General features: G+C 68.4%; 51 protein-coding genes (2 of these 51 only partly in view). 28 read left to right on the top strand and 23 right to left on the bottom strand.

Annotated elements, in window-relative coordinates; all coding sequences use genetic code 11:
• A protein-coding gene (locus tag HNQ73_RS07295) for a glutamate synthase subunit beta (RefSeq protein ID WP_183333734.1) crosses the window boundary here: on the top strand, window positions 1–1,079 show its 3' portion. 346 nt of this gene lie to the left of the window's left edge; only the last 1,079 of its 1,425 coding nucleotides appear in the window; its start codon lies beyond the left edge, outside the window; the stop codon is at window positions 1,077–1,079.
• A gap of 17 nt (window positions 1,080–1,096) precedes the next feature.
• Here HNQ73_RS07295 and HNQ73_RS07290 read toward each other — a convergent pair whose 3' ends face one another.
• Both HNQ73_RS07290 and HNQ73_RS07285 read right to left on the bottom strand, forming a co-directional pair.
• Window positions 1,097–2,290, bottom strand: a complete 1,194-nt coding sequence (locus tag HNQ73_RS07290) for an SGNH/GDSL hydrolase family protein (RefSeq protein ID WP_183333732.1) — start codon at window positions 2,288–2,290, stop codon at window positions 1,097–1,099.
• A gap of 43 nt (window positions 2,291–2,333) precedes the next feature.
• A complete protein-coding gene (locus HNQ73_RS07285; RefSeq protein ID WP_183333730.1) occupies window positions 2,334–3,668 on the bottom strand; it encodes a lytic murein transglycosylase in 1,335 nt (444 codons plus the stop codon).
• A 523-nt stretch (window positions 3,669–4,191) separates the two neighbouring features.
• Between HNQ73_RS07285 and galU the strand changes: the two genes are divergently transcribed.
• A complete protein-coding gene (galU, locus tag HNQ73_RS07280) occupies window positions 4,192–5,082 on the top strand; it encodes a UTP--glucose-1-phosphate uridylyltransferase GalU (RefSeq protein ID WP_183333728.1) in 891 nt (296 codons plus the stop codon).
• A gap of 37 nt (window positions 5,083–5,119) precedes the next feature.
• Here galU and HNQ73_RS07275 read toward each other — a convergent pair whose 3' ends face one another.
• Window positions 5,120–6,490: an outer membrane beta-barrel protein gene (locus tag HNQ73_RS07275; RefSeq protein ID WP_183333726.1), complete on the bottom strand. Its 1,371-nt coding sequence runs from the start codon at window positions 6,488–6,490 to the stop codon at window positions 5,120–5,122.
• A gap of 337 nt (window positions 6,491–6,827) precedes the next feature.
• Here HNQ73_RS07275 and HNQ73_RS07270 point away from each other — a divergent pair, with 337 nt between their 5' ends.
• Both HNQ73_RS07270 and HNQ73_RS07265 read left to right on the top strand, forming a co-directional pair.
• The gene (locus HNQ73_RS07270; RefSeq protein WP_183333725.1) at window positions 6,828–7,838 is read left to right on the top strand and encodes a KpsF/GutQ family sugar-phosphate isomerase; all 1,011 of its coding nucleotides are present in this window, start codon (window positions 6,828–6,830) and stop codon (window positions 7,836–7,838) included.
• A gap of 201 nt (window positions 7,839–8,039) precedes the next feature.
• On the top strand, window positions 8,040–8,510 hold the full coding sequence (locus HNQ73_RS07265; RefSeq protein ID WP_244649982.1) for an aminoacyl-tRNA deacylase: 471 nt from the start codon (window positions 8,040–8,042) through the stop codon (window positions 8,508–8,510).
• Window positions 8,511–8,528: 18 nt separating this feature from the next.
• Here HNQ73_RS07265 and HNQ73_RS07260 read toward each other — a convergent pair whose 3' ends face one another.
• From HNQ73_RS07260 to hemH, 3 genes are all read right to left on the bottom strand, one after another.
• Window positions 8,529–8,993, bottom strand: coding sequence for an NfeD family protein (locus tag HNQ73_RS07260; protein ID WP_183333724.1), 465 nt, complete (start codon window positions 8,991–8,993; stop codon window positions 8,529–8,531).
• A 12-nt stretch (window positions 8,994–9,005) separates the two neighbouring features.
• Entirely contained in the window at window positions 9,006–10,013 is a 1,008-nt protein-coding gene (locus HNQ73_RS07255; protein ID WP_183333723.1) for an SPFH domain-containing protein, read from the bottom strand.
• Window positions 10,014–10,181: 168 nt separating this feature from the next.
• Window positions 10,182–11,261 carry a ferrochelatase gene (gene hemH, locus HNQ73_RS07250; RefSeq protein WP_183333722.1) on the bottom strand — a complete coding sequence of 360 codons (1,080 nt, stop codon included), beginning with the start codon at window positions 11,259–11,261 and terminating at the stop codon, window positions 10,182–10,184.
• A 216-nt stretch (window positions 11,262–11,477) separates the two neighbouring features.
• Here hemH and HNQ73_RS07245 point away from each other — a divergent pair, with 216 nt between their 5' ends.
• Window positions 11,478–13,004, top strand: coding sequence for a bifunctional metallophosphatase/5'-nucleotidase (locus tag HNQ73_RS07245; protein WP_183333721.1), 1,527 nt, complete (start codon window positions 11,478–11,480; stop codon window positions 13,002–13,004).
• A gap of 39 nt (window positions 13,005–13,043) precedes the next feature.
• Here the strand turns inward: HNQ73_RS07245 and HNQ73_RS07240 are convergent, their stop codons facing one another.
• From HNQ73_RS07240 to HNQ73_RS07205, 8 genes are all read right to left on the bottom strand, one after another.
• Window positions 13,044–14,276, bottom strand: a complete 1,233-nt coding sequence (locus HNQ73_RS07240; RefSeq protein ID WP_183333720.1) for a phenylacetate--CoA ligase family protein — start codon at window positions 14,274–14,276, stop codon at window positions 13,044–13,046.
• A gap of 69 nt (window positions 14,277–14,345) precedes the next feature.
• Window positions 14,346–15,185, bottom strand: a complete 840-nt coding sequence (locus HNQ73_RS07235; protein WP_183333718.1) for an ABC transporter ATP-binding protein — start codon at window positions 15,183–15,185, stop codon at window positions 14,346–14,348.
• A 143-nt stretch (window positions 15,186–15,328) separates the two neighbouring features.
• Window positions 15,329–16,648: an ABC transporter substrate-binding protein gene (locus tag HNQ73_RS07230; protein WP_183333716.1), complete on the bottom strand. Its 1,320-nt coding sequence runs from the start codon at window positions 16,646–16,648 to the stop codon at window positions 15,329–15,331.
• A gap of 80 nt (window positions 16,649–16,728) precedes the next feature.
• Window positions 16,729–17,805 carry a branched-chain amino acid ABC transporter permease gene (locus HNQ73_RS07225; RefSeq protein ID WP_183333714.1) on the bottom strand — a complete coding sequence of 359 codons (1,077 nt, stop codon included), beginning with the start codon at window positions 17,803–17,805 and terminating at the stop codon, window positions 16,729–16,731.
• A 13-nt stretch (window positions 17,806–17,818) separates the two neighbouring features.
• Window positions 17,819–18,775: a branched-chain amino acid ABC transporter permease gene (locus tag HNQ73_RS07220; RefSeq protein WP_183333712.1), complete on the bottom strand. Its 957-nt coding sequence runs from the start codon at window positions 18,773–18,775 to the stop codon at window positions 17,819–17,821.
• 10 nt (window positions 18,776–18,785) lie between these two features.
• A complete protein-coding gene (locus HNQ73_RS07215) occupies window positions 18,786–19,589 on the bottom strand; it encodes an ABC transporter ATP-binding protein (protein WP_183333710.1) in 804 nt (267 codons plus the stop codon).
• Window positions 19,586–21,586, bottom strand: a complete 2,001-nt coding sequence (locus tag HNQ73_RS07210; RefSeq protein ID WP_183333708.1) for an AMP-binding protein — start codon at window positions 21,584–21,586, stop codon at window positions 19,586–19,588. The genes HNQ73_RS07215 and HNQ73_RS07210 overlap by 4 nt, the downstream gene beginning before the upstream one ends.
• 271 nt (window positions 21,587–21,857) lie before the next feature.
• Window positions 21,858–22,532, bottom strand: coding sequence for a Crp/Fnr family transcriptional regulator (locus HNQ73_RS07205; protein WP_183333706.1), 675 nt, complete (start codon window positions 22,530–22,532; stop codon window positions 21,858–21,860).
• Window positions 22,533–22,708: 176 nt separating this feature from the next.
• Between HNQ73_RS07205 and HNQ73_RS07200 the strand changes: the two genes are divergently transcribed.
• Window positions 22,709–23,242 (top strand): isochorismatase family protein, encoded by a 534-nt coding sequence (locus HNQ73_RS07200; RefSeq protein WP_183333704.1) that lies wholly within the window; start codon window positions 22,709–22,711, stop codon window positions 23,240–23,242.
• A 43-nt stretch (window positions 23,243–23,285) separates the two neighbouring features.
• Here HNQ73_RS07200 and HNQ73_RS07195 read toward each other — a convergent pair whose 3' ends face one another.
• The gene (locus tag HNQ73_RS07195; RefSeq protein WP_183333702.1) at window positions 23,286–26,783 is read right to left on the bottom strand and encodes an indolepyruvate ferredoxin oxidoreductase family protein; all 3,498 of its coding nucleotides are present in this window, start codon (window positions 26,781–26,783) and stop codon (window positions 23,286–23,288) included.
• 301 nt (window positions 26,784–27,084) lie between these two features.
• On the opposite strand from HNQ73_RS07195, the gene HNQ73_RS07190 reads away from it, so the two are divergent.
• The 4 genes from HNQ73_RS07190 (at window position 27,085) to HNQ73_RS07175 (ending at window position 31,004) form a co-directional block, all read left to right on the top strand.
• Entirely contained in the window at window positions 27,085–27,729 is a 645-nt protein-coding gene (locus tag HNQ73_RS07190) for a DUF1007 family protein (protein ID WP_244649986.1), read from the top strand.
• Entirely contained in the window at window positions 27,726–28,754 is a 1,029-nt protein-coding gene (locus HNQ73_RS07185) for a nickel/cobalt transporter (protein ID WP_183333698.1), read from the top strand. The genes HNQ73_RS07190 and HNQ73_RS07185 overlap by 4 nt, the downstream gene beginning before the upstream one ends.
• 136 nt (window positions 28,755–28,890) lie before the next feature.
• On the top strand, window positions 28,891–29,430 hold the full coding sequence (locus HNQ73_RS07180) for a TRAP transporter small permease subunit (protein ID WP_183333696.1): 540 nt from the start codon (window positions 28,891–28,893) through the stop codon (window positions 29,428–29,430).
• Between the two features lie 29 nt (window positions 29,431–29,459).
• Window positions 29,460–31,004 carry a TRAP transporter large permease gene (locus HNQ73_RS07175; protein WP_183334291.1) on the top strand — a complete coding sequence of 515 codons (1,545 nt, stop codon included), beginning with the start codon at window positions 29,460–29,462 and terminating at the stop codon, window positions 31,002–31,004.
• On the opposite strand, the gene HNQ73_RS07170 is transcribed toward HNQ73_RS07175, so the two are convergent.
• Window positions 30,995–31,723 carry a DUF1045 domain-containing protein gene (locus tag HNQ73_RS07170; RefSeq protein ID WP_183333695.1) on the bottom strand — a complete coding sequence of 243 codons (729 nt, stop codon included), beginning with the start codon at window positions 31,721–31,723 and terminating at the stop codon, window positions 30,995–30,997. The two genes, HNQ73_RS07175 and HNQ73_RS07170, sit on opposite strands and share 10 nt — an antisense overlap.
• A 207-nt stretch (window positions 31,724–31,930) precedes the next feature.
• Between HNQ73_RS07170 and HNQ73_RS07165 the strand changes: the two genes are divergently transcribed.
• Complete coding sequence (locus HNQ73_RS07165; protein WP_183333693.1) at window positions 31,931–32,179, top strand: hypothetical protein; 249 nt, start codon at window positions 31,931–31,933, stop codon at window positions 32,177–32,179.
• Between the two features lie 6 nt (window positions 32,180–32,185).
• Here the strand turns inward: HNQ73_RS07165 and HNQ73_RS07160 are convergent, their stop codons facing one another.
• From HNQ73_RS07160 to HNQ73_RS07150, 3 genes are all read right to left on the bottom strand, one after another.
• Window positions 32,186–32,560: a DUF1850 domain-containing protein gene (locus HNQ73_RS07160; RefSeq protein WP_244649988.1), complete on the bottom strand. Its 375-nt coding sequence runs from the start codon at window positions 32,558–32,560 to the stop codon at window positions 32,186–32,188.
• A complete protein-coding gene (locus HNQ73_RS07155) occupies window positions 32,557–34,830 on the bottom strand; it encodes a TRAP transporter permease (RefSeq protein ID WP_373284879.1) in 2,274 nt (757 codons plus the stop codon). Before HNQ73_RS07155 ends, HNQ73_RS07160 begins: the two co-directional genes overlap by 4 nt.
• A gap of 243 nt (window positions 34,831–35,073) precedes the next feature.
• Complete coding sequence (locus tag HNQ73_RS07150; protein ID WP_373284880.1) at window positions 35,074–36,036, bottom strand: TAXI family TRAP transporter solute-binding subunit; 963 nt, start codon at window positions 36,034–36,036, stop codon at window positions 35,074–35,076.
• A 256-nt stretch (window positions 36,037–36,292) separates the two neighbouring features.
• Here HNQ73_RS07150 and HNQ73_RS07145 point away from each other — a divergent pair, with 256 nt between their 5' ends.
• From HNQ73_RS07145 to ptsN, 16 genes are all read left to right on the top strand, one after another.
• Window positions 36,293–37,876: an OpgD/OpgG family glucan biosynthesis protein gene (locus HNQ73_RS07145; RefSeq protein ID WP_183334285.1), complete on the top strand. Its 1,584-nt coding sequence runs from the start codon at window positions 36,293–36,295 to the stop codon at window positions 37,874–37,876.
• Window positions 37,877–37,972: 96 nt separating this feature from the next.
• Window positions 37,973–38,125, top strand: a complete 153-nt coding sequence (locus HNQ73_RS07140; RefSeq protein ID WP_183333689.1) for a hypothetical protein — start codon at window positions 37,973–37,975, stop codon at window positions 38,123–38,125.
• A gap of 4 nt (window positions 38,126–38,129) precedes the next feature.
• Window positions 38,130–38,903, top strand: coding sequence for a zinc ABC transporter ATP-binding protein AztA (aztA, locus tag HNQ73_RS07135; RefSeq protein ID WP_183333687.1), 774 nt, complete (start codon window positions 38,130–38,132; stop codon window positions 38,901–38,903).
• A gap of 9 nt (window positions 38,904–38,912) precedes the next feature.
• Complete coding sequence (locus HNQ73_RS07130) at window positions 38,913–39,782, top strand: metal ABC transporter permease (RefSeq protein WP_183333685.1); 870 nt, start codon at window positions 38,913–38,915, stop codon at window positions 39,780–39,782.
• Between the two features lie 38 nt (window positions 39,783–39,820).
• Complete coding sequence (locus HNQ73_RS07125; protein ID WP_183333683.1) at window positions 39,821–40,762, top strand: metal ABC transporter substrate-binding protein; 942 nt, start codon at window positions 39,821–39,823, stop codon at window positions 40,760–40,762.
• 143 nt (window positions 40,763–40,905) lie between these two features.
• On the top strand, window positions 40,906–41,946 hold the full coding sequence (locus tag HNQ73_RS07120) for a CobW family GTP-binding protein (protein WP_183333681.1): 1,041 nt from the start codon (window positions 40,906–40,908) through the stop codon (window positions 41,944–41,946).
• A gap of 117 nt (window positions 41,947–42,063) precedes the next feature.
• Entirely contained in the window at window positions 42,064–43,074 is a 1,011-nt protein-coding gene (locus HNQ73_RS07115) for a WD40 repeat domain-containing protein (RefSeq protein ID WP_183333679.1), read from the top strand.
• Window positions 43,075–43,080: 6 nt separating this feature from the next.
• On the top strand, window positions 43,081–43,365 hold the full coding sequence (locus tag HNQ73_RS07110; protein ID WP_183333677.1) for a hypothetical protein: 285 nt from the start codon (window positions 43,081–43,083) through the stop codon (window positions 43,363–43,365).
• Between the two features lie 106 nt (window positions 43,366–43,471).
• On the top strand, window positions 43,472–44,785 hold the full coding sequence (locus HNQ73_RS07105) for an alpha/beta hydrolase (RefSeq protein ID WP_183333675.1): 1,314 nt from the start codon (window positions 43,472–43,474) through the stop codon (window positions 44,783–44,785).
• 79 nt (window positions 44,786–44,864) lie between these two features.
• Window positions 44,865–45,479 (top strand): ribonuclease D, encoded by a 615-nt coding sequence (locus HNQ73_RS07100; RefSeq protein WP_183333673.1) that lies wholly within the window; start codon window positions 44,865–44,867, stop codon window positions 45,477–45,479.
• Between the two features lie 170 nt (window positions 45,480–45,649).
• Window positions 45,650–46,375: an LPS export ABC transporter periplasmic protein LptC gene (gene lptC / locus HNQ73_RS07095; protein WP_183333671.1), complete on the top strand. Its 726-nt coding sequence runs from the start codon at window positions 45,650–45,652 to the stop codon at window positions 46,373–46,375.
• Window positions 46,372–46,974, top strand: coding sequence for an LptA/OstA family protein (locus tag HNQ73_RS07090; RefSeq protein ID WP_183333669.1), 603 nt, complete (start codon window positions 46,372–46,374; stop codon window positions 46,972–46,974). Before lptC ends, HNQ73_RS07090 begins: the two co-directional genes overlap by 4 nt.
• 34 nt (window positions 46,975–47,008) lie before the next feature.
• Window positions 47,009–47,899, top strand: coding sequence for an LPS export ABC transporter ATP-binding protein (lptB, locus tag HNQ73_RS07085; RefSeq protein WP_183333667.1), 891 nt, complete (start codon window positions 47,009–47,011; stop codon window positions 47,897–47,899).
• Window positions 47,900–48,009: 110 nt separating this feature from the next.
• The gene (gene rpoN, locus HNQ73_RS07080) at window positions 48,010–49,551 is read left to right on the top strand and encodes an RNA polymerase factor sigma-54 (RefSeq protein ID WP_183333665.1); all 1,542 of its coding nucleotides are present in this window, start codon (window positions 48,010–48,012) and stop codon (window positions 49,549–49,551) included.
• 124 nt (window positions 49,552–49,675) lie between these two features.
• On the top strand, window positions 49,676–50,269 hold the full coding sequence (gene hpf / locus HNQ73_RS07075) for a ribosome hibernation-promoting factor, HPF/YfiA family (RefSeq protein WP_183333663.1): 594 nt from the start codon (window positions 49,676–49,678) through the stop codon (window positions 50,267–50,269).
• Between the two features lie 59 nt (window positions 50,270–50,328).
• The gene (ptsN, locus tag HNQ73_RS07070) at window positions 50,329–50,802 is read left to right on the top strand and encodes a PTS IIA-like nitrogen regulatory protein PtsN (RefSeq protein ID WP_183333660.1); all 474 of its coding nucleotides are present in this window, start codon (window positions 50,329–50,331) and stop codon (window positions 50,800–50,802) included.
• A 6-nt stretch (window positions 50,803–50,808) separates the two neighbouring features.
• Here the strand turns inward: ptsN and HNQ73_RS07065 are convergent, their stop codons facing one another.
• Window positions 50,809–51,807, bottom strand: coding sequence for a glucokinase (locus tag HNQ73_RS07065; RefSeq protein ID WP_183333658.1), 999 nt, complete (start codon window positions 51,805–51,807; stop codon window positions 50,809–50,811).
• A gap of 157 nt (window positions 51,808–51,964) precedes the next feature.
• Here HNQ73_RS07065 and HNQ73_RS07060 point away from each other — a divergent pair, with 157 nt between their 5' ends.
• Window positions 51,965–53,587, top strand: coding sequence for a fumarate hydratase (locus HNQ73_RS07060; protein ID WP_183333656.1), 1,623 nt, complete (start codon window positions 51,965–51,967; stop codon window positions 53,585–53,587).
• Between the two features lie 18 nt (window positions 53,588–53,605).
• On the opposite strand, the gene HNQ73_RS07055 is transcribed toward HNQ73_RS07060, so the two are convergent.
• The 3 genes from HNQ73_RS07055 to HNQ73_RS07045 form a co-directional block, all read right to left on the bottom strand.
• The gene (locus HNQ73_RS07055) at window positions 53,606–53,878 is read right to left on the bottom strand and encodes a putative glycolipid-binding domain-containing protein (protein WP_306415748.1); all 273 of its coding nucleotides are present in this window, start codon (window positions 53,876–53,878) and stop codon (window positions 53,606–53,608) included.
• A 422-nt stretch (window positions 53,879–54,300) separates the two neighbouring features.
• Window positions 54,301–55,395: a polyamine ABC transporter substrate-binding protein gene (locus HNQ73_RS07050; RefSeq protein WP_183333652.1), complete on the bottom strand. Its 1,095-nt coding sequence runs from the start codon at window positions 55,393–55,395 to the stop codon at window positions 54,301–54,303.
• A gap of 85 nt (window positions 55,396–55,480) precedes the next feature.
• Window positions 55,481–56,571, bottom strand: partial view of an aminotransferase gene (locus HNQ73_RS07045; protein WP_183333650.1) — the 3' portion only. Its footprint extends 52 nt past the window's final position; the window shows 1,091 of its 1,143 coding nt (coding positions 53–1,143); the start codon falls outside the window, past its right edge; the stop codon is at window positions 55,481–55,483.

Below are 56,571 nucleotides of genomic sequence, written 5' to 3'. Positions count from 1 at the left end.
TCACCATCAAGACCATCGAGCAGTCCATCGCCGACAAGGCGTGGGAGATGGGCTGGATCCGCCCCGAGCCGCCGGCCCGCCTCACGGGCAAGTCGGTGGCCATCGTCGGCTCCGGTCCTGCCGGCCTGGCTGCCGCCCAGCAGCTCGCCCGCGTCGGCCACGAGGTGCATGTCTATGAGCGGGAGCCGCGCGCCGGCGGCCTGCTGCGCTACGGCATCCCCGACTTCAAGATGGAGAAGCACCACATCGACCGGCGCGTGGCGCAGATGGAGGCCGAAGGGGTCGTCTTCCACTACGGCGTCAACATCGGCGTCGACAAGCCGTTCGACGAGCTGGTGAAGTCCTATGACGCCGTGCTGATGTGCGGCGGCGCAGAGCGCCCGCGCGACCCGCAGATCCCGGGCATGGACCTCGACGGCGTGCATTTCGCCATGCCCTTCCTCGTGCAGCAGAACCGCCGCAACGGCCGTGAGAACTTTCTGGACGACGCGCCGATCCTCGCTGGCGGCAAGGATGTCGTCGTCATCGGCGGTGGCGACACGGCCTCCGACTGCATCGGCACCGCCTTCCGCCAGGGGGCGCTCTCGGTGACGCAGCTCGACATCCGCCCCAAGCCGCCGGAGATGGAGGACAAGCTCACCGTCTGGCCCTACTGGCCGACAAAGCTGCGCACCTCCTCGAGCCAGGCGGAGGGCGCCGAGCGCGAATTCCAGGTCGCAACGCTCGCCATCGAGGGCAAGAAGGGGCGCGTCACCGGCGTGCGCTGCGCCCGCGTGGACGAGAAGCGCGTGCCGATCCCCGGCACGGAGTTCGTCCTCAAGGCCGACCTCGTCTTCATCGCCATCGGCTTCGCCGGCCCGGTGCACGAAGGCATGCTCCAGCAGGCGGGCGTCGCCCTCGACAAGCGGGGCAATGTCGCCGCCAGCGACCGGGACTACCGCACCTCGCAGGAGAAGGTTTTCTCGGCCGGTGACATGCGGCGCGGCCAGTCCCTTGTCGTCTGGGCCATCCGCGAGGGCCGTCAGGCCGCCCGCGCCATCGACGAATATCTGATGGGCTCCTCCGTCCTGCCGCGCTGAGGTGGCAGGCGCCGGCCTCAGGGCTGGCGCGGCCAGGAGAAGTCGTCGACGCGCCCCGGCTTCGGCTGCGGCACGTCGCCGAGCTCGAACACCCGCTCGGCTAGCTGGTCGACCTGCACCGGGCCCGTTGAGGCCGACACGAGCACGCCGCCGGGCGCCACATCCGGCCCCGTCAGCGGCAGGATGGGGCCGGCCACGGGCTTGCTCGACACCGAAATGAGACCGGCCGGCTCGGGCAGGCTCGGGATCGAGGCGTCGATCATGCGCTCGATGGGGTCGCGCGTGTCGAGGCCCGGCACGCCGTCGTGCAGGGGCAGCACGGCCTGCTGCACGACGGCGCGCGCCTCGATGAGCCGGCGCAGCACGAGCGCCGCAAAGTGCGCCGCCTTGCGGGCGCCGGCCTTGGTGAAGTGCACGCCGTCGTTAGTGCGCAGCCGCGCGTTCTGGCCGTTCACGTCGGGCCCGAAGGCCGAGAATCGCCCGTCGGCATCGAGAAATGCCTCCCAGATGTCGACATAGTGGCCGCCGGCCGCGGTCACACGGTCACGGAAGATCTCGTTGAGCGCCAGCATGTCGGCCGACAGCCGGTCTCCCTTCATGGGCGGAAGACCGACCCAGACGAGCGGGATCCGCTTCTCGGTGAAGGTGCGGATGATCTCGTCAACGCGCATGGCGTAAAGCGTCCGCCACTCGGGCGTGCCGTACTCGACCTCCCCCGCCGGCGTGCGGAAGGCCTGACGGTCGTTGGCGCCGATCATCATCACGGCGATCGACACGCGCTCGGGGTTGGCGACAATCTCCTGCGCGGCCTTCGGCCAGTCGTAGAAATCGCTGCGCACAAGCCCGCTGTCGCCCCTGGCGCGCGAATAGATCGCCACGTCGGCGGCATCAGCCAGCGTTTCAGCGAGGCCTTCCGTCAGCAGCTCGGCGAGGGAGTCGCCCATGACGACGACATAGGTATCCACCTCGACGCGCAGCGTGCGCTCGGCAACGCCGCGCTGCTCGCGCGCAGCCCGCGGCGCCGACTGGCGCGGGCGCGAGGCGGCCGGCCGGGAGCGCCGCGGCGCCTCTTGCACCTGCGCCGGAGGCTTCGGCTGGAAGATGCTGTTGAGGAAGCGCGTCAGCGGGTCCTGCTGCGCGTGCGCGACGGCCGCGGCGAAGATGCACCCGGCCGCGACGAATATGGCGACGATGATGCTGCGCGCCGGCATTGCCCTCGTTCCTCGCCCCGGCCGCGGCCGGGACGGGCGCATGTTACCGCGTCTGGCGGAGCAGCGCCAACAGCCGGCCGTCGGCGTGCCCGTCGGCGACGAGGCCGCGGCTCTCCTGGAAGGCGAAGATGGCATCGCGCGTATGCGAGCCGATGCGCCCGTCGATCTCGCCGATGTGATAGCCGTGGCGCACCAGGTGGCGCTGCAGCTCCTCCCGCTCGTGCTTGGCAAGAGGCACCTGGTCGGTCGGCCACGGCGCCTGGATCGGCGCCCCGCCGTAGAGCCGGTCGCCGAGATGGGCGACACCGAGGGCATAGGCGTCGGAGTTGTTGTAGCGCTTGATGACGTCGAAGTTCTTCGTCACCAGGAAGACCGGCCCGCGCGCCCCGGCCGGCAGGAAGAGCCGCGCCTCGCCCGCCGCCGGCAGCGGGCGCCCGTCCACCCGGCGCACGCCTTCTGCCGCCCAGTCGGCGAAGGATCTGGCCTGCCGCCCATAGCGGAAACCCGAAGGCACCTTGACCTCGAAGCCCCACGGCAGCCCCGGCTGCCAGCCGTTCTGCTTGAGGTAGTTGGCCGTGGAGGCCAGCGCATCAGGCACCGAGGTCCAGATGTCGCGCCGCCCGTCGCCGGTGAAGTCGACCGCGTAGCGCATGAAGCTTGACGGCATGAACTGCGTCTGGCCCATGGCGCCGGCCCACGAGCCTTCCATCCGGTCAGGCGTGATGTGCCCCTCTTGCAGGATGACGAGAGCCGTGAGCAGCTCGTTGCGGAAATAGTCACCGCGATACCTGGCCTCGGCGAGCGTCGCGAGTGCTCGCACGACATAGTGCGAGCCGGTGAAGCTGCCGAAATTCGTCTCCATGCCCCAGACGCCCATGACGACCTTGCGGTCGACGCCATAGGTGCGCTCGATGGCGTCGAGGGTCGAGGCCCACTCGCGCGTCAGGGGCGTGCCACGCTCCAGCCGGTTCTGCGAAACGGCTGAGGCGAGATATTCCCAGATCGGCTTGGAGAACTCAGCCTGCTTCCTGGTGAGCGCGATGACCTTCTCGTCCTGCGTCACGCCGGCGAAGGCCGCGTCGTAGACGGCGCGCGAGACGCCGCGGGCCTGTGCCTCCGGCCAAAGGGCAGCGACGAAGACGCGGAAGGACGGGGACGGCGTCCCCTCCCCACGGGAGATGCGGGCCGGGCTGCGCGGCGCCTCTGGCGTGAGCCTGTGCTCGGTCGGCGCATAGGGCGTGATGCTGCCGACGGACACCACCTCCGTCGAGGCGCACGCCCCAAGGGCGAGGCTGACGGCAAGTGCAGCGAGCGGCACGCGCCCCCCGCGGCTTGCGGTGGTGAAGTCCGTCTCCCCGTCCCTGCTGCCATGCCGCATGTCGGATCCCCGTTCAAAACGCGGCCGAAGCCGCCACGCCTACGCACTCGCTCCACTAGCTCGCGCCATATGGTTGCAAAAACGTTGACACCGGCCTCAGATGGCCGGTTGCCCGGCGAGCCTCCTCTCCCACGCGAGCGCCTGGGCAACGATCGTATCGAAGCCGTCGTACCGGGGCTCCCAGTCGAAAAAGGCACGGATGCGCGAAGCATCGGCCGTCGAGCACGACGACCCGCTCCCCCGCCTCCACGCGTTCGAGAACCATATGACTGCCGATGTAGCCGCCCCCGCCGGTCACCGCGACGCTCATGCCCCCATCCCCCCTCCCGCGCCTGGCTGTCGCGCGGGCGCCTTCTGCAGCCCGCGGAACTATTGACAGACCGGCAGCGTTCAGCCGTCAATCGCGTTACGCGATTGACACGTTCGCCGGTCAAGATCGGCGAGCATCTCGTGTGGGCACGGCCAGGGCAAGAGAGGGCGCCGGGCCGTGTTTCTCGTTGTGCCCTCCAGTCCTTGGGGTTCCATGAAGAAGCCGATCCGAAAGGCCGTATTTCCCGTCGCGGGCCTCGGCACCCGTTTTCTGCCCGCCACGAAGGCGATGCCGAAGGAAATGCTGACGGTGGTCGACCGCCCGGTTATCCAGCACGTGGTGGATGAGGCGCGAGCCGCCGGCATCGAGCACTTCGTCTTTGTGACGGGTCGAAACAAGGGCGTCATCGAGGACCATTTCGACAGCCAGTTCGAACTGGAGCGCACGCTCGAGGCGCGGGGCAAGACCAAGGAACTCGAGCAGCTGCGTCGTGACCTGCCGGGCCCCGGGCAGACCAGCTTCACCCGCCAGCAGGGGCCGCTCGGCCTCGGCCACGCCGTCTGGTGCGCGCGCGACATCGTCGGCGACGAACCCTTCGCCCTGCTCCTGCCCGACATGCTGCACCTCGGCGCGCGCCCCTGCCTGGCCGAGATGATCGAGGCCTACGAGGCCTACGCCACCGGCGGCAACATGATCGCCGTCTACGAGGTGCCGGCCGACCAGACGCACCAATACGGCATCACGGGCGTCGGCGAGCCCATTGGCAACGGCAAGGTCTATCCGATCACGCAGATGGTCGAGAAGCCGGCCAAGGGCACCGCCCCCTCCAATCTCGCCATCTCCGGGCGCTACATCCTGCAGCCGGAGATCTTCGATCTGCTCGCCAAGCAGGAGCGTGGCGCCGGCGGCGAGATCCAGCTCACCGACGCCATGATCACGCTGTCGAAGTCGCAGCCGTTCTTCGCCACCCGTTTCGACGGCGACATCTACGACTGCGGCTCCAAGCTGGGCTTCCTGGCGGCGAACGCCGCCTATGCACTGTCGCATCCCGAGCTCGGCGCCGACTACCGCCGCGAGCTCGAAGCCCTGCTGGCCAAGAAGTGATGCGGATGGCGGGCGCCGGCTGCCGGTGCCCGCCGCCCTACCGCTGCAGGCGCAGCCCGACGAGGAAGATGTTGGCCGTGTAGTCCTCACCGGGCGAGGAGCTGTCTAGCCGCTCGTGCGTGAAGCCGGCCCGCACGGCGAGCGTGCGCGTCAGCTTCCACTCGATCCCGAGGGCGCCGGTGAATTCCCTCTCCCTGAGGTCCACGCCCCTGTAGTCGCTCTCGCCAATGGTCGCCGAGGCCGTGAAGATGAGGTTGCGGCGCAGGGCGTGCTCCAGCGCCAGCGTAGCGCTGCGGTTCACGACGCCGCTCGATCCGGCGATGGTCGTCTCGCCGAGGGAGCTGGAGCCGGTGAGCCGCACGGTCGTCAGCGCCGACGGCCGCCAGATCAGCGACAGCTCGCCGATGGGGCCACGCAGGTCTGCAAGGCGCGGATCGTCATACTTGCGCACCTGGTGCCCGATCGCCGCCTCGCCGGTGATGAGACGCGTGATCTCGAAGGTCGTTCCGACGCGCGCGCCGAGGCCCCTGGACGACCGCTCAAAGCCGCCGGCGTTGAACCGCTCGTCATACTGCCTGCGGTCGACCAGCCCCTCGACGAAGGGCTCAAGGCCGGGGTGCACCTCGTAGCCCGCCCTGAGCCGCAGCCCGTATTCGTTGTAGTTGCGATAGCCCTGGTCAAGACGGCTACCGTCGGCAAACTCGGCATCGCCATAGACATTGCGCTCGACGGAGCCGGTCACGCCAAGCGCCAGACGGTTGAAGCGGTGCGTGGCGCCCAGCGATCCGCCATAGGAAACGATGGTCGGCTGATTGACGACCCCGCCCGGCAGGTTGGGGTTGTCGGAACGCTGCGTCGTCAGCGAGCCACGCCCCTCGATATTGATGGTGGTGTCCTGCGTGGCGTCGAGGCGCAGGTTGAGACGGGCATCCGCCTCAGGCCGGTCCGCCTTCTCGAGGGCCGGGAAGGCCCAGTAGGAGCCGCGCAGATGGCCGGTGAGCGCATGGCGCGACCAGTCGGACCGCACGGAAACCTCGCCGCGCGTGAGGATGGCTGCCGCCCCCTTCCCGGCACCGCCCTCGCGCCGTGGATTGCTGTCGTAGCCACCATCGATCTCGATCGAGGGAAAGACGGTCAGCGTGCCGAGTCGCAGGCCGAGCGGCCCCCACGGATCCTCCTCCTCGTCCGGCCGTGGCAACCGGGGCACGCTGCCGAGCGACAGCGGCTCGCCCGCGGAGAGCCCCTGCGACGGGCGCAGCGGGCTGCGCTCCAGCGAGACCGGCGCCCGCACCGGGCGATAGACGGGGGAAGGCGACGGGGCCTGCGGTGCCTCGGCGGGCGTCTCCAGCACGCCCGGCAGCGGCACCGCCCCGCCGCTGTCGTGGCCGGGCTGCACAGTGCCGCGCAACGAGAGAAACGACGCCCCCTCCTGGCCGTGTGCGGCCGGCCCTGCCAGAAGAATCGCACCGGCAGCGATGCACGCTGCGAGCGGCGCAGCGCCGCACCGGCGCGAGACTATGGGGGGGCACTGACGCAAATCGACGCTTTCCTGCAGCAGCAATGCGATGCGGCCGCCCTGGAGAGGCCTCCGGCAAGCGGCCAGCGTGGTTAATGGAGGCTAAAGCGACATGGTTAACGCCCGGTAACCCGGTGCGGGCTTCGCCTGCCGGCGCCTGCCGTGCTAAAGACCGCGCGAACAACCGGGCGCCTGACGCCAGGAGCAGGACAAGAACAGGATGATCACCATGACGAGCCTTGCAGCCCGCGACACCGGCACGACGCAGCGCAGGTCCGGGACGGCCGTGGCGTCGGCCCTGCGCACGCTGTCGAGCGAGCGGTCCGGGCTCGAGGCGCTGATCGCGGCGCTTGAAAGGGAGCTGGCCGGCCCCTTCGAGGCCGCCGTCAACACGATCTCGGGGGCGCGTGGCCGCGTCATCGTGACCGGCATGGGCAAGTCCGGCCACATCGGCCGCAAGATCGCCGCTACCATGGCCTCCACAGGCACGCCCGCCTATTTCGTCCACCCCAGCGAGGCGAGCCACGGCGATCTCGGCATGATCCAGACGGACGACGCCATTCTCGCCCTCTCCTGGTCGGGCGAGACGGCGGAGCTTTCCGACATCATCGGCTATGCCAAGCGCTTCCGCGTGCCGCTCATCGCCTTCACGTCGAGCGCGCAGTCGACGCTCGGCCGTGAGGCCGACGTGTGCCTGGCACTGCCCAAGGCGAGCGAGGCCTGCCCGAACGGGCTCGCCCCCACGACCTCCACCACGATGCAGCTCGCCCTCGGCGACGCACTGGCCATCGCCCTGCTCGAGAGCCGCGGCTTCTCGGCGCAGGATTTCCGCATCTATCACCCGGGCGGCAAGCTGGGCGCGCAGCTCAAATTCGTGCGCGACATCATGCACACCGGCGAGCGGCTGCCGATCGTGCGCCGCGGCACCTCGATGGCCGATGCGATCGTCGAGACGAGCGCCAAGGGCTTTGGCTGCGTGCTGGTGACGGAGGACGACGGCCGACTCGTCGGGATCGTCACCGACGGTGACCTGCGCCGTCACATGAACCCCTCGCTGCTCGCCCAGCGGGTGGAGGAGGTGATGAACCCCACGCCCAAGTCCGTCGCGCCGGAGACGCTGCTCGGCGAAGCGCTGGAAGTCGTGGAGCGGATGAAGGTCGGCGCCCTCGTGGTCGCCGAGAACGGGCGCGCGGTCGGCATCATCCACGTGCTCGACCTCCTGCGCGCCGGCGCTGCCTGAGGGTCCGGGCGCCGTCAGGCCGCCCGATCGTGCTTTCCGCGCCGGACCCCAGACGGTATGATCCTCTCCAGGAGCCGGGGGGCCGCCCGTCGGGCGGCGCGGCCAACATCATCGTCGTCACAGGCCCCGCAAGGCCGTGGCGGACAACATCGCGTCGGTCCCGAGCGGGGTGAAGGCCCGCCCGCGAAGGGAGAACGCGTCATGTCCACAGCACCACGGCTCGAACACTACCTGTCGCGCAGCGGCGTCACCTACGACCTCATGCGCCACGAACCCACCGCCACCTCGATGCGCACGGCGAAGGCCTGCGAGGTGCCCGCCGACATGATCGCTAAGGCGGTCGTGCTGAAGGACAGGGCCGGCTACATGCTGGCCGTGCTGCCCGCCTCGCGGCACCTCAGCCTTCGTGCCGTCAGCGAGATGCTCGACGAGGAGATCGAGCTCGCCCACGAGGCGGAGATCGAGCGCCTCTTTCCCGATTGTGCGCGCGGCGCGGTGCCCCCGCTCGGCGCCGCTTACGGCATGCCGATGATCGTCGACGAGACGCTGGCCAACCTCTCGGAGATCTATTTCGAGGCGGGCGACCACGAGACGATCGTCCGCATGTCCGGGCGGGACTTCCGTCAGCTCGCCGGCCGGGCGCGGCACGGCCGCATCTGCCTGCAGCAGTGACTCCCTGGCGACGGCGCCTCAGGCGCCGCCGTCCCCGTCCGGCACGACGACGAGATTGGCCCCGTCGATGCCCGTGACGGTGACCCGCGTCCCTGCCGGACAATCCTGCCCCACGACACGCCAGACGCTGTCGTCGACGCGCACCCAGCCTTCGCCGCCCGTGATGGGGGCGTCGAGCGTGAAGCGGCGGCCGACGAGCGCCGCCCCGCGCCGGTTGAGGAAGGGCTGCTCGGCCTCGTGCACGCCGCGCCGACGGGTGGCGAGGCGGCCCGCGACGACACTCACCACGGACAGCAGCGCGAAGATGATGGCGCTCGTCTGCCACGACAGGTCGAACACGGCGTCGAGCAGACCCGTCACGATGGCGGCGAGGCCGAACCAGATGAGGAATACCCCCGGCGCCAAGAGCTCGAGCGCAGCGAGCAGCAAGCCCAGCACAACCCAGCTCCACGGCCCGAGGGCCACGATCGCATCGCGGATCATATCCGCCTCCCGTCAGGCCGGCCCGCCCGCGCCAGGGCCGCCGCTCGCCGGCACACTGCCACGGCGGGCGCTCTGGAGCTGCCGCGCCGCGGCAGTGCCAGTCCCCCCCTCGCCGAAGACCGTCTTGGTGATCTCGCCGAGACCGGCGAGCGTGCCGACGACACTCGCCGCCTCAATCGGCACCACCACCACCTTCTGGTTGGGCGCGGCTGCGAGGCCCTTGAGCGCATCGACATATTTTTCGGCGACGAGGAAGTTCGCAGCGGCAAGGTCGCCCTGGGCGATGGCCTCGCTGACGAGCGCGGTCGCCCTGGCCTCGGCCTCGGCCAGGCGCTCGCGCGCCTCCGCGTCTCGGAAGGCGGCTTCCTTGCGGCCCTCGGCGGCGAGGATCTGCGCCTGCTTCTCGCCCTCCGCACGCAGGATCTGCGCCTGGCGCTCGCCCTCGGCCTCGAGGATGCTGGCGCGCTTCTCGCGCTCGGCCTTCATCTGCCTGGCCATGGCATCGGCGAGGTCTGCGGGCGGCAGGATGTCCTTGATCTCGATGCGCGTCACCTTGACGCCCCAGGGCGAGGCCGCGGCATCCATGACGCGCAACAGCCGCTCGTTGATCTCGTCACGGTGCGACAGGAGCTGGTCGAGGTCCATCGAGCCGACGACGGTGCGGATGTTGGTCATCGTCAGCGTCAGCAGCGCCTGCGACAGGTCCGCCACCTCGTAGGAGGCCCGCGCCGCGTCCAGCACCTGGAAGAACGAGACGGCATCGATCCTGACGGTGGCGTTGTCCTTGGTGATGGCCTCCTGGCTCGGCACGTCGAGCACCTGCTCCATCATGTTCACCTTGTGCCCGATGGTTTCGATGAAGGGCACGATGAGGCCAAGCCCGGGGCCCAGCGAGCGCGAGTAGCGGCCGAAACGCTCCACCGTGTAGGCGTAGCCCTGCGGCACGGTCCGCACGCCGAGCGCGATCGTCAGGACGACGAGACCGACGAGAACGACGACGAAGATATCGAAACCGAACATGATGCCCCCTCTCACGCGGAGCCCCGGCGCAATACGTTGCCGCCGCGCGCACACGGATACGGCGGCGGCGCTTCATATCACATCCGGATGCGTGCAGGACCGCAAGCGACAGGCCTCACCTGCCGACGGAGCGGCAGGATGTGTCGCGGTGCCGCGCGAGACCGGCCGTCAGATCCAGCCTTGCAGCTCGCGCCTCACGATGTGCTCGATGACGCGCATGCCCTCGGGCGAGTCGTTGAGGCAGGGGATGGCCGCGAAGTGCTCACCGCCGTGCTCGCGGAAGATCTCGGCGTTCTCGCCGGCGATCTCCTCCAGCGTCTCGAGACAGTCGGCCGAAAAGCCCGGCGTGATGACGGCGAGGCGCTTGACGCCCTTCTCGGCAAGGCCCTTCACCGTCATGTCCGTGTAGGGCTGCAGCCATTCGGCCCGCCCGAAACGCGACTGGAAGGTGAGCAGCAGCCGCTCCGGCGGCAGACCGAGGGCCTCGCGCATGAGCCGCACCGTCTTCTGGCACTGGCAGTGATAGGGATCGCCCTTCAGGTGATAGTCCTTCGGCACGCCGTGGAAGGAGGCGATGATGATCTCCGGCTCGAACGGGAGCTTCGCGAGTTCCGCCTTCAGGCTGTCCACCACCGCGCCGATGTAGACGGGATCGTCGTGATAGGGCGGTGAGACGCGGATGGTCGGCTGCCAGCGCATGCGCATCAGCGCCTCGAAGGCCTTGTCACAGGCGGTGGCCGTGGTCGCCGCCGCATACTGCGGATAGAGCGGCACGAGCAGGATGCGGTCGCAGCCCGCACGCTGCAGCGCCTCGAGCCGCTCCTTGATGCTCGGGTTGCCGTAGCGCATGGCCCAGTCGACGACAATGCGCCCCTCCTCCCCGCCAGGCAGGGAAGCGAGCCTCTGCGCCAGCTTCTCGGCCTGCGAGCGCGTGATGGTCTTCAGGGGCGACTCGTTGCGTTCCCTGTTCCAGATCGTCTCGTAGTCCCTGCCCTTGCGGGCGGGGCGCGTCGTCAGGATGACGCCGTTGAGCAGCGGCCACCACAGGATGCGCGGCGTCTCGATGACACGCCTGTCGGAGAGGAACTCCTTGAGGTAGCGGCGCATCGACCAGTAGTCGGTGGCATCGGGCGTGCCGAGGTTGAGCAGCAGCACACCGATGCGCCCGACCGCGACAGGCTGATGATCGGCAGGAAGGCGCACAGCGCGGGACGCCGCTTCGCTCAAGGACACTGTTTCGCTCTCCATTCGTTGCTCGCACAGGCGCGACAGGCCTCATGTAGACACCTTTCGCCGCCTGTCCAATATACCCGCGCCACGCGCCGGCGGACCGATCGCCGCACATGGGCGGATATCCGACTTGCGGCGACATCTCCACCGCTTGCTGGCCGCAGCGCGGCCCGACATCATGCGGCCGCGCCCACACATCCTCCCGCAAGGTGCCACCGGTTGTTGGAGCCTGCCATGAGTCCCATCTCCCGTCGCCAGACCCTGCGCCTCGGCGTGACTGCCGGCCTCGCAGCTGCCACGCTGACCACGGGCGCCGATGCAGCACCGCCGCCGACAAGCTTCACCCTGCTGCTCGTCAATGACATCTACAAGATGAACGAGGACAAGGGGCGTGGCGGCTTCCCGCGCCTCGCCGCGATCGTGAAGGCCGAGCGGGCGCGTGGCGTGCCCATGCTCTTCTGCCATGCCGGAGACTGCTTCTCGCCCTCACTGATGTCCGGCTTCGATCAGGGCGCCCACATCGTCGCGCTGACCAACATGATCAAGCCGGATGTCTTCGTGCCCGGCAACCACGAGTTCGACTTCGGCAAGGATGTCTATTTCGCCCGCCTGCGCGAGGCGGAGTTCCCCTTCTTCGCGGCCAACATGCGCGACGCCGCTGGCCAGCCGCTGCCCGGCCACCGCGACAGCGCCATCTTCGACCTCGGCGGCGTCAGGGTGGGTGTCGTCGGCCTCATCCTCGACAACGTGCCGCAGATGTCCAGCCCCGGCGACATCACCTTCCTGCCGGTGATGGACACGCTGCGCAGGGAAGCGAAGAAGCTGCGCGAGGAGGGGGCGGACCTCGTCGTCGCCGTCACCCACACCGACCGGGCGATGGACTTCGAGATCGTGCGCTCGCGCCTCGTAGACGTGCTGCTCACCGGCCACGACCACGACCTCGCCATCGGCTTCGACGGCAAGACCGTGATGGTGGAATCGAACGAGGAGGGCAACTACGTCACCGCCATCGACTTCACCGCCACCGTGACCGGCGAGGGCAAGGACCGCAAGGTGACGTGGACCCCGACATTCCGCGTCAACGATTCCCGCACCGTTGAGCCCGATCCGGAGGTGCTGGCGGTCGTCGCGCGCTACGAGGCGGAACTGTCCAAGGAACTCGACGTCACGGTCGCCACGCTCGCCGCCCCCCTCGACAGCCGCACCGCCATCGTCCGCTCGCAGGAGGCGGCCATCGGCGATCTCATCGCCGACGCCATGCGCGCCGCGTCGGGTGCCGACATCGCCATCACCAATGGCGGCGGCATCCGCGGCAACAAGCAGTATCCGGCCGGCCACCAGCTGACGCGCCGCGACATCCTCACCGAGCTGCCGTTTGGCAACCGCACCGTCGTGACCCGTATCACCGGCAAGGAGGTGAAGGCCGCGTTGGAAAACGGCTTTTCGCAGATGGAGCAGCGCGCCGGCCGCTTCCCGCAGGTGTCGGGACTGAAGGTGACGGTAGCTCCCGGCCGCCCCGCCGGCAGCCGCGTCGTCGCCGTGACGGTGGACGGAGCACCCATCCAGGACGACCGGACCTACACGGTCGCCACCAACGACTTCATGCTTCGGGGCGGCGACGGCTACACGATGCTGGCGGCGGGCGTGAAAGGCGGCGATCTCGACGTCGCCGGAAAGCTGACGGCGAATGACGTGATGGTCTACGCCCGCAAGCTCGGCACCATCGACCTCAAGCCCGAAGGGCGCATCGTCTTCCAGTAGCCGAGGTCAGGGCGCCCGGCCTCCCGCGCCCTGCGCCGGCTAGTTGTACTTGCGCTCGTCGGCAATGACCTTGCCGTCGTTGGGCAGCGCGCCGGGCGCGACCACCACGACACCGCCCCTCAGCTTCGTCACCGCCTGCAGCGTCCCGGCCACGGCCGCCGTATCGACGAGGTCGGCGTTGGCCGCCTCGGCGTGCAGCGTCATCACGTCCATCTCGTTCTCGCGCGTGACGACGAGGCGCAGCTTGCCGAGCTCCGGGTGGCGGCGGCCGACCTCGGCCACCTGCTCCGGCCGCACGAACATGCCCTTCACCTTCGTCGTCTGGTCGGCGCGCCCCAGCCAGCCCCGGATGCGCTGATTGGTGCGTCCGCACGGGCTCGTCCCGGGCATGATGGCGGACAGATCGCCGAGCGCCAGGCGCAGAATGGGGCGATGCGGATCAAGCAAGGTGACGACCACCTCGCCCACCTCGCCTTCCGCCACCGGGTCGCCGGTGCCCGGCCGCACGATCTCGACAATGATATCCTCGTTGACGACGAGGCCCTCGCGAGCCGGCGTCTCGTAGGCGATGGCCCCGCACTCGGCCACCGCATAGAGCTGGTAGCCTTCGATGCCGCGCTCGGCGAAAGCCTTCTGCAGCGACGCCGGAAAGGCGGCCCCCGATACCACCGCCCGGCGCAGCGAGGAGGTGTCGAGTCCGGCCGCATCGGCCGCCTCGAGCAGGACCTTCAGGAAATCGGGGGTGCCGGTGTAGGCGGTGGGACGGTACGCAGCCATGACCTGCAGCTGTTGCTCGGTATTCCCCGGCCCGGCAGGAATGACGGCACAGCCAAGCGCCCGTGCGCCGGAATCGAGGATGAAGCCGCCCGGCGTCAGGTGATAGGAGAAGGTGTTGAGCACCACGTCACCCTCGCGGAAGCCGGCGGCGTGAAGCGCCCGCGCCGTGCGCCACGGGTCGGCCTGCACCCCTTCCGGCTCGAAGATCGGCCCGGGCGACGCGAAAAGCCTGCCGAAGCTGCCCGGCGCGTCAGCGACATAGCCGCCGAAGGGCGGCGCCGCGCTCTGCAGGGCCGGCAGGTCGGACTTGCGCAGCACCGGCAGGCTCGCCAGCGCCTCGCGGCTCGTGATGTCGAGCGGCTGTACGCCGGCCAGATGCGCTGCCCAGCCGGGCGCCTGCATCGCCTTGGCGACGATCGTCGGCAGATGGGCGAGAAGCTCCGCCTCCCGCGCCGCCGGGTCGCGCGTCTCGCGATGGTCGTAGAAATCCTTCATCGGTCCTCTCAGCGGCGGTCGGGTGCATGGCGCGGGAAGGAGCGGTCCCGCCCGCGTCCCTCCTTCGCCCTACATCAGCCAGCGTTTGCGGCGCTTGTAGCTCTTCACCTCGCGGAAGGACTTGCGCTCGCCCTCGCCGATGCCGAGGTAGAATTCCTTGACGTCCTCGTTCTCCCTGAGCGAGGCGGCGTCGCCGTCCATCACGATGCGCCCCGTCTCCATGATGTAGCCGTAGGTGGCATAGCGCAGGGCGATGTTGGTGTTCTGCTCAGCAAGGAGGAAGGACACCCCCTCCTTGGCGTTGAGATCCTTCACGATCTCGAAGATCTCCTCCACCACCTGCGGCGCCAGGCCCATCGACGGCTCGTCAAGGAGGATCATCTTCGGCCGGGACATGAGCGCGCGGCCGATGGCGCACATCTGCTGCTCGCCGCCGGACGTATAGCCCGACATGGAATTGCGGCGCTGCCGGAGGCGCGGGAAATATTCGTAGACCATCTCCATATCGCGCCGGATGGCGGCCGCCCCGTCGCGGCGCGTGAAGGCACCGGTCAGCAGGTTCTCCTCGATGGTGAGGTGGCCGAAGCAGTGACGCCCCTCCATCACCTGGATGCAGCCGCGCCGCACCAGCTCGTTCGGCGTCATGCGGTCGACACGCTCGCCGTCGAACACGATGGAGCCCTTCGTCACCTCGCCGCGTTCGGCCCGCAGCAGGTTGGACACGGCCTTGAGCGTCGTCGTCTTGCCGGCACCGTTGGCGCCGAGCAGCGCCACGATGCCGCCGCGCGGCACCGAGAGGGACACCCCCTTCAGCACCAGGATGACGTGGTCGTAGATCACCTCGATGTTATTGACCGAGAGGATCGTGTCGGTCCCCGCCTCAGCGGCGGGCACGGCTGCGATGCTCATGCTCGTTCCCTCGTCTCCCTCTCGCGGAGGGGATCGGCCGGGGCGGGCGGAGCAGGATGCCCCCGCCCGGCCCCGTTACCCGCTCCCCTCCCCCAGGCGGGGAAGGGGATCGCTGCCAGACGCTCCCAGGGAGCGTCCGGTTCTCACGACTGCTTGTCGCAGGGCTCCGTGCGCTTCGGCCAGCCGGTGCTCTTCTCGGCATAGTCCCTGGCGGCGGCCTCGAGCAGCGGCTTGACGCGGTCGGCCATCGGCTCGATGGGTTCGGAGATCTTCACCCACTTCTCGCCGTCCCACTGCTGCATGAAGGCCGGACGGTGGCCGTTATGGTCCGTGCAGGTGAGCTTGATGGGGCCGGCGAAGCCCTCGAGCCCCAGCTCCTTCAGGCGGGCCTCGTCGATGTTGAGCGTCTCCAGGCCGCGGCGCACGTCCTCGCCCGTCACCACCGTCTTGCCGGTGAGCTTCTGGGCGTTGCGGATGCCCTCGGCGATCAGCATCGAGTTGTAGACGCCGCGGTTGTAGAGCACCTCACCCACGCTGTTCTTCGGCGCCTGGCTGAGGCCCTTGTCGACGACGAGCTTCTGGATGTCCTGCAGGGCCGGGAAGTCCGTGCCCACCGCATGCCAGTTGAGCGTCTTGAAGCCCTTGCCGCCGGGCCCCGCCGAGCGCATGTCGTCATCGCCCGGCCACCAGATGGAGATGAACTTCTCCATGGGGTAGTTGATCTTCGCCGCTTCCTTCACGGCGGTCGGGTTGAGGGCGCCCCAGCCGTACAGCACCATGTAGTCGGGCCGGTCGCGGCGCACGCTCAGCCACTGCGACGACTGGTTCTGCATGCTGTCGGCCGGCACGGGATAGAGCTTGAGCTCGAAGCCGAGATCGCGCGCGAGCTGGTCGAACAGCGGCAGGGGCTCGCGGCCGAAACCCGCGTCGAGATAGATGTAGCCGATCTTTTTGCCCTTGAGCTTGTCGAGCCCGCCCTCCTGCTCGCCGATGTACTTGATGATCATCGACAGGCCGTCCCAGTACGTGTTCGGCGGGTTGAAGATCCACGGGAAGGTCTCGCCATCCGCCGAGGCCGAGAGGCCATAGGCCATGGACAGGATCGGGATCTTGTCGACGGCCGCGCGCGGGATGAGCGGCAGGGTGATGCCCGTCGACCACGGGTTGATCATCACCGGGTTCTTGCCCTTCACGGCCTCGTAACACTCGACGCCCTTCTTGGTGTCGTAGCCGGTCTCGCACTCCTCGAGGATGAGCTTGGCACCGCCGATGCCCCCGTCGCGCTCGTTGAGCATCGTGAGATAGTCGCGCATGCCGTTGGCGATGGGGATGCCCGAACCGGAGAAGGGGCCGGTGCGGTAGGTGAACAGCGGCACGTAGATCGAGTCCTGTGCCTTCGCCGGCAACGCAAAGGCCGATGCCACGATCGCGGTCGCCAGGATGGTGGAAAGCTTGCGCACCATGTTTCGTTTCCTCCCGTTGAAGCGCCCCGCATCACACGCGGCGCCCGTCCGTTGTCCGGCTCGTTCCCGGCCCTCCCGCGCTAGTAGGGGAAAGGCCAGACCCTGAGCTTCTGCTTGCCCGTCTGCCAGAGCCGCGCCAGTCCGTGCGGCTCGACAATCAGGAAGACGATGATGAGCGCGCCGACGATCATGAACGTCAGGTGCTCGACCGTGGCCGCCCCGATGTCGAGGCCGACGAGGGACGGCGCGCCGCGCAGCACGATCGGCAGGATGTAGATGAGCGCGGCCCCGAAGAAGGAACCGATGAGACTGCCGAGCCCGCCGATGATCACCATGAAGAGGATCAGGAAGGACTGATTGATGGAGAAGACCTCCGGCTCGGCGCCCCCGTACCAGAGGAAGACCATCAGCGCCCCGGCCACGCCGCAGTAGAAGGACGAGACGGCGAAGGCCAGCAGCTTCGTCGGCAGCAGCTTGATGCCCATGAGTTCGGCCGCAATGTCCATGTCGCGCACCGCCATCCACGAGCGGCCGATGCGGCCGTGGACGAGGTTGGACGCGATCCACGTCAGCAGGATGACGAGGCCGAGCACGACATAGTAGCGCATCTCGGGCGAGGCGTTGGGCCCCGTCACGGGGATGCCGAAGAGGGTCCGCGTCGGCACCTCGATCGCCCCCGAGACGTTGTAGTTGTAGAGCCACGGGATGCGGATGAAGCACCACTGCAGGAAGAACTGCGCGGCGAGCGTCGCGACCGCCAGGTAAAAACCCTTGATGCGCAGCGACGGCAGGCCGAAGAACACACCCACCGCCGCCGAGAACAGGCCCGAGGCGAAGATCCAGACGATGATGTTCACCTCGGGGAAGATCGTCGTCAGCTTGTAGCAGGCAAAGGCGCCGACCCCCATGAAGCCCGCCGTGCCGAGCGACAGCAGCCCGGTGTAACCCGTCAGCAGGTTGAGCCCGATCGACGCCAGCGCGAAGACGAGGAACGGGATCATCACCACCGACAGGAAGAAGGCGTTCCCCACGAGAGGGATGACGACAAGGGCGAGCGCAAGGATGATGGCGATCCCGATCTTGTCCTGCAGGATCGGGAACACCGCCATGTCTGCGGCGTAGTTCGTCTTGAACTGGCCTGCTTCGCGGTAGAACACGGATGCCGCCTCCTCAAATCCGCTCGATGATCCGCTCGCCGAACAGGCCCTGCGGCCGGAACAGCAGGAAGCCGAGGGCAATGACGTAGGCGAGCCAGCTCTCGATGCCGCTGCCGACAAGCGGCCCCCAGTAGAACTCGCCGAGCTTCTCGCCGACGCCGATGATGAGCCCGCCGACGATGGCGCCAGGCACCGAGGTGAAACCGCCAAGGATCAGCACCGGCAGGGCCTTCAGCGCGATGATCTGCAGCGCGAAGGACACCTCCGAGCGCGCGCCCCACATGATGCCGGTGGCGAGCGCCACGATGCCGGCCGTGAACCAGACGATGATCCAGATCTGGTTGAGCGAGATGCCGACCGACAGCGCCGCCTTGTGGCTGTCCGCGACGGCCCTGAGTGCGCGGCCGATGCGCGTCTTCTGGAAGAAGACGGCAAGCGCGGCCACCATGACGGAAGCGATGATGGCCGCCGTGATGTCGATCTTCTGCAGGCTGACGAAGCCGCCGAACATCTCGAACTCGACGGAACCGCGCGGCAGGTAGAGCTCGTCCGTGATCATCACCTTCGGGTTGCCGCCGAAGACAAGCTCGCCGAAACCGATGAGGAAGTAGGTGAGCCCGAAGGTCGCCATGAAGAGGATGATGTCGGGCTGGTTCACCAGCGGGCGCAGCACGAGCCGCTCGACGCCGACGGCGAGCAGGAACATCACGGCGATGGTCAGGATCAGCGCGAGGATCGCCGGCACGCCGGCCTCATAGAGGCCGACGAGGGTGAGCGCCGCGAACACGACCATGATGCCCTGGGCGAAGTTGAAGACGCCCGACGCCTTGAAGATGAGCACGAAGCCGAGCGCGATGAGCGCGTAGAGCACGCCCGAGACCAGCCCCTCCCACAGCGTCTGCACGAGGAGGTCGGGCGCCGAGCCCATCTGCACGAAGGGATCGATGAAGATGCTGTAGAGAATGTCCATCAATGCGCCCTCAGTGCGGAACGCCGAGATAGGCGTCGATGACCGCCTGGTTCTTCTTGACCTCGTCCGGCACGCCGTCCGCGATCTTGCGGCCGTACTCGAGCACCACGACGCGGTCCGACAGGTCCATGACCACGCCCATGTCGTGTTCGATGAGCGCGATGGTGGTGCCGAACTGGCTGTTGACGTCGAGGATGAAGCGGCACATGTCCTCCTTCTCCTCAAGGTTCATGCCCGCCATCGGCTCGTCGAGCAGCAGCAGATCCGGCTCCATGGCCAGCGCCCGGCCCAGCTCGACGCGCTTCTGCAGGCCGTAGGGCAGCCGCCCCACCGGCACCTTGCGGATGGCCTCGATCTCGAGGAAGTCGATGATCTCCTCCACCACCCGGCGGTGCTCGATCTCCTCGGCCAGAGCCGGCCCGTGACGCAGCATCTGCCAGAAGAAGCCGCGCTTCATCTTCAGCGTGCGGCCGGCCATGATGTTGTCGAGCGTCGTCATGCCCTTGAAGAGCGCGACGTTCTGGAAGGTGCGGGCGATGCCCTGGCGCGCCGCCTCGTGGGGACGCATCCTGGAGCGCGTCTTGCCCTTGAAGGTGATGCGCCCCTCCTGCGGGTGGTAGAAGCCGTTGATGACGTTGAGCATCGACGTCTTGCCCGCGCCGTTGGGGCCGATGATGGCGCGGATCTCACCCTTGCGGATGTCGAAGGAGACGTCGGTGATGGCCTTCACCCCGCCGAAGCGCAGGGAAACATTCTCGACGGCGAGCAGAACGTCGCCAGCCGCGACACCGGCATTCATGTCGGGCGCCCTCATGCGGCCTTCTCCTTCACCGCGGCGGGATAGACCTGCATGTCGCGGATCTTGACCCGCGCCGAAATCGTGCCCTTGCGGCCGTCCTCGAAGGTCACTTCGGTCGTGATGTCGGCCTCGTGCGAGCCGTCGTAGAGCGCCGTGATGAGCGGCGCATAGCGCTCGGCGATGAAGGAACGCCGGACCTTCTGCGTGCGCGTGAGCTCGCCGTCGTCGGCATCGAGCTCCTTGTGCAGGATGAGAAAGCGGCGGATCTGCGCCCCGCCCATCATCGGCTCGGCCGCGAGAGCGCGGTTCACCTCGTCCACGTGCTTCTCGATCATGTCGTAGACGAGCGGGTGGCCGGCGAGCTCCTGATAGGAGCCGTAGACCACGTTGTTGCGCTCGGCCCAGTTGCCGACGGCCGTGAGGTCGATGTTGATGAAGCAGGCGACGAAGTCCCGCCCGTGGCCGAAGGCGACGGCCTCCTTCACGTTGGGGAAGAACTTGAGCTTGTTCTCGATGTACTTGGGCGGGAAGAGCGAGCCGTCGTTGAGCCTGCCGACGTCCTTGGCACGGTCAATGATCTTGAGATGCCCGGCCGGGTCGAAGAAGCCGGCATCCCCCGTCTTGATGAAGCCATCCTCGGTCAGCACCTCCTCGGTCTTCTCGGGTTCCTTGAAGTAGCCGGTGAACATGCCGGGCGACCGGAACAGCACCTCGCCGCTCTCGGAGAGACGGATCTCCACGTTGGGCATCGGCGGGCCGACAGTGTCCGGCTTGATGGCGCCGTCGGGTTGGGCCGTGACGTAGAGGAAGGCTTCCGTCTGGCCGTAGAGCTGCTTCAGGTTGAGGCCGAGGGAGCGATAGAAGGAGAAGAGGTCGGGTCCGATCGCCTCGCCCGCCGTGTAGGCGACGCGGATGCGCGAGAAGCCGAGCACGTTCTTCAAGGGCTCGTAGACGAGCAGGCGACCGAGCCCGTAGAGCAACCGCCCGCGGAGCGGCACCGGCTCCCCGTTGAGGATCTTCTCGCCATAGCGCTTCGCGACGCCGATGAAGTAGTGGAACATGCGCCGCTTGAGACTTCCCGCATCCTCCATGCGGATCATCACGCGGGTCAGGATCTGCTCGAAGACGCGCGGTGGCGCGAAATAGAAGGTTGGGCCGATCTCCTTGAGATCCTGCATGGCCGTCTCGCCCGACTCCGGGCAGGCCATGCAGAAGCCGGCGACGAGCCCCTGGGCGTAGTTGAGGTAGTGGTCGCCGACCCAGGCGAGCGGCAGGTAGGCGAGCACCTCGTCCGTCTCGCCCAGCTTGTCGAAGGCCACCGTGTCGCGCGCCGCGGCGATGCAGCGCTCTGCGGTGAGCACCACCCCCTTCGAGCGGCCCGTGGTGCCGGATGTATAGAGGATGATGGACACGTCCGAGCCCTTGCCGGCGGCCAGCGTGGCATCGAGCCAGGCCGAGACGTCGGGATCCTTCAACGCCTCCTCGCCTTCCGCCATCACCTCCGTCATCGCGTGCAGGCGCGTGTGGTCGTAGTCGCGCAGTCCGCGCGGCTCGTCGTAGACCATGTGGCGCAGCAGGGGCAGGCGCTCGGAGACCGAAAGGATCTTGTCGACCTGCTCCTGGTCCTGCACCGCCGCGAAGGTCACCTCGGCATGGGCGAGGACGTAGGCAAGCTCGTCCGCCACAGCGTCGGCATAGACAGGCACCGGCACCGCGCCCAGCATCTGCGCGGCCATGACCGTCCAGTAGAGCTTCGGCCGGTTGCCGCCGACGATGGCGATCGCCTCGCCGCGCTTCAGGCCCAGCCGGTCGAGCCCGACGGCCAGGCGGCGCACGTTCTCGTAGACCTCGGACCAGGTCCACGTCTGCCAGATACCGAGATCCTTGTGGCGGAAGGCCGGCCGGTTGCCGCGCACCGCCGCATTGTGCGCCAGGAGCTTGGCGAACGTGTCCGCCCGCCCGGAATCGACCGCTGTCACGGCGCATTCCTCCCTTCGGCCCCATCGGGCCATGGCGTTCCCTCTGGCCGGGTTTTTCCGGCTCTCGTTGATGCTCGAATAGTGCGCGGCGGCCCGCGCCTCCGCAAGCACCCGCTTGACAGACAGGACAGGCCCGTGTTCGCTGGGATGCCGGCTTGCGCCGCCCGTTTTTCCCGCCCTTTTCGCCCGTTTCGCCGCCTCTTGCGGCCCTGCGCCGGTCAGTCCGCGCTGCCAGAAGCCGTGCGCGAAATCAAATATGGTTTGTGCCGATCCGCAGCGGCCGTGCGGCGATTCCCATCCCTCGTCATTCGCCGTAGCGAGCGAGACGCGGCAGGTCGACGATGCGCACGCCGCTGTGCTCGATCTTCAGCAGCCCCTCGTCCTCCAGCGCCTTCAGGCACTTGTTGGTCATCTGCCGCGACAGGCCGGAAAGCAGCCCCAGCTCCTCCTGGCTGATGTCGAGGTAGCTGCCGACGCTCGGATAGAGCACCGGGTTGAACATCCAGGCGAGCCCGCGCGCGAGGCGGGCCTGTGCATCGAGCATGCGGTCATAGCCCAGCACGGCGATGAACTGGCCCAACCGCTCGTTGAGCTGATGCACGAGGAAGCGGTTGAAGGCGACGCTGTTGTCGAACAGCCAGAGAAAGGTGGCCCGGTTCATCAGCGCAAGTCGCGTCGCGCGCAGGGCGACGAGGTCGTACTTGCGCGGCTCGTCCTTGAGCAGCGTACCCTCACCGAACCAGCCGCCCGCCGGCACGCCGGTGAAGGTCACGGCCTTCCCCGTGTCGGACACGGTGCTGACCTTGACGAGGCCGCTGACGACGCCGCACCAGCTGTCGAAACGGTCCCCCTGGTGGCAGATGTACTCGCCCTGCGCATAAGTGCGCTCGACGATGCCCTTGGCCGCCCGCTCCCGCTCGGCAGGGGAAAGATCGTGCGCCCACCGCGCAATGGAAAGGAGGTGCTCGCTCGTGATCAAGGCACTGCCCGTTGCCGCGTCGCCGGCACACTATAAAGAGCCTCGCCGGCCAAGCGAAGCGTCGCCCGAGCCGCCTGCCTCAGCCTTTCGTCTGCCCTTCGGCCCACTTGCCCGGCCCCGCCCGGAATGGAACCCTGGACAGCCGGAACCGGACGAACCTTGGAAGTCATCCTGCAATGATCATCGAAGCTGAACGCTCCTGCCTGCTTCTCGTCGACTTTCAGGGCCGTCTCGCGCCCGCCATCGCGGAAGCGGAGCAGTCTGTCGCCGCGGCGCGGCGCCTCGCGCTTGCCGCCCGCCTCCTGGGTGTGCCCGTCATCGCCAGCGAGCAGAACCCGCAGGGCCTCGGCCCGACCATCGACGCATTGCGCGACCTGCCGGAGCTCGTCGTGGCCAAGACAAGCTTCGATGCCTCGCGCGAGCTGGAGCTGCAGGAGGCCCTCGACGAGGAGCGCGACACGGTGCTGGTCGCCGGCTGGGAGGCGCATGTCTGCGTGCTGCAGACGGCCTTCGGCCTCAAGCGCAACGGCTTTGCGCCAATCGTCGTGGCCGATGCAGTCGGCTCGCGCCAGCCGGCGAACAGGGCCGCGGCGCTCGAGCGTCTCGCCCGCCACGGGATCGAGATCGTCACGAGCGAGATGGTGATCTTCGAATGGTTGCAGGATTGCGAGCACCCCCGCTTCAGGGAGGTGCTCGCCCTCATCAAGTGAAACGGTGGCCGCGCCTGGCCGGCGAGGCCGCCGAAAGCTTGGCCTATTCCGCCGCCATGGCGAGCTTCGGCTCGCCGGCGCGCCAGCGCCCCAGCAGCTCCGCCTCCTCCTTCTTCGCCGCCTCGAGATGGCGCAGCTTGACGCGGCCGAAGCCGCGGATCTTCTCGGGGATCGAGGCGAGCGCGACGGCGAGCGCGTGGTTCTCCGGCGTCAGGCCCTGCATAAGGTCCATGACGAGCGCCTCGTAGTCCCTGATCAGCTGCCGCTCCATGCGCCGCTCGGCGGTGTAGCCGAAGATGTCCAGCGGCGTGCCGCGCAGCACCCTGAGCTTCGCGAGCAGCCGGAACACGGGCAGTATCCAGGGGCCGAAGCTCGTCTTCCGGGGGTTGCCGCTGGCATCCCTGCGGCCGAGGATGGGCGGCGCGAGGTGGAACTCGTAGCGCAGGTTCTCCCCCGAGAAGGTCGCCCGCACCTGCTTCTCGAAGCTGCCGTCGGTGTAGAGGCGCGCCACCTCGTACTCGTCCTTGTAGGCCATGAGCTTGAAGAGGTAGCGCGCCACCGCCGTCGCAAGGGCCGCGGAACCCGGTTTCACCGCCGCCTCGCGCTCGCGCACCTGCTCGACGAGCGCCCGGTAGCGCGCCGCATAGGCACGGTTCTGGTAGGCGGTGAGATAGTCGACGCGCCGCTCCACCATCTCGTCGAGCGTGCGCGACATGTGCCGCGCAGGCGTCGCCTCGCGGGCAGGCGCCACGAGATGCTCGATGCGCGCCGGCTCCAGAGCCGCGCGCCGGCCCCACAGGAAGGCCGCCTTGTTGAGCCCGACGGCCTGGCCGTTGAGCTCGATGGCCCGCTCCAGCGCGGCGGCCGAAACCGGCACCTTGCCCCGCTGGTAGGCGAAGCCGAGCATGAACATGTTGGTGGCGATGGCATTGCCGAGGATGGCGGTGGCAATGCCCGTGGCGTCGACGAAGGAAACGTCCTCGCCCGCCGCCGCCGCTATCGCCCGCTTGATGCGCTCGCTCGGCAGGTGATAGTCCGCGTTGCGGGTAAACTCGCCCGGATGCACCTCCGCCGTGTTGACGACCACGGCCGTGCCGTCGCGCCGGATGGCGGCGAGCACCTTCTTCATGCCGGTGACGACGAGGTCGCAGCCGAGGATGAGGTCTGCCTCACCGGCGACGATACGGATGGCGTGGATGTCTTCCGGCTTCTCGGCCAGGCGCACGTGGCTGAAGACGGCGCCGCCCTTCTGGGCGAGGCCGGCCATGTCGATCATGCCGCAGGCCTTGCCCTCCAGATGCGCCGCCATGCCGAGGATGGCGCCGATCGTGACCACCCCCGTGCCGCCAACGCCGGTGACGAGGATGTTCCACGTGCGGCCGTCGAAGGCCGGCAGTTCCGGATCGGGCAGCTCGCCCCAGCCGTTCATGCCCTCGTCCAGCGGAAGCGGGGCGGGCTTCCTCAGCTCCGCGCCGTGCACGGTGACGAAGGAGGGGCAGAAGCCGTTGATGCAGGAAAAGTCCTTGTTGCAGTTGGACTGGTCGATGAAGCGCTTGCGGCCGAACTCGGTCTCCAGCGGCTGCACCGACACGCAGTTCGACCTGACGCCACAGTCGCCGCAGCCCTCGCAGACAAGCTCGTTGATGATGACGCGCTTGTCCGGGTCGGGAAATTCGCCCTTCTTGCGCCGGCGGCGCTTCTCGGCGGCGCAGGTCTGGTCATAGATGAGCACGGTGACGCCGGGGATCTCTGCAAGCTCGCGCTGCAACGCCTCCAGCTCGTCGCGATGGTGGAAGGTGATGCCCGCCGGCCACTCCATGGTCGCGGGATACTTGTGCGGCTCGTCGGACACGAGGGCAATGCGCTCGACGCCCTCGGCACGCACCTGCCGCGCGATCATGTCCACCGTGAGGTTGCCCTCGTGGTGCTGGCCGCCCGTCATGGCGACGGCGTCGTTGAACAGGATCTTGTAGGTGATATTCGTCTTCGTCGCGATGGCCCAGCGCAGGGCGAGGATGCCCGAGTGGTTGTAGGTGCCGTCGCCGAGGTTCTGGAAGACGTGCCGGCGCTTTGAGAACGGCGCCTCGCCGATCCAGTTGGCGCCCTCGCCGCCCATCTGGGTGAAGCCGTCGGTGCGACGGTCCATCCACTGGACCATGTAGTGGCAGCCGATGCCGGCATAGGCACGCATGCCCTCGGGCACTACGGTCGAGGTGTTATGCGGGCAGCCGGAGCAGAAGTGCGGCAGGCGGTTGGCGATCTCCGGCGCCTCCCTGAGGGCACGCTGAAACTCCCTGATGCGCTCCACCCGCGCCGCGAGCTCCTCGCTCGGGTGATAGCGCAGCACGCGCTCGCCGACGGCGATGGCAATGTCGTTGGGATCGAGCGCGCCCTTGACCGGGAAGAGCCAGTTGCCCTCCTCGTCCTTCTTGCCGACGCAGATCGGCTGGTTCGCCGTGCCGTAGAGCTCCTCACGCAGCTGCACCTCGATGAGCGAGCGCTTCTCCTCGACCACGATCACCATGTCGAGGCCGTTCACGAAGTCGAGCAGGTCGGCCCAGCCTAGCGGCCAGGGGCAGGCGATCTTGTAGAGGCGGATGCCGAGGTCGTTGGCGCGCACCTCGTCGATGCCGAGGTCGTCGAGCGCCTGGCGCACGTCGAGATAGCTCTTGCCGACGGTGACGATGCCGATCTTCGGCTTGCGCCCGCCGGAGGTGATGATGCGGTTGAGCCGGTTGGCGCGCACGAAGGCGAGCGCCGCCTCGCGCTTGAATTCGTGCAGCCGCTCCTCCTGCTGGAGGATGTTGTCAAACGGCCGGATGTTGAGCCCGCCGGGCGGCATCGGGAAGTCCTCCGGCACGACGATGTCGAGCCGCTCCAGCGAGCCGTCGACGATGGCCGTCGACTCCACCGTGTCCTTCATGCCCTTGAGGGCCACCCAGGTGCCGGCGAAACGGCTGAGCGCATAGCCGTAGAGGCCGTAGTCGATCAGCTCCTGCACGCCAGCCGGGTTGAGGATGGGCACCATCATGTCGACGAAGTTGAACTCCGTCTGGTGGGCCACGGTGGAGGACTCGGCGGTGTGATCGTCACCCATGATGGCGAGGACGCCACCGTGCTTCGACGTGCCGGCCATATTGGCGTGGCGGAAGACGTCGCCCGAGCGGTCGACGCCCGGTCCCTTGCCGTACCAGAGCGCGAAGACGCCGTCGTACCTGCCCTCGCCGCGCATCTCCGCCTGCTGCGTGCCCCAGACGGCCGTGGCGGCGAGATCCTCGTTGAGGCCGGGCTGGAAGACGATCCCGGCCGCGTCGAGATGGCGCCTGGCGCGTTCAAACTGCTGGTCGAGGCCGCCGAGCGGCGAGCCGCGGTAGCCCGAAACAAAACCGGCGGTATGGAGGCCCATCCGCCGGTCGCGTTCCCTCTGCATCAGCATCAGGCGTACGATCGCCTGTGTGCCTGTGATGAAGACGCTACTCTTCGTCAGGTCGTACTTGTCGTCGAGCGACACGTCCCTGAGCCGAATGGCCGGTTGACCCATGCCGATCCTCCTCCTGGCACCCTGGTCGGGGCGCGGCCGCCGGATTGCTTCCGGTCTTGGCACTCTGGATATGTCAGCAATGCTGACATAATCGTGGTTGGGCGTCAACGCTTGGCAGCGTTCCAGCCTGCCCCCGGCTCAACGACGCCTCGGTTTCGCCCCACTCGCCGGACCATGTGATAGGGATGCTGCCTTGGCCTTCGCGCGACGGCTGGTTAACGATTGGTTAACCCTGTGGGCCGAGGCTCGCGACATCGCCTGGCTCCCGCCCGGATGGAATGACGCCGACATGATTGCGCTGATGAAATGCCCCGCCGCCGTGGTCGCTGCCCTGTCGGCCCTGCTCGTCGCAGCGCCCGCCGCGGCCCATCCCCATGTCTGGGTGACGGCGCGCAGCGAGGTGCTCTACGACGGCAACGGGGAGATGACCGGCGTGCGGCACGTCTGGACCTTCGACGAGGCCTACTCGGCCTTCGCCGTGCAGGGGCTCGACAAGGACGGCGACGGCAAGTTCTCGCCCGAGGAGCTGCGCGAGCTCGCCGAAGTCAACGTCGACTCCCTCAACGAATACGACTATTTCACGGTCGCCAAGGCCAATGGCGTGAAGGTCACATTCGCCCGGCCGACGGACTATGGCCTGACCTATGACAACGGCGCCCTGACGCTCACCTTCACCTTGCCCGCGGCCAGGCCCGCGCGCGCCGACAAGCTGCTGTCGCTCGAGGTCTACGACCCCACCTATTTCGTCTCCTTCGCCATGGCAGAGGGCGAGGACGCCGTGCGCCTCACCGACAGTCCGAGCGGCTGCAAGACCAGCATCACCCGGCCCAAGACGCCCGATCCGGCCAAGATGCAGGACCTGTCGGAAAGCTTCTTCGAGAACCTCAGCGCGAACTCGACCTTCGGGGCCGACTTCGCCAACCGTGTGCTCGTGGCCTGCCCGTGACGAGCCTCGGCGTGACGGACGTGGCGCCCGGCGCGCGCCTGCTGGCCCGGCGGATCCTCGTGGCGGCCGTCGCTGTGGCGGTTGTGGCCGGCGGGCTCGCCCTCGTCGCCCACCTCCTCGCCGCGAATGCGACGTCGACGCCCGCGCCCGCGCGCAACCCCTTCGGCACCGGCCTGCGCGAGGCCGCCCCGGAGCCTTCCGGCCTCGGCGCCTATATCCTTGCCATCCAGAGCCAGTACTACCGCCAGCTCACCGCCGCCGTGCAGGCCCTGAAACGGGATGGCGCGGCGCTCTGGAGCCTTATCGCCATCGGCTTCGCCTATGGCGTCTTCCATGCGGCCGGCCCCGGCCACGGCAAGGGCGTTATCTCGGGCTACATCGTGGCCAGCGGCCGCTCGCTCAAGCGCGGGCTCGGCCTCAGCTTCGCTGCCGCCCTCGTTCAGGCACTCGTCGCCATCGCGCTCGTCGGCGTGCTCGCCGTCGCCCTCAACGCAACCGCGCGCTCCATCAGCGAGACGGCGCGCCTTGTGGAACTCGCGAGCTTCGGCGCCGTCGCGGCGATGGGGACCGTTGTGCTGTGGCGCAAGGCGGGCCGGTTCGTGACCATCGGCCTGCCGCCGGTGGGTGCCGCAGCCTGCGGCGAGGACTGCGGCCACGTGCACATTCCCCCGCCGGACGTGCTGGACCGCATGCGCGACTGGCGCGAGATGGCGGGCATTGCACTCGCCGCGGGTATCCGTCCCTGCTCAGGGGCGCTCATCGTGCTCGTCTTTGCCCTGTCGCAGGGCCTGTTTCTCGCCGGCGTCGCCGCGACGCTCGCCATGGCCTTCGGCACGGCGCTGACAACCGGCGGGCTCGCGGCGCTCGCCGTCTTCGCCAAGGCACTCGCCTTGCGGCTCGCCGGCGGACGCGGCCTTGCCGGTACCCGCATCGTCGCCGGGCTCGAGGTGCTCGCCGCGGCGTTCGTGCTCGTGCTCGGCCTCTCGCTCCTCGCCGGCCTGTGGGCCGGCGCCGGGCAGAGCTGAGCCCAGAGGCCCGCGCCGGATGCTGCGGCGCGCCCTGCGCTTGCGCGCGCCTGCTGCTTGTTGATGATTGACCGGCGGCCACTTCCTCCCTAGTCCCTCGCCTCACCACATCCCGCGTCCCACCGCGAGTGTCCCCGTGCCAAACGCCCAGCCCGCACGCCGTCTGCCCGCGCGCCTCGCCGCCGCCCTCGAAACACCCGTCGTCGCCATCGGCAACCTGGTCGCCTGGTGCGCCATCCTGATGGTGATCGTCGAATTCGCCGTGGTGCTGATGCGCTACGTCTTCGGCATCGGTTCCGTCGCCCTGCAGGAAAGCGTCATCTACCTGCACGCCGCCACCTTCATGCTGGCCTGCGGGGCGGTGCTCGCGCGGGACGGGCACGTGCGCGTCGATGTCGTCTACGGGCGGATCGGCGCCCGCTGGCAGGCCCTCGTCGACCTTCTCGGGGCCCTGCTCTTCGTCGTGCCGCTCGCCGTGCTGACCTTCCACGTCTCCCTGCCCTATGTGGCGCGGTCCTGGACCATCCTCGAAGGGTCGCGCGAGACGAGCGGCCTGCCCTTCGTCTACCTGCTCAAGACGCTGATCCCCGCCTTCGCCGTGCTGCTGGCAGTGCAGGGCATCTCCATGGCGCTCAGGGCATTCGCCGCGCTCGCGGCCGGCAACGGGGAGCGCTGAACGTGCTGCAGGACATCCTCGGCCTCGCCATGTTCGGCAGCGCCTTCGCGCTGCTCCTCACCGGCTTTCCCGTGGCCTTCGCTCTCGCTGGCTGTGCCCTCGTCTTCTTCGCCATCGGCATGGCGACGGGTGCCATGAACTATGCCTTCCTGCAGGCGTTCCCCCAGCGCATCTACGGCATCATGACCAACGACGTGCTGGTCGCCATCCCGCTCTTCGTGCTGATGGGCGTGGTGCTGGAGCGCTCGCGCGTCGCGGAGGAGCTGATCGACACCTGCGCCCGCCTGTTCGGCGCAGTGCGCGGCGGGCTCGGCCTTTCGATCTTCATCGTCGGGGCGCTGCTTGCCGCGACGACGGGCGTCGTCGGCGCCACGGTCGTCACCATGGGGCTGATGGCTCTGCCGCCGATGCTGCGCCACGGCTATTCGCGCTCGCTCGCCGCGGGCTCCGTCGCGGCTGCCGGCACCCTGGGCCAGATCATCCCGCCATCCATTGTGCTCGTCGTGCTCGGCGACCAGCTCGGCACCGCCTATCAGAGCGCGCAGCTCGCGCTCGGCAACTTCGCGCCGGAAACCGTGTCGGTGGGAGACCTGTTCGCCGGCGCGGTCGTGCCCGGACTGCTGCTCGTTTTCCTCTATGTGCTCTACCAGGTGCTCGTCGCCTGGCTGCGGCCGGAGCTGTCGCCCGCCTTGCCGCCGGAGGAACGCAGCCTCGGCCCCTCGCCGCTCGCCACGCTCCTGCGTGCGGTGGCGCCGACGGTGGTGCTCATCGTGGCCGTGCTCGGCTCGATCCTCGGCGGCGTCGCGACGCCGACCGAGGCAGCGGCCGTCGGGGCCGTCGGCGCCATCCTCGTCGCGGCCGACCGGCGCGGGGGCCGGAGCGCCCTCGTGGCGCGGCTGACGGCCGCAGCGTTCGTCGCCCTCCTCGTCCTCACCGGACTCGTCGACCTGCGCCTCGGCCGCGAGGCGGTGACGGCCGGCCAGTCTGCCGGCATCCTCGTCGCCACGGCGCTGTGCGCGCTCGTGGCAGCGGGCCTCCTCCACGCGCTCCGGCAGCTCGCCCGCGAGGGGCTGCTCAGGACCATCGCCCGAAACACGACGGACGTGACGGCGATGATCTTCGCCATCCTCATCGGCGCGACGCTGTTCAGCCTCGTCTTCCGCGGCCTCGGGGGCGAGGACCTCGTCAGGGAGGCCCTCTCGTCCATGCCGGGCGGACCGGGAGGAGCCGTGCTCCTCGTCATGGCCGTGATGTTCCTCCTCGGCTTCTTCCTCGATTTCCTCGAGATCGTCTTCGTCGTCGTGCCGATCGTCGCCCCGGCGCTCCTGCAGATGGAGGGCATCGACCCGATCTGGCTCGGCGTGATGATGGCGGTGAACCTGCAGACGTCGTTTCTCACGCCACCGTTCGGCCCCACGCTCTTCTACCTGCGCGGGGTCGCCCCACCCGAGGTCACGACGGGCGACATCTACAGGGGCATCGTGCCCTTCGTCGCCATCCAGCTCGCGGTGCTCGTCCTCCTCTGGCTGTTCCCTGCGCTGGCGACGGCCCTGCCGCGGGCGCTCTACGGCTGAGCGCCGAGCGCCGCGCGACCGACAATGCGGAAACGCTCGCCCGGCCCCTCCTGCCGGCAGAGGGCGAGAGCATCGACGAGGATATCCCCCGGCGGAACATGCTCCGCATAGGCGAGCGCGAGCGCCGCTTCCGTGCGCGCCACGTCCTGGCGCGGCACGCGGCCGGTCAGCGTCATATGGAAGCGGAATTCCTCCAGCACGTAGGGATAGCCGTAGGTCTCGAGGTACTGCCGCTGCCGTTCCGTCAACGTCTCCGGCCGGCGCCTGGCGATCTCAGCCTCGGTCGCAGGCGCCCGGAAAGGCTCGAAGGCGGGGACGAGCGCGCGCTCCAGGTCGAGGAGCGCCGGCGTCGGCCGCGCCTCGACGAGCGCAAGGAAGGCCCCTTCGGCCGGCTCGCGGCCGATGGCCGTCAGGATGAGGCGCGGCATCGTGAAGGCGGGGCGCGCCTCGGCGAACGCGACGAGCGCGTCAATGAGCTCGCTCTCGGTGCGCCCCTCCGCCAGCCGGAACGGCGCCTTCAGCGTGGCGTGGAAGGCATAGCGCCGCGGCTCCTCGGTGAGGGCACGGAAGGCCTCCGCATCGAGACCGCGCGGCACGAGCTGCGGCACCTCCTCCCCCGTTGCCCCGTCGTAGCCCAGGATGCCCGAGCCGAAACGCCACAGTGGATCGTCGGAGTGGGGGGCGAAATAGATGGCATAACGCGTACTGTCAGAAGACATCTCACCACTCGTGCCGGCAGATTGCGGAGGGGCCGGCCGACTCGGCCGGCGCGCAGGGACCCGTGCCGGCCCAGCCATAGAGCGGTCGGCGGCCTTGCGCCAGCCGCCCGAGTGCGGGCCGGGGGCTCTTGCCTTGCGCCGCCGCCATGCTGTAGTGCCAAGATCCTACGTCACCATGACGCCGCCGCGCGGCACGAGGACAGACACGTGGTTGAAGCACAGAAGGCCCGCCCCTCCGGCTCCCTCCTCACGCTGGTCAGCGTCGCCGTGCTCATCGGCACCGAGGTGTTCGCGGTCGCCATCGCGGCCGGCTGGGCCATCGCCGGCATCTTCGAGCTCGGCCAGACCGCCGGCTATGTGCTGATGGGCCTTTTCTCCCTCATTGGCCTGTGGGCGATGGTCGGCTTCATGCGCCAGGCCATCCGCGTCGAGACCTCCCCCCGCGGCCGCCGCTAGGCCCACTCACGGCCGGTCGCACGCCCGCAGCGTCACCGGGTCCGCCTCCTGCGGCACGAGCTGCGCGAGCGGCCTGCACGCCTGCTCGACACATACATACCAGTCCGCCACCGCCGGCGAGCGCCGCATGGTCACCGTATCCTGCGGCGGCAGCGACGGCGTCCATCGCCAGAAACCGTCGATGAGCCGCGCCTCCGGCGCAGGGTCCATGCCCGCGCCGGAGCCCTTGACGCGCGCCTGTGCCATGACGAGGCCCTGCCCGGTCAGCCGCCAGTCCTCCTCCCACACGGTCTTTTCCACCGAGTGGGTCCAGCCGAGGGTCAGGGCCGCCGTGCCGAGGTGCACGACGAGCCCCGCCGCGGCAAGGCACAGGCCGCTCACGCGGCAGAGGCCGGCCGCGTGCCGCGCCTGGTGCGCCACCAGTGCAGGCCGAGCACCAGGACAGCGAGCACGAAGCCGATCTCGTCCGTCATCGCCGCGGCGGCGAAGAGCAGCATGGCCGCTATGGTTGCCGCGACGCGCTCCCACACCTTGAGCGGCGCCCACAGGTAGCCGATGGAGGCGATGCCCCACAGGCCGATGGCGAGGCTCGTCTTGAAGACCATGTAGGCGACGTTCAACCAGTAGGCCTCGCCCGAAAGCCCCTCGACGGGCTGCAGCATCAGTGCCGGATCGTAGACTGCCATGTAGGGAATGACGAAGCCGGGCAGCGCGATGCGGATGGCCTGGAAGCCGATGCGGAAGCCGTTCTCCTTCGCGATAGGCGCAGCCGCGAAGGCCGCCAGCGCCACCGGCGGCGTCAGGTCAGCCATGATGCCGAAGTAGAACACGAACATGTGGCTGACGATGAGCGGCACGCCAAGATCGAGCAGCGCCGGCGCCGCCAGCGACGAGGTGATGATGTAGTTCGGGATCGTCGGGATGCCCATGCCGAGCAGCAGGCTGACGACCATGGTCAGCACCAGCGACAGGATCAGCGAGCCCTTGCCGATGGACACGACCCAGTTGCCGAAGATGGTGCCGACGCCCGTCAGCGTCATCGTGCCGATGACGATGCCGACGACGGCGCAGGCGAGGCCGACGGGCAGCGCCTGGCGCGCCCCCTCGGCGAGGGCGTCGCGGCACGCCTCCAGCGTCTCCACGCCGCCGCGCACGAAGAGGCTGGCGACGACGAGAGCCGCGACGAGTCCAAGGATGACGAGCACGCCCCAGAGCAGGAAGCTCGCGGCGAGCAGGCCGAGACCAACCCAGAACACGACGCGCAGCGCCTCGTGCGTCAGCCCCGCCGCCACCGCCGCCCCGAGGATGAGCACCACTGTGAGGGCGAGGCCCACCGAGCCCGAGAAGAGCGGCGTATAGCCGGAAAAGAGGAGATATACGAGCACGGCGAGCGGCAGGATGAGATGCCACTTCGACGTGAAGGCCTTGAGCGCGCTCGGCAGCTCCGAGCGCGGCATGCCCGTGAGGCCGCAGCGTCCGGCCTCCAGATGCACGGCCCAGAACGCGGAGGCGAAATAGAGGATGGCCGGCACAATGGCCGCCTGCACCACCTCGGCATAGGGCACGCCGATGGTCTCGGCCATGATGAAGGCCACCGCGCCCATGACGGGCGGCATGATCTGCCCGCCCATCGAGGCCGTCGCCTCCACGCCGCCGGCGAAGGCGGCGCGATAGCCGAAGCGCTTCATGAGCGGGATGGTGAACTGGCCCGTCGAGACGACGTTGGCGACGCCCGAGCCGGAAATCGTCCCCATCAGCGCCGAGGAGAAGACGGCCACCTTGGCCGGCCCGCCGCGGGCGCCGCCGAACACGCCCATGGCGATGTCGGTGAAGAGCTGGATCATCCCCGCCCGCTCCAGGAAGGAACCGAACAGGATGAACAGGAAGATGTAGGTGGCCGACACCGACGTCGGCACGGCATAGAGGCCCTCGGTGCCGAAGGACATGTGCTCGATCACCTGCTCCAGGGTGTAGCCGCGGTGGTCGAGCGGCGCCGGCAGGTAGTTGCCGACGAGGCAGTAGGCGAGGAAGAGCCCGGACACGATGGGCAAGGCCGGCCCCATCACGCGCCAGACGAGAATGAAGAGGATGGCGATGGCGGCGATGCCGACCACGAAATCCGACGGGATGAGTTCGCCCGCGCGCGTCACGAGGTCGTAGTAGAAGAACCAGTGGTAGAGCCCGACGAGGAAGCCGCCGATGCCCAGCGTCCAGGCGAACGCGCGTCCCAGCGGCGTCTGCGCGCGGTGGACGGCGAGGAGCCCGCCGGCGACGAGGCAGAGAAAGCCGACGTGCGTCGTGCGCACGATCTGGCTCGGCACGCCGCCGGCGAATCGCGACAGCAGCACCATCGTCAGCGCCAGCGGCACGAAGGCATAGAGCGCCTCCGCAACCGGCCGGCCGCGCGCGGCATCGACCGCGATCTTGACGGCCCACAGCGCGAAGACGGCGCCAGTGATGACGATAAGGTCGACGCCCGGCACGATGTCGCGGTCGAGCGGAATGCCGAAGGCGGTGACGATCTGAAAGAAGGAGAAGGCGACGGCGATCCAGAAGAGGATCCGGCCCGTCGCACCGGGGCCGAACCCCTCCGGCATGCCATGTTCGACATTCACCGTCGCTGCGGCCTCTCGGCCGGCCGATTCTGCCATTGTAACTCCCCCGAAGTGCGCCCCCCGCTCGCGGCCATCGCCGCGCCTGCGGAAGTGCCGGTCGTTGTTTTTGTCTCCCGGCCCGCGCGCCGGCCGGTTCCATGTCTCGTCACAGCACGACAGGGGTGGAATGCGCAAGAGCCGTCGGCCACAAGCGCTCCCCGCCACCGGCACGGTGCCGGGCCGAAACGAAAAAGCGGGCTCGATGCCCGCTTTTCCCCCCGTGTCGCAAACCTCGCCGGCCTACTTCACCAGGCCCTTTTCCTTGAAGAAGCGCTCGGCGCCCGGATGGAGCGGCACCGGCATGCCCGCGAGGGCATCCTCAAGCTTGATCGCCTTGGCCGCGCTGTGGGCCGCCGCGAGCTGGTCGAGGTTCTCGTAGATCGTCTTCGTCATCGCGTAGGCGAGATCGTCGGAGACGTCCGCACGGGTGACGAGGAAGTTGACGACTGCGGCGGTCTGAACGTCGGCATCCTGGCCATTGTAGGTCCCCGCAGGGATGGTGCCGGCGATATAGGGCGCGCCGACCTTTTCCACGACCTCGGCCGGAATCTCGACGACCGTAATGTCGACCGAGGCGGCGAGGTCGCGGATGGAGGCGACACCGAGGCCGGCCGACTGCAGGGTGGCGTCGAGCTGACGGTTCTTCATCAGCTCCACCGATTCGGCGAAGGGCAGGTACTCCACCTTGCCGAGATCGTTGTAGCTGAGGCCGGCCGCCTCCAGGATGGCGCGGGCGTTGAGCTCGGTGCCCGACTTCGGCGCGCCGACCGACAGGCGCTTGCCCTTGAGATCCGCCAGGGTCTTGATCCCCGATTCCTTCGACGCGACGATCTGGATGTAGTTGGGATAGATGGCGGTGATGCCACGCAGCTTGTCGAGCTTGCCCTTGAAGCCGGCTTCCGTGTCACCGTCCCAGGCCAGCTTGACGCTGTCACCGAGCGCGAAGGCGATCTCACCCTTGCCCTGCTGGAGCAGGTTGAGATTCTCGACCGACGCCTTCGTCGCCTGCACGGACGGCCGCGTGTCCGGAATCTTCTCCGCGTAGATCTTCGACAGGGCGACACCCAGCGGGTAGTAGACGCCCGAGGTTCCGCCCGTCAGCACGTTGATGAACTCGGCCGACCGGGCCGGCAGGCTCGAAGCCATCAGCACGGCCGTCAGGGCCGCGGCCCCCGCAGTCATCGTCTTCATGAAGCGACGCATAGTCCCTCCTCCCGGAATGCGTTGAGCAGACGCGACATTGCGAGGCCGCGTCATTGCTGCCGACAAGAGTTATCCATGGCGGCGGCGGTAAGCTCAAGCCTCCAGCGTGGAAGGCACAGGCTTTTCGCCATTCCCACGCCATCTTCCCGGCGATAACCCCTGGGCCGCAGCCACGCGCGGGGATGACAACATGGCCGCGCAGCCCCACATGGCCTATGAACCCACCGACGACGAGCCACCAACGAGCGCCCGACGCATGATCGACAGACGTACGCTTCTTGCATCCGCTGCGGCGACCGCCGGTCTGGCGGCAACGGGATTCGCCCCTGCTGTCCTCGCCGCCCAGGGACTCAAGTTCGGCAAGGAGGCGCCGTTCTCCTTCGAGGGGCTCGTGGCGCGGGCCGAGGCGATGGCGAAGAGCCCCTACAAGGCGCCGCCCTCGCCGCCGGCCGCCATCCTCGACCGCATCGACTACGACGCCCACGGCAAGATCCGCTTCAAGCCGGAGTATGCGCTCTTCGCCGACGGGCCCGGCCAGTTCCCGGTCACCTTCTTCCACCTCGGCCGCTATTTCCAGACTCCGGTACGCATGCACGTCGTCGCCGACGGCAAGGCCCGCGAGATCATCTACGACGAGCGGTACTTCGACATGCCGCCGGACAGCCCGGCGCACGAGCTGCCGGCGGGCTCGGGCTTCGCGGGCTTCCGCTTCCAGGAGAGCCGCTTCAACCCCGACCCCAAGCGCGACTGGCGCAGCAACGACTGGGTGGCCTTCCTCGGCGCGTCCTATTTCCGCGCCATCGGCGCCCTCTACCAGTACGGCCTGTCGGCGCGCGGCATCGCGATCGACGTGGCCGTCGCCGGCAAGGCCGAGGAATTCCCGGCGTTCACCCACGTCTACTTCGACACGCCGGCAGACGGCAGCGACACGGTCACGGTCTTCTGCCTGCTCGATGGGCCGAGCATCTGCGGCGCCTACCGCTTCGTCATGCAGCGCGGCGAGGGCGTGCTGATGGACATCGACAGCACGGTCTTCCTGCGGAAGGACGTCGCCCGCTTCGGGCTCGCACCGCTGACGTCGATGTACTGGTTCTCGGAGACAGTTAAGCCGACGGCCGTGGACTGGCGGCCCGAAATCCACGATTCGGACGGCCTCGCCATGTGGACCGGCACCGGCGAACGCATCTGGCGGCCCCTCAACAACCCGCGGCACACCATCGCCTCCGCCTTCCAGGACGAGAACCCGCGCGGCTTCGGCCTCCTCCAGCGCGACCGTGTCTTCGACCACTACCTGGACGGCGTCTTCTACGACAGGCGGCCGAGCCTGTGGGTGGAGCCGAAGGGCGACTGGGGCAAGGGCGCCGTCGAGCTCATCGAAATTCCGACCGACGACGAGATCCACGACAACATCGTCGCCATGTGGGTGCCCCGCGAGCCCGCCAGGGCGGGGATGCGGAAGGACCTCTCCTACCGACTGCACTGGCTGGCAGACGAGCCCTTCCCGACCTCCCTCGGCCGCTGCGTCGCCACGCGCCTCGGCAACGGCGGCCAGCCGGGACAGCCGCGCCCCGCAGGCGTGCGCAAGTTCATGCTCGAGTTCCTCGGCCCGCCACTCGCCACCATCCCCTTCGGCGAGCAGCCGGAGCCGGTGCTGTGGGCCTCGCGCGGCAGCTTCTCCTACATCCTGACGGAAGCCCTGCCCAACGACGTGCCCGGCCACTGGCGCGTGCAGTTTGACCTCACCGTCGACGGCACGGAGCCTGTCGAGATGCGCTGCTTCCTCAAGCTCGGAGAGCAGGTGCTGACCGAAACCTGGCTCTACCAGTACCATCCGTTCTGAACGGCAGCCGGCCGCGCCTTGGCCCTTTCCCCAGCGGCGTGCCCGCGCGGTGCATGGCGCTTGCAATGTTATAGTAGAACATTTAATTGACTGGTCATGACCCATTCGCACGCGCACAGCCACCATCACCATGCCGAAGCGGCTGAGCCGACCCTGTCGCTGCTGCGCATGTCGGCGCTGACGCGCCTCACCGCCTCGGGTGCGGTGCTTGTGCTGCTGTGGATCGCCGTCCTGGCCGTGCTGGATTGACCCGATGACCGACGCCGTCCGCACGCCCGACGCCATCCGCTTCGAGAACCTGACGCTCGGCTACGACCGGCATCCGGCCGTCCACCACCTCGACGGCGCGCTGGCGGCAGGCAGCCTCACCGCGGTCGTCGGCCCCAACGGGGCCGGCAAGTCGACGCTGCTCAAGGGCATCGCCGGGGCGCTCCCGCCCCTGGCCGGCCATATCCGCCTGTCGCTCGGCACGCCGCGCGGGGTGAAGCCGCGCATCGCCTACCTGCCGCAGGCGGCCGACATCGACCGCAGCTTCCCCATCACTGTCTACGACCTCGTCTGCGTCGGCCTGTGGAGCCGGGCGGGACTGTTCGGCTGCATCGGCCGCCGGGACCGGGCGCGGATCGGGGAGGCGCTCGCCGCCGTCGGGCTCACCGGCTTCGAGAAGCGCCCCATCGGCACGCTCTCCGGCGGGCAGATGCAGCGGGCCCTCTTTGCCCGGCTGCTGCTGCAGGATGCGGACATCATCCTGCTTGACGAGCCGTTCACCGCTATCGACGCGCGCACCACGGCCGATCTGCTCGGCCTCGTGCGCCGCTGGCATGACGAGGGGCGCACGGTCGTCGCCGTGCTGCACGACATGGAGATGGTGCGCCAGGCCTTCCCGCGCACACTGCTCCTCGCCCGCGAGCCGGTGGCCTGGGGCAGGACGGAGGAGGTGCTGACGGCCGAGAACCTCATGAAGGCCCGTCACCTCGTCGAGGCCTTCGATGCAAATGCGCCGGTCTGTGCGCGCGACGCGGCCTGAGCGTCGGCGATGCTCTACGACCTTCTCATCGCGCCATTCGTCGAGTTCGATTTCATGCGCCGGGCCCTCGTCGGCGCCGCAGCCCTCGCGCTGTCGGGCGGCCCCGTCGGCGTCTTTCTGATGCTGCGGCGCATGAGCCTGACAGGCGACGCCATGGCCCACGCCATCCTGCCCGGTGCCGCCGTCGGCTTCCTCCTCTATGGCCTGTCGCTGCCGGCGATGACCATCGGAGGGCTCGCCGCGGGCTTCGCCGTGGCGCTCGCAGCCGGGCTCGTCGCCCGCACAACGGCGCTGAAGGAAGATGCGGCGCTGGCGGCCTTCTACCTCATCTCGCTCGCCCTCGGCGTCACGCTGGTCTCGCTGCGCGGCTCCAACGTCGACCTGCTGCACGTCCTGTTCGGCACAGTGCTGGCGCTCGACGACGCGACGCTGCTGCTGGTCGCCGGCATCGCCACCGTTACGCTCGTCGCGCTCGCGGTGCTCTACCGGCCGCTGGTGCTCGAATGCGTCGATCCCGGCTTCCTGCGCTCGGTGAGCCGCGCAGGTGCCGTCGCCCATCTGGCCTTCCTCGCCCTCGTCGTCATCAACCTCGTCGGCGGCTTCCACGCGCTCGGCACCCTGCTCGCCGTCGGCATGATGATGCTGCCCGCAGCAACCGCCCGCTTCTGGAGCGGCGACATCACGGTGATGATCGGCCTCTCGACGCTGGTCGGGATGCTGTCCGGCGCCGCCGGGCTCGTCCTTTCCTACCACACCGGCCTGCCGGCCGGCCCGTCCATCATCCTCGTCGCCGGCGGCGCCTATGTCATCTCGCTGTTCGTCGGCCCGGTTGACGGGCTCCTCTGGCGCCTCGTGCCCGCACGACATCTCGAAGCCTGACCTCTCCGTCGCCCCGCGACCGGCTCTGGAGTTAAGCCATGCGCACAAGACGCAACGTTATATCAGTACTTTTTTCCACCCTCCTCGCCCTGCCCCTCATCCCTGCCGCAAGCGCCCAGCAGGAGGCGGCGAAGGTGAAGGTGGTTGCCACGTTTTCCATCCTGGGCGATTTCGTGCGCCAGGTCGGCGGCGACCGCATCGACCTCACCGTGCTCGTCGGACGCAACGGCGACACGCATGTCTATTCGCCCTCTCCCGCCGACGCGCGCAGCCTCGCCGAAGCCAAGGTCATCTTCGTCAACGGCCTCAGGTTCGAGGGCTGGATCGACCGGCTGGTCGAGGCTTCCGGCACGAGCGCGACGGTCGTCGAGGCCGCTGCCAAGGTGAAGCCGCTCGAGATGGACGACGACCACGGCCATCACGACGATGACCACAACCACCACGCCCACGGCGGGCTCGACCCGCACGCCTGGCAGGACGTGGCCAACGCCAAGCTCTATGTCGCGGCAATCCGCGACGGACTGACGACCGTCGACCCGGCCGGCAGGGAGGTGTATGCGACCAATGCCGAGGCCTACCTTGCGAAGCTCGATGCGCTCGAAGCCGAGGTAAAGGCGGCCGTGGCAGCCATCCCGCCCGCCCGACGCAAGGTCATCACCTCGCACGACGCCTTCGGCTATTTTGCCAGGGCCTATGGCCTCACCTTCGTCGCCCCCCAGGGCGTTTCGACCGATGCGGAGGCGTCGGCGCGCGACGTCGGTCGCATCATCCGCCAGATCAAGCGGGACAAGATCCCTGCCGTCTTCCTCGAAAACGTCACCGATCCGCGCCTCCTCGAGCGTATCGCAAGGGAGACCGGCGCGACGATCGGCGGGCGCCTCTATTCGGACGCCCTGTCGGACGAAAACGGCCCGGCGGGGACTTACATCGCCATGATGGAGCACAATATAAAGGCACTGAGCGCCGCCCTCGCCCGTTGACGGTCGACGGCGGTCCGGCGGTGGTGCTAGGAGGGGGCGGAAAGCCCCGCATCCGCGGCGCCGCCTTTCGCAAGGTCTGATCACGCCCGCGTGGCCGGATTCCCCCGAATCCGGCCGCGTCGGGTGTCCGTTGGAGCCCATCCATGGCCGACAAGATTCCCGTCACCGTCCTCACCGGCTATCTCGGCGCCGGCAAGACGACGCTGCTCAACCGCATTCTCACGGAACCGCACGGCCAGCGCTTCGCCGTCATCGTCAACGAATTCGGCGAGGTCGGCATCGACAACGACCTCGTCGTCGGCGCGGACGAGGAAGTGTTCGAGATGAACAACGGCTGCATCTGCTGCACCGTGCGCGGGGATCTCATCCGCATCCTCGACGGTCTGATGAAGCGCAAGGGCAAGTTCGACGCCATCATCGTCGAGACCACCGGCCTCGCCGACCCGGCGCCTGTGGCCCAGACCTTCTTCATGGACCAGGACGTCGCCGAGAAGACGAAGCTCGACGCGGTCGTCACCGTGGCTGATGCGAAGTGGCTGACCGACCGGCTCAAGGACGCGCCGGAAGCGAAGAACCAGATCGCCTTCGCCGACGTCATCATCCTCAACAAGATCGACCTCGTCTCGCCCGAGGAGCTCGCCGAGGTGGAAGCGCGCATCCGCGCCATCAACCCCTACGCGGCGCTCCACAAGACCGAGCGCGCCGCCGTCGACATCTCGCAGGTGCTCGGCCGCAACGCCTTCGACCTCGAGCGTATCCTGGAGCTGGAGCCAGCCTTCCTCGAGGACGACGGCCACCACCATCACCACCACGATCACGACCACGCCTGTGGGCCGGACTGCGACCACGACCATCACCACCACGGCGGCCTGAAGCACTATCACGACGAGGACATGCAGTCCGTGGCATTGACCATCGACGGCGATGTCGACCCGGACAAGTTCCTGCCCTGGGTCAACGACCTCGTGCAGCGCGAGGGGCCGAACATCCTGCGCTCCAAGGGCATCCTCGCCTTCCGCAACGAGCCGCGACGCTTCGTCTTCCAGGGCGTGCACATGATCCTCGACGGCGACCTGCAGCGCGAGTGGAAGCCCGGCGAGGAGCGCCGCTCGAAGATCGTCTTCATCGGACGTAATCTCGACCGGGAAGCGATCCGCCAGGGCTTCCTCGCCTGCGCGGCGTAACGCGGTAGGCCTTTCGGACACGTTCCGGAAGGCCCACCGGGCGCTTGTTCCGCACCTCTCCCCTTGCGGGGAGGGCGTTTTCGCGCTTTCAGAGCTGTGTTTGGACCATAGGACGCCATGGCCGCTCCGACGATTTCCTCCCTCACCGACCACGTCGCCGATATCGATGCCGGCGCGCACGTCACCGCCCTCGGCTGGCTCGGCGGCACCGCGGCCTTCGCGCTGGGCGATGGCGAGACGCTTCTTGTCACCGGCGAGGAGCAGAAGCGCGTCGCGGCCCATCCGGACGGGACCGCGCTCGTCGCCGCCAGCGACGGCAAGCGCCTGGTAACCGGCGGCGACGATGGCCGCATCGTCGCCGTCACTGCCGACGGCGGGATCGAGGAAGTCGCGGACGAGAAGGGCCGCTGGATCGACGCCATCGTCGCTGGAAGCGACGGAACCCTCGCCTGGAGCGCGGGCAAGCGTGTGACGGCGCGCGACGCCAAGGGCCGGCTGCGCCAGTTCGAGGCGCCCTCGACCGCCCAGGGCCTGGCGCTTGCGCCGAAGGGCTACCGACTCGCCATCGCCCACTACAACGGCGTGAGCCTGTGGTTTCCCAACACCGACGCGGAGCCGGAACGGCTGGAGTGGAAGGGCTCCCACCTCGGCGTCACCTGGTCCCCGGACGGGCGTTTCGTCGTCACTGCCATGCAGGAGAACGCCCTGCACGGCTGGCGCCTCGCCGACCGGCGCGACATGCGCATGACGGGCTACCCGGCCAAGACACGCTCCTTCTCCTGGTCACACGACGGCAACTGGCTCGCCACTTCCGGCGCCGACGCGGTCATCGTGTGGCCCTTCGACAAGGAGGGCCCCATGGGCCGCGCACCGCGGGAGTGCGGCGTCCGCCACGCCAAGGTCTCGCGCGTTGCCTTCCACCCCGGCGCGCTCGTGGTCGCCGCCGGCTACGATGACGGCTGCATCCTTCTCATCCGCCTCACAGACGCCTCGGAGCTTCTGGTGCGCCGGGCAAGCCTCGAGGCGCGCAACGAGGCCTCGGTGACGGCCCTCGCATGGGACGCCAAGGGCAAGCGCCTCGCCTTCGGCACAGAGGGCGGCGCCGCCGGCATCCTCACCCTGCCCTGAGCAGCCATGGCCCTGCGCTTCGGCCTCTTCGGCAGGAAGGCCGGCGACGACGGAACGAAGGCCGCGCTCGCCACGCTGAAGGAGCGGGTCCGCTCCCTGCTCCTCCTGCCGGATGAGGCGACCGTCGCCGTGAACGAGATCGTCTGCGCCGATCCGGGCTGCCCCGGCCTCGAGACCGTCATCCTCGTCATGGAGCCCGGCCGGCGGACGCGGGCCCTCAAGGTGGCCAAGGCGGCCGCCGAGGTGACGGATGCGGACATCAGCGCGGCGGCTGCTGCGTCGCAGGCCTGAGCTGCGCGCCGCCGCACCCTTCATGTCCCTTGCCTTTCCTCCACGCGCCGGGCAAAGCTGCGGCGCCGGCCGTCGGCCAGGCGTACGGTCGGGGAGCGTTCTGGCGATGGTTCGTGTCGGTTTGCGATCGTGCTGGCTCAAGGCACTGGCGGGCATCGTCCTCTGCGTTGCCCTCGCCGCCTGCGCGGGCCCGCCCAAGGGCGTGCTGCTGCCGGTCAGCGAGCAGGCACCGGGCACCTCGACGGTCGAGATGATCGTCGCCACGACCCGCAGCCCGGGCGACAGCCCGGTCGAGATGTTCACCGGCGAGCGCGGCCGCGAACCGGCCTTCGCGCAGATCACCGTATCCATTCCGCCCGACAACGTCCGCACGATTGGCGAAGTGCAGTGGCCGCGCCGCGTGCCGGGCAACCCGGCAACCGACTTCGTGACGCTGAAAGCCGAGCGGCTCGACCGCCAGCAGGCACTCGACTGGTTGCACAAGGCGGTGGCGCGCACGCCGAAGCGGCGCGTGCTTGTGTTCATCCACGGCTTCAACAACCGCTTCGAGGACGCGGTCTTCCGCTTCGCCCAGATTGTCCATGATTCGGGCTCGCCCGTCGTGCCGGTACTCTTCACCTGGCCATCACGCGCCAGCATCCTCGCCTACGGCTACGACCGCGAGAGCAGCACTTATTCGCGCGATGCCCTCGAAGGGCTGCTCGCCGCCCTCGCGCGTGATCCCGCCGTCGGCGAGATCTCCGTGCTCGCCCATTCCATGGGCAACTGGGTGACACTGGAGGCCCTGCGCCAGATGGCCATCCGCAAGGGGCACATCGCGCCGAAAATCCGCAACGTCATCCTCGCCGCACCGGACGTGGACGTCGACGTCTTCCGCACGCAGCTTGCCGCCATCCGGCCGCCGCGCCCCAATGTCACGCTGTTCGTCTCGCAGGACGACCGGGCCCTCGCGGTCTCGCGCCGCATCTGGGGCAGCTCGGCCCGCCTCGGCGCCATCAACCCGGACGCCGAGCCCTACCACACGGACCTGCCGCGCAGCGGCATCACCGTCATCGACCTCACCAAGCTGCAGACGGGCGACCGGCTCAACCACGCGAAGTTCGCCAGCAGCCCGGAGGTCGTGCAGATCATCGGCCAGCGCCTCGTCGCCGGCCAGACCATGACAGACCAGCGCGTGGGCATCGGTGACCGCATCATCCAGCTCACGGCCGGGGCGGCGAGCACGGTCGGCACAGCCGCCGGCCTCGTCATCAGTGCACCCGTCTCGGTCCTCGACGAAACCTCGCGCAACAACCTCGACGACCATATGGAGCGTCTCGGCGGCGCCCTCGCCGACACAGCCGAGGCGACGGGCACCCTGCTGGTACCGGAGGCCGCGGGCACGCGCCGGGCACCTGCATCCGAGCCGCCGCCCCCCTGAGCGTCGGCACGTCCGCGCAGCCCCCTTGCTCCCTCGCGGGCGCGATGGTAGCCGGAGGGCGGAAAAAGGACGCTGAGACATGACGATCCGCCTGCATATCGGCGATCTGCCGGCCGACGCCGAATTCGGCGACGCCGTGGCCGTCGACACCGAAACCCTTGGCCTCGTGCCCCAGCGCGACCGGCTGTGCCTCGTGCAGCTCTCGCGCGGCGACGGCACGGCGGACCTCGTCCAGATCCGCCCCGACGGGCCGCCGCCGGATAACCTGAAGCGTCTCCTCGCGGACGAGAAGGTGCTGAAGATCTTCCACTACGCCCGCTTCGACCTCGCGGTCATCGAGTACTACCTGGGCGTCATGCCGGCACCGGTGTTCTGCACCAAGATCGCCTCGCGCCTCACTCGCACCTACACCGACCGGCACGGCCTGAAAGACGTGCTGAAGGAGCTGCTCGGCGTCGAGATCTCCAAGCAGCAGCAGTCGTCCGACTGGGGCGCCGCGACGCTGACCGATGCGCAGCTCGCCTACGCGGCCTCGGACGTGCTGCACCTGCACGCGCTGAAGGAAAAGCTTGAGGCACTGCTCGCCCGCGAGGGCCGCATGGAACTTGCGCGCCAGTGCTTTGCCTTCCTGCCGACACGGGCGCGGCTCGATCTCGCCGGCTGGCCGGACGTGGACATCTTCGCCCATTCGTGAGGGAAACGGCGCATGCTTTGACCCGGTGCGCCGTCGTCACTACATGAGGCTTGCCTCGGCGTGCATTGACGTGCATGCCGAGGTATCTTGCTTTTGATATTGCCGTTGATCGCGCGCATTGTCGGGACGCAATGAATTGCCCAGCCGCGCCACGTAGGTGAGAACGCCAGATGTCCGTGGGGGTGTCGTCAAACCAGGCTGGACGCCGCGTTTCACGCGGCGCTGACGCCTATGCCGCCGCCCTGCGCCACTCGCGGCGGGTGCGCTTTCTCAGGCGCGCGATCCCGATCGGTTCCCTCCTCGCCATCGCCACCCTCGTCGGCGTCAGCATGCTTGCATCGCTCGGTACCATCGGGGGCCTGACGCTGGGCCCCGTCAGCCTGTCCGGCACCAAGATCACCATGAGCGCGCCCAAGCTGCGTGGCTTCCGCGAAGGCACCCAGCCCTATGAGCTGACCGCCGCAGCCGCCACGCAGGACACGCGCAAGCCCAACCTCATCGAACTGTCTGACATCGACGGCCACGTCACCCTCAAGGATCAGGGGCAGGCGCACCTCAGCGCCGACAGCGGCCTCTACGACTCCCAGAAGGAACAGCTCCAGCTCAACGGCAACGTGCGCGTCACCACCGAACGCGGCTACGACGCGCGCCTCAAGTCGGCCTTCGTGGACTTCAAGGCCGGCACGGTCACCTCGAAGCAGCCGGTGGAGGTCGCCTTCACCGGCGCAACCATCACCGCCGACGCGCTTGACGTGACCGACAACGGCCAGCACATCACCTTCACCGGGCGGGTACAGGCTGTTATCGAGACCAAGGCCGACCGCCAACCCGACGCAACCGCCCCGCCGGCAACCGGCAGTACCGAGCCCGGCCCCACGCGAGAAGACCGTCCATGACCATCAGGCTCCAGCCCTACGCCCTCCTCGCCTTTGCGCTGGTGGCGGCACCGGCCCTCGCCCAGCAGCAGGAGAACGCCTCGCCCTTTTCCGGCCTCGGCAACAGCAAGGATCCAATCAAGATCGACGCCGACCGTCTGGAGATCTTCGACAAGGAGCAGCGCGCCATCTTCTCGGGCAACGTCGTGGCCGTGCAGGGCGACACGACCATGCGCTGCTCGCGCCTGATCGTCCATTACGACCAGAGCGCCACCAGAGGCGGCGCCAACCAGTCCGGCTCCGGCCAGCAGCAGGCAGCAGCGGGCGGGACGCCGGCAGAAAACAACATCACAAAGCTCGAATGCGCCGGACCGGTGACAATTGTCTCCAAGGACCAGACCGCGACCGGCGACCTCGCCACCTTCGACCGGCAGGCGAACCGCGTCTTCCTCACCGGCAAGGTGGCGCTCAGCCAGGGCCAGAACGTGCAACAGTGCGACCGCATCGTCTATGACCTCAACACCAGCATCGCACGGTGTGAGGCGAAGCCGGGCGGGCGCGTGCAAGGCGTGTTCGTACCGGGCGGCAACGAGCCGCAGAAGCCCACGCGCCCCCGCTGAGGCCGCACAGCTCGTCGACCGAGGACGGAACCACGTGAGATTTTCCCTGAAGCGCAACGTCGGCGTCACGCACCGACCTGAAGGGCTGGAAACCGCCGATCCCTTCGCCACTGACACGCCCGACGGCGCCCCGGCGCCCGACGAGTTCGCGCCCCCCTATGCCGCCGGCCCGCGGGAGGGGGACAGCGCCATCTTCGGAGGGCCCGGCATTCTCGCCGTGCGCGGCCTGCAGAAGAGCTACCGCGGCCGCACCGTGGTGCAGGACGCCGCCCTTGCCGTGCGCAATGGCGAAGCCGTGGGCCTGCTCGGCCCCAACGGCGCCGGCAAGACCACCATCTTCTACATGATCACCGGCCTCGTCGCGTCCGACAGCGGCACCATCACGCTCGACGGACACGACATCACGCACCTGCCCATGTACCGGCGCGCGCGCCTCGGCATCGGCTACCTGCCGCAGGAAGCATCGATCTTCCGCGGCCTGTCGGTGGAGGACAATATCCGCGCGGTGCTGGAAGTGGTTATCCGCGACCGGCGCGAGCGCGAACGCCAGCTCGACGCGCTGCTGGAGGAGTTCAACATCAGCCGGCTGCGCAAGTCGCCGTCCATCGCCCTGTCGGGCGGCGAGCGGCGGCGGTGCGAGATCGCCCGCGCCCTCGCCAGCCAACCGTCCTTCATGCTGCTCGACGAGCCCTTCGCCGGCATCGACCCCATCGCGGTGGGCGACATCCAGAACCTCGTGCGGCACCTGACCAGCCGCGGCATCGGCGTGCTCATCACCGACCACAACGTGCGCGAGACGCTGGGCCTCATCGACCGGGCCTACATCATCCACTCCGGCCGCGTGCTGACGGAAGGCCGCCCGGAGGAGATCGTCGCCAACGCGGACGTGCGCCGTCTTTACCTTGGCGAGGATTTTCAGCTCTAAGGACCGTGCAGAGTGCACCGTCCCTTTGACGCAGGGTGCGACAATCGCTAAAACCGTATTCCAAGCAAGAAGCGTGCCGAAGGCGCGCGGGGGTTGGAACCGGCGGCAACATGGCTTTGATGCACCGACTGGAGCTGCGCCAGGGCCAGAGCCTGGTGATGACGCCGCAGCTGCTGCAGGCCATCAAGCTGCTCCAGTTCTCGCACAACGAGCTCGTCGCCTACGTGGAGGCGGAGCTTGAGCGCAACCCGCTGCTCGAGCGGGCGGACGACCCCGACGGCGAGCACCCCGCGGAGACCTCCGAGCCAATATCCGAGCCGGACGGCGCTGACGACGAGCGCCAGTGGTTCAACGACGAGCTCGCTGTCTCGCGCGACACGCTCGAGGCGGGACTCGGCACCAGCCTCGACAACGTCTTCCAGGACGAGAGCGCGGCCAAGACCCGCGAGCTCCGCCCGGCCGAGGACATGCTGCCCGTCTCGTCGTCCTTGTGGAGCGGCGGGCACGGCTCCTTCGACGACGACGAGGGCCCCGATCTCGAGGCCACGCTGGCGGCTGACGTGTCGCTGCACGACCATCTCGAAGCCCAGCTGCTCGTCGCGACCAGCGATCCCACTGAGCGGCTCATCGGCCGCCATCTCATCGACGCCGTCGACGAGAACGGCTATCTGGCAGAGGATACGGCGGCCATCGCCGCGCGGCTCGGCACCACGAACGAGCGCGTGGAAAAGGTGCTGGCGCTCGTCCAGACCTTCGAGCCTTCGGGCATTGCGGCGCGCAACCTCGCCGAATGCCTCGCCATCCAGCTCAAGGAGCAGGACCGGTTCGACCCCGCCATGCAGGCGCTCGTCGCGAACCTGCCCCTCGTCGCACGGCGTGACTTGGCCGCACTCAAGCGGCTGTGCGGCGTCGACGACGAAGACCTGGCGGACATGCTGGCCGAGCTGCGCCGGCTCGATCCCAAGCCGGGCCGCGCCTTCGGCGGCGGCGTGGCGCAGACGCTGGTGCCCGACGTCTTCGTGCGCGAGGCAGCCGACGGCAGCTGGCTGATCGAGCTCAACGAGGCGGCGCTGCCGAAGGTGCTGGTCAACCAGACCTATCACGCCCGCGTCTCGCGCAACGCCCGCAGCGAGGCCGAGAAGACCTTCATCGCCGACTGCCTGCAGACCGCTAACTGGCTGACCCGCAGCCTGGAGCAGCGCGCTCGCACCATCCTCAAGGTCACCGCCGAGATTGTGCGCCAGCAGGACGGTTTCTTCGCCCACGGCATCGAGCATCTGCGGCCGTTGAATCTTAAGACCGTGGCGGACGCAATCGGCATGCACGAATCGACCGTCTCGCGCGTGACATCGAACAAATCCATCGGCACGCGCCGCGGCGTGTTCGAGATGAAATACTTCTTCTCCGCAGCCATCTCCGGCACACCGGGGGGCGAGGCGCACGCGGCCGAGGCAGTGAGGCACCGCATCAAGCAGATGATCGACGCCGAGTCGCCGGACAATGTGCTGTCCGACGACGCCATCGTGCAGAAGCTGCAGAGCGCGGGCATCGACATCGCCCGTCGCACCGTCGCCAAGTATCGGGAATCCCTGCGCATTCCCTCGTCCGTCGAGCGCCGCCGGCAGAAGCGCCTGCAAAGCCAGAGCGCTTGATGAGAGCGACGCCGCGGCTGCTCGCGTTGACTTGGGTCAACGCTCTTTCTACGACATACTGTGACAACCTGCTGAAGGGCCCCTCGAGGTGGCACCGTCAAGGTCGCCAGAAAGGGAGAGAACAATGACGCTGCGGGTTTCCGGCAAAAATATCGACATCGGCGAGGCATTGCGCAGCCAGGTCGAAGCCCGCGTGGCCAGTGTCGTCTCGAAATATTTCGACGGGGGACACGCCGGTCACGTGACGGTTGCCAAGGAGGGGACGGGTTTCAGGACCGAATGCGTGCTTCATCTGGCCTCGGGCATCACGCTGGAGGCCTCGGGCACGGCTCACGACGCCTACCAGAGCTTCGACCAGACGGCCGAGCGTATCGAAAAGCGCCTGCGGCGCTACAAGCGGCGTCTCAAGGACCGGCAGGCCGCCAACGGAGCCGCCAACGGTGCCCCGCAGGACATGTCCGCCTATGTCCTCGAGCCCCCGGGCGACGAGGAGGACGAGGGCGCTTCCGACTTCCACCCGGTGATCGTGGCCGAGACCACGAAACCGCTGCATGTCATGTCCGTCAGCGATGCTGTGATCGAGCTCGATCTGACGGGTGCACCGGTCGTCGTGTTTCGACACGCTGGCAGTGGACGCCTGAACGTCGTATACCGGCGCCACGATGGGACCATCGGCTGGGTCGATCCCCCGGCTGACGGCACCGCTGACAAGGCCTGACGTGCGTCTGCGGGCCGGACCTGGTCCGGCCCAACGGCCACGCACCTGTGTGTTGAGATATGGCTCTGACCGATTTGCTTTCGCCTGAGGCCGTTCTGCCGGCGCTCAAAGTCAACGGCAAGAAACAGGCCCTTCAGGAGCTGTCCGCGCATGCGGCCCGGCTGACCGGCCTCGACGAGCGGGACATCTTCGAGACGCTGCTCCAGCGGGAGCGTCTCGGCTCCACCGGCATCGGCGACGGCATCGCCATTCCCCATGGCAAGCCCGCCAAGATCGACCGGCTGTTCGGCCTCTTCGCGCGGCTCGAACGGCCGATCGACTTCGAGGCCCTCGACGGCCAGCCGGTCGACCTCATCTTCCTCCTGCTTGCGCCCGAATCGGCAGGCGCGGACCATCTCAAGGCGCTCGCGCGCGTCGCGCGCATCCTGCGCGAGCCGGACGTGCTGGAGCGCATCCGCGCCACGCGCGACCCGGCTGCGCTCTTCGCCATCCTCACCCAGGCACAAGCTGCGACGCAGCAGCCAGGCGACTAGTGCTTCTCACGCCCGCCACAGTCGCCTGTCCCAGTCCACCGCATAGCGCCCGGGGTCGTGGCCGATAGCGGCGAGCCCGTAGAGCACGCCGTCCGGCGTCGTGACGAGCCGGACGGGAATGGCCTGGACGAAGGCATCGACAGGCGCCTTGGCCGTGAACGCGGCGACGAAGGCCTGAGCATCAATCAGCGGCGCGAGCCGCGGCAGGATTCCTCCGGCAAGATAGACGCCGCCGGCTGCGCCGAGTGTGAGCGCCATGTCGCCGGCAAAGCGCGCGACGAGCCGCAGGAAGTGCAGCACCGTCTCCCGGCACGCCGTGTCCTGGCCGGCGAGCGCCCGCTCGACGATCTGCGGCGCCCCGTCCGTCGTGTGGGCGCCGCCCAGTACCGCGAGTCGCGCCCGGTGGAGGCGGGCAAGGCCGGGGCCGGAGAGAACCGATTCGGCCGTATGGCGCCCTTCCACCCGTTCCAGCGCCGCCCAGATCGCGACCTCGACCTCGTCCACTGGCCCGAAGTCCACGTGCCCGCCCTCGCTGGGCAGGGGAATGAAGCGACCGGCCGCCTCCGTGAGACCGGCGACGCCGAGCCCGGTGCCCGGCCCGAGCACCACGCGCGTCGGCCCCCGTGGCGCGAGGCCCTCCGTCAGCTCGCGCAGCCCGTGCCCGGGCAGAGCCGGCAGGGCAAGCGCCTGGGCCTCGAAGTCGTTGAGCAGCAGTCCCTGCTGGAGCGAAAGGGCATCGGCGATCTCGGGCCCGTCGATGACCCAGGACGCATTGGTGAGCTTGATGCGCCGCCCCTCGCAGGGGCCGGCGGCGCACAGGATGGCGGAGCGGGGAAAGAGGTCTCCCGCACGCCCGAGGGCGGCCTCCGCGGCCGCGACGAAACTCGCATAGGCCCCGGTCTGGAGGTGAGCGAGGGGCCTGAGTGGGCCGCCCGGCTCCATCACCACGGCGAAACGTGCATTGGTGCCGCCGATGTCGGCGACGAGAAGCGGATAGGCGAACATCGGTTCCCTGATCGTTCCTGTCTTCCCGACGATCCTCCCGGTGCGGCGGGGGGACGCATGCGCATTTTCCACGCCTTGGAATGATGCTTAAGAGCCATTAGAAGCACGCTCGGGCCGCCGGGTCCACGGCCGCGCCCTCGCCAGATGAGGAACCTCGATGTCCGCCGAAGCTGCCTACACGCCGCTCTTTCCCCTCGCCGCCGACACCACGCCCTACCGCAAGATCACGAGCGAGGGCGTGCGCGTCGAGACGTTCGGCGGCCGCGAGATGATCGTCGTGGAGCCCGAGGCGCTGCGCCTGCTGGCGGAGACCGCCTTCGGCGACATCAACCACTTCCTGCGCCCCGGCCATCTCGCCCAGCTGCGCGCCATCCTCGACGATCCGGAGGCGACGCCCAACGACAAGTTCGTGGCCTACGATCTCCTCAAGAACGCCAACATCTCGGCGGGCGGCATCCTGCCCATGTGCCAGGACACTGGCACGGCCATCGTCATGGGCAAGAAGGGCCGCTTCATCTGGACCGATGGCGACGACGAGGCCGCCCTCGCCGCGGGCATCCGGGACGCGTACCTCAAGCGCAACCTGCGCTATTCGCAGCTCGCGCCGCTCTCCATGTTCGAGGAGAAGAACACGCGCAACAACCTGCCGGCGCAGATCGAGCTCTATGCCGAGGGCGAGGACGCCTACAAGTTCCTCTTCATCGCCAAGGGCGGCGGCTCGGCCAACAAGACCTTCCTCTACCAGGGCACGCCCTCGCTGCTGACGCGCGACAGGCTTCTCGCCTTCCTCAAGGAGAAGATCCTGACCCTCGGCACCGCCGCCTGCCCGCCCTATCACCTGGCCATCGTCATCGGCGGCACCAGCGCGGAGCTCAACCTCAAGACGGTGAAGCTCGCTTCCACCCGCTATCTCGATGACCTGCCGACGCAGGGCTCGGAGGCCGGCCACGCCTTCCGCGACCTCGAGATGGAGGCCGAGATCCACAAGATGACGCAGAAGCTGGGCGTCGGCGCCCAGTTCGGCGGCAAGTACTTCTGCCACGACGTGCGCGTCATCCGCCTGCCGCGCCACGGCGCCTCGCTGCCCATCGGCCTCGGCGTCTCCTGCTCGGCCGACCGTCAGGCCAAGGGCAAGATCACGCGCGACGGCGTCTTCCTCGAACAGCTCGAGATGAACCCGGCGCAGTACCTGCCCGACGTGGACGAGGCCGCGCTCGGCGGCGAGGTGGTGAAGATTGACCTCACCCGGCCGATGTCCGAGATCCTCGCGACACTGTCGCGCTATCCCATCCGCACGCGCCTGTCGCTGACCGGGCCGATGATCGTGGCGCGCGACCTCGCGCATGCCAAGCTGCGCGAGCGCCTGGAGCGCGGCGAGCCGCTGCCGGACTACTTCAAGAACCACCCGATCTACTACGCCGGCCCGGCCAAGACGCCGGAAGGCTATGCCTCCGGCTCCTTCGGGCCGACCACGGCCGGGCGCATGGACGCCTATGTCGACCAGTTCCAGGCGGCCGGCGGCTCCATGGTGATGCTCGCCAAGGGCAACCGCTCGGCCGAGGTGCGCATCGCCTGCCAGAAGCACGGCGGCTTCTATCTCGGCTCCATCGGCGGCCCGGCCGCGCGCCTCGCGCAGGACTGCATCAAGAAGGTCGAGGTGGTGGAGTATCCCGAGCTCGGCATGGAGGCCATCTGGCGCATCGAGGTCGTGGACTTCCCCGCCTTCATCGTCATCGACGACAAGGGCAACGACTTCTTCAAGGAACTGAACCTCGGCTGAGCCGGCCGGCGCCGGCCGTCATCCGCGCCGGCGCCAGAGGCCGGGATGGTCGACGACGAGCCCCTCGTCGTCGACCATGAGGTCGGCCGTGAAACCGCTCGCCACGTTGCGATAGCGGAAGCGCCGCGGCGGTTCGCCAGCATCAAGCCGCGCATAGGTCTGCGCCTGCGGCGACACTGCAAGGTGCGGGATGCGGATGCAGGCCATGCGGATCTCCCGCTCCTCCTCGGGCGTGAGCCCCAGGTTGCGGATGGGCAGCGTGTTGGTGACGGGCGAGCCCATCCGGTCGATGTCCGTACATCAGCGCAGGTCGAGCCGCTCGACACCGTCGACGTGTGCCCGTCCGGCTCGCGCCCCAGGTGCAGCTCCCACCGGCCCGGGCCCTGCTCCAGCTGCAGCTCGACATGGCGGAAGCGTCACGCACGGTCGCAGGTCACGCGATAGTGCGTGCGGAAGATGCCACTCTCCAGCCTGTCCGCCACGACACCCTCGGCGACCAGCGCGTCCGGACGGTCGATGAGCTGCAGGTGTTCCTGCCCCGTGCCTCACGCCACGCCCAGTAAACGCCGCGCATAGTCGGCCTTCCTCGCCGGTCGTGGCGATGGACCATGAGACACCGCCCGCGGTGCCTCTGGCAATCTCCGCCGGCAGAAGGCAACGAAAAAGGGCGGCATGCCCGGCATGCCGCCCCCAAGCCTTCGCAAGGGAAACCCTCACCGGCCCGTCTTCACCCGCGTCCACAGCCGCGTCAGTGTGCGCTGGGCGCGTTCGTCATAGGCTGTGTTGGTGAAGAGGCGCTTCATCGTCGCCTCGTCGGGGTAGATGCCGGGATCGTTGCGGATTTCTTCGTCAAGAAGCTCCGTCGCGGCACTGTTGCCGTTGGCGTAGGCGACGAAGTTGCTGTTGGCGGCCGCGACCTCGGGCTTCATCATGAAGTTGATGAAGGCGTGCGCCTCCTCGGGATGCGGGGCGTCGGCGGGGATGGCCATTGAGTCGAACCACATCAGCGCCCCTTCCTTGGGGATGATGTAGGCGATGTTGACGCCGTTCTTCGCCTCCTCGGCGCGGGCCTTGGCCTGCAGGATGTCGCCCGAATAGCCCACGGCCACGCAGATGTCGCCGTTGGCAAGCGCATTGATGTACTCGGAGGAGTGGAACTTCTGGATATTGCCGCGCACCTTCACGAGCAGGTCGGCAGCCTTCTGGAAGTCCTTGGCATCCTTGGAATCGGGGTTGAGGCCGAGGTAGCTCAGCACGCCGGGCATGATGTCCTCCGGCGCGTCGAGCATGTGGATGCCACAGTCCTTGAGCTTGGCCGAGAGCTCGGGCTTCAGCACGATGTCCCAGGTGTTCAGGGGAATGTCGCCCAGCCGCTCCTTCACCTTGTCGACATTGATGCCGATGCCGGTGGTGCCCCACATGTAATTGACGGCGTGCTCGTTGCCGGGGTCGAAGACCTGGAGCCGCTCGGCCACCTCGGGCCAGACGTACTGCAAGTTGGGAATCTTCGACTTGTCGAGCTTCTGGAAGATGCCGGCGTTGATCAGCCGCTGCAGGAAGGGCCCGGACGGCACGACGATGTCGTAGCCAGACTTGCCGGCGAGCAGCTTGGTTTCGACGATCTCGTTGTTGTCATAGGTGTCGTAGACGACCTTGATGCCGGTCTCCTTGGTGAAGTCCTCCAGCATCTTCGGATCGACGTAATCCGACCAGTTGTAGACGTGGACCATCTTCTCCTGCGCGGTCGCCGGTCCGGCAAGCGCGAGAAGAGGTGCGGCAACGAGTGAGGCAACGAGAGCGCGGACCATTTCCGGGCAGTCTCCAAGACGGGATGGGAAGCGGGCGCCCCACCCGGAGCGCCCGCACGAAGGCTAAGCGGTCACAGGCATTTTCTCAACGGCCGAGACCGGCGAGCCGCTCGAGCGCACCGTCGAGCGTCGCGTCCTTCTTGGCGAAGCAGAAGCGCACCACGTTGCGCACCGGGTTCTCGTGATAGAAGGCGCTGACGGGGATGGCGGCAACGCCCCGCTCGGCGACAAGCCGCTTGCAGAAGGCGACGTCGTCCTCCTCCCCCAGGGGAGCGATGTCGATGTTGACGAAATAGGTGCCCTCGCTCGGCAGCACGCTGAGGCCGAGGCTCCGCAGCCCCTGGGTGAAACGGTCGCGGCTGCGGGCGAAGTCACGCCGCATGCCCTCGAAATACGCCATCTCCTTGCCGAGGCCGTAGGCGACTGCGCTCTGCAGGTTGGGCGGTGTCGTGAAGGTAAGGAACTGGTGCGCCTTGGCGAGCACCCTGAGGATGTCCGGCGCCGCCGAGACGAAGCCCACCTTCCAGCCCGTGAGCGAGAAGATCTTGCCGGCCGAGCCTATCTTGACGCACCGCTCGCGCATGCCGGGCAGGCTCATCAGCGGCACGTGCCGGCGCCCGTCGAAGACGATGTGCTCCCACACCTCATCGCAGATGGCGATGGCACCGAAACGCTCGCAGAAGCTGGCAAGCAGCGCGAGATCCTCGCGGCCATAGACGACGGAGGGATTGAGCGGGTTGTTGAAGAGGACGACCTTGGTGCGCGGCGAGAAGGCGGCAGCGAGCGCCTCCTCGGTCAGTCGCCAGTGCGGCGGCGTCAGCGTCACGAAGCGCGGCACGCCGCCCGCCCGGCGCACCAGCGGCAGATAGGCGTCATACATGGGCTGGAAGAGGACGACCTCGTCACCCGGCTCGATGAGGGCGAAGAGCGCACCCGCGATGGCCTCCGTCGCGCCGGAGGTGATCATCACCTCGCTTTCGGCATCGAGGTCGAGCCCCTGATGCAGCGCATAGTGCTCGGCGACCGCCTTGCGCAGCTCGGGCAGGCCGAGCATCGGCGGATACTGGTTCCAGCCGTTGACCACGGCATCGGCGGCCCTGGCGCGCACGTCCTCCGGTCCCGGATCGTCAGGGAAGCCCTGCCCGAGATTGATTGCCCCGGCCTCGCGCGCCAAGC

Origin of the sequence: Chelatococcus composti (assembly GCF_014201415.1) — a bacterium.
GTDB classification, from domain to species: domain Bacteria; phylum Pseudomonadota; class Alphaproteobacteria; order Rhizobiales; family Beijerinckiaceae; genus Chelatococcus_A; species Chelatococcus_A composti.
The sequence above is the reverse complement of the archived record's forward strand: the minus strand, read 5'-3'. Positions and strand labels throughout refer to the sequence as shown.

Coding starts and splice junctions, on each gene's coding strand:
- HNQ73_RS07195 (WP_183333702.1), bottom strand. CDS start 26,783: ATGGGTCAACCGGCCATTCGGCTCAGGGACGTGTCGCTCGACGACAAG.
- HNQ73_RS07255 (WP_183333723.1), bottom strand. CDS start 10,013: ATGTTCGGTTTCGATATCTTCGTCGTCGTTCTCGTCGGTCTCGTCGTC.
- HNQ73_RS07285 (WP_183333730.1), bottom strand. CDS start 3,668: ATGCGGCATGGCAGCAGGGACGGGGAGACGGACTTCACCACCGCAAGC.
- HNQ73_RS07145 (WP_183334285.1), top strand. CDS start 36,293: ATGATCGACAGACGTACGCTTCTTGCATCCGCTGCGGCGACCGCCGGT.
- HNQ73_RS07260 (WP_183333724.1), bottom strand. CDS start 8,993: ATGATCCGCGATGCGATCGTGGCCCTCGGGCCGTGGAGCTGGGTTGTG.
- HNQ73_RS07175 (WP_183334291.1), top strand. CDS start 29,460: ATGTTCGGCAGCGCCTTCGCGCTGCTCCTCACCGGCTTTCCCGTGGCC.
- HNQ73_RS07155 (WP_373284879.1), bottom strand. CDS start 34,830: ATGGCAGAATCGGCCGGCCGAGAGGCCGCAGCGACGGTGAATGTCGAA.
- galU (WP_183333728.1), top strand. CDS start 4,192: ATGAAGAAGCCGATCCGAAAGGCCGTATTTCCCGTCGCGGGCCTCGGC.
- HNQ73_RS07200 (WP_183333704.1), top strand. CDS start 22,709: ATGATCATCGAAGCTGAACGCTCCTGCCTGCTTCTCGTCGACTTTCAG.
- HNQ73_RS07100 (WP_183333673.1), top strand. CDS start 44,865: ATGACGATCCGCCTGCATATCGGCGATCTGCCGGCCGACGCCGAATTC.
- HNQ73_RS07215 (WP_183333710.1), bottom strand. CDS start 19,589: ATGAGGGCGCCCGACATGAATGCCGGTGTCGCGGCTGGCGACGTTCTG.
- HNQ73_RS07090 (WP_183333669.1), top strand. CDS start 46,372: ATGACCATCAGGCTCCAGCCCTACGCCCTCCTCGCCTTTGCGCTGGTG.
- HNQ73_RS07230 (WP_183333716.1), bottom strand. CDS start 16,648: ATGGTGCGCAAGCTTTCCACCATCCTGGCGACCGCGATCGTGGCATCG.
- HNQ73_RS07105 (WP_183333675.1), top strand. CDS start 43,472: ATGGTTCGTGTCGGTTTGCGATCGTGCTGGCTCAAGGCACTGGCGGGC.
- HNQ73_RS07220 (WP_183333712.1), bottom strand. CDS start 18,775: ATGGACATTCTCTACAGCATCTTCATCGATCCCTTCGTGCAGATGGGC.
- HNQ73_RS07190 (WP_244649986.1), top strand. CDS start 27,085: ATGAAATGCCCCGCCGCCGTGGTCGCTGCCCTGTCGGCCCTGCTCGTC.
- HNQ73_RS07240 (WP_183333720.1), bottom strand. CDS start 14,276: ATGAAGGATTTCTACGACCATCGCGAGACGCGCGACCCGGCGGCGCGG.
- HNQ73_RS07235 (WP_183333718.1), bottom strand. CDS start 15,185: ATGAGCATCGCAGCCGTGCCCGCCGCTGAGGCGGGGACCGACACGATC.
- aztA (WP_183333687.1), top strand. CDS start 38,130: ATGACCGACGCCGTCCGCACGCCCGACGCCATCCGCTTCGAGAACCTG.
- HNQ73_RS07125 (WP_183333683.1), top strand. CDS start 39,821: ATGCGCACAAGACGCAACGTTATATCAGTACTTTTTTCCACCCTCCTC.
- hpf (WP_183333663.1), top strand. CDS start 49,676: ATGACGCTGCGGGTTTCCGGCAAAAATATCGACATCGGCGAGGCATTG.
- rpoN (WP_183333665.1), top strand. CDS start 48,010: ATGGCTTTGATGCACCGACTGGAGCTGCGCCAGGGCCAGAGCCTGGTG.
- ptsN (WP_183333660.1), top strand. CDS start 50,329: ATGGCTCTGACCGATTTGCTTTCGCCTGAGGCCGTTCTGCCGGCGCTC.
- HNQ73_RS07120 (WP_183333681.1), top strand. CDS start 40,906: ATGGCCGACAAGATTCCCGTCACCGTCCTCACCGGCTATCTCGGCGCC.
- HNQ73_RS07060 (WP_183333656.1), top strand. CDS start 51,965: ATGTCCGCCGAAGCTGCCTACACGCCGCTCTTTCCCCTCGCCGCCGAC.
- HNQ73_RS07130 (WP_183333685.1), top strand. CDS start 38,913: ATGCTCTACGACCTTCTCATCGCGCCATTCGTCGAGTTCGATTTCATG.
- lptC (WP_183333671.1), top strand. CDS start 45,650: ATGTCCGTGGGGGTGTCGTCAAACCAGGCTGGACGCCGCGTTTCACGC.
- HNQ73_RS07110 (WP_183333677.1), top strand. CDS start 43,081: ATGGCCCTGCGCTTCGGCCTCTTCGGCAGGAAGGCCGGCGACGACGGA.
- HNQ73_RS07115 (WP_183333679.1), top strand. CDS start 42,064: ATGGCCGCTCCGACGATTTCCTCCCTCACCGACCACGTCGCCGATATC.
- HNQ73_RS07245 (WP_183333721.1), top strand. CDS start 11,478: ATGAGTCCCATCTCCCGTCGCCAGACCCTGCGCCTCGGCGTGACTGCC.
- HNQ73_RS07150 (WP_373284880.1), bottom strand. CDS start 36,036: ATGCGTCGCTTCATGAAGACGATGACTGCGGGGGCCGCGGCCCTGACG.
- HNQ73_RS07265 (WP_244649982.1), top strand. CDS start 8,040: ATGTCCACAGCACCACGGCTCGAACACTACCTGTCGCGCAGCGGCGTC.
- hemH (WP_183333722.1), bottom strand. CDS start 11,261: ATGGAGAGCGAAACAGTGTCCTTGAGCGAAGCGGCGTCCCGCGCTGTG.
- HNQ73_RS07170 (WP_183333695.1), bottom strand. CDS start 31,723: ATGTCTTCTGACAGTACGCGTTATGCCATCTATTTCGCCCCCCACTCC.
- HNQ73_RS07270 (WP_183333725.1), top strand. CDS start 6,828: ATGACGAGCCTTGCAGCCCGCGACACCGGCACGACGCAGCGCAGGTCC.
- HNQ73_RS07050 (WP_183333652.1), bottom strand. CDS start 55,395: ATGGTCCGCGCTCTCGTTGCCTCACTCGTTGCCGCACCTCTTCTCGCG.
- HNQ73_RS07065 (WP_183333658.1), bottom strand. CDS start 51,807: ATGTTCGCCTATCCGCTTCTCGTCGCCGACATCGGCGGCACCAATGCA.
- HNQ73_RS07140 (WP_183333689.1), top strand. CDS start 37,973: ATGACCCATTCGCACGCGCACAGCCACCATCACCATGCCGAAGCGGCT.
- HNQ73_RS07290 (WP_183333732.1), bottom strand. CDS start 2,290: ATGCCGGCGCGCAGCATCATCGTCGCCATATTCGTCGCGGCCGGGTGC.
- HNQ73_RS07210 (WP_183333708.1), bottom strand. CDS start 21,586: ATGGCCCGATGGGGCCGAAGGGAGGAATGCGCCGTGACAGCGGTCGAT.